This window comes from Pirellulales bacterium (assembly GCA_035939775.1).
GTDB lineage: Bacteria > Planctomycetota > Planctomycetia > Pirellulales > DATAWG01 > DASZFO01.
Genome location: DASZFO010000309.1, coordinates 1 through 57671, shown reverse-complemented (window position 1 = coordinate 57671; position 57671 = coordinate 1). Strand labels below are relative to the sequence as shown.

The window sequence follows — 57671 nt, the reverse complement described above, 5'->3', positions numbered from 1 at the left end:
CCGGTTATATCTCGACCCAGGCCGAAATATACAAACTCGCCGAGCGGCGGGCGCACTCCGATTTCGATCCCGAAAAGGATGAGTTGCCGACGACGGTCATCATCCGGGCCGACCGATCCACGCCGTTTAGCAAGGTGAATCGGGTGATCAAAGCCTGCCAGGATAATGGCTTTCGCAGTTTCGCTTTTCGCGCGATGAACAAGGCCAAGGGAACTTGAGCAATGGCAAGACGCAAATCGCCCGAAGGAGTCGAACTCAATCTGGCCGCCATGCTCGATATGGCGTTTCAGATCCTGACGTTCTTCATCTTGACGTTCAAGCCGGCGCCGGTTGAAGGGCAAATCCAGCTCCGCATGCCGCCGCCCCAGCCGCTGGCCACCGAAGCCGCCAAACAGGTGGCGGGCGAGAACCCGAACGACAAGAATCCCGTGGCCGGATTCAACACGCTCCCGATCCACTTGACCGCCACCGAGAATGGAATGCTGGGGCAGATCACTGTCGTGCAGCAGAATGTGACGGTCGATCCTAGTCTGGCCATGCTCGATGCCGAACTGAAGAGCAAACTCGGGAGTCCGACTAGCCCGTTCGATCAAGTGATCATCGGAGTCGACCCCAAGCTGAAGTACGAGGAGCTGATGCGAGTCCTGGGGGTCTGCACGCATCAATCGGTCGGCGGCGATCCGAAAAACAAACTCTCGAAGCTGAGCCTCGTCGAGGAAGGAAATCCCTAGCGTGCCACGCATCGAGCGCCAGCGCCCCAGGCGGCTCTTCCGCGGGGCGGAATTCGGCCGGCTCATGACCATGATCTGCATGCTGGTCGTGCTCGGCATGATGATCAAGACGGCGAGCAACCCGGGCACATGGCAATGGCTCGTGAGCAAACCGGGGCAAGCAAATCAGGTCGTCGGCCAAGAAGGCGGCAGCGACAAATCGCGGCCAGATCAAATGCCCGTCACGCCAACTCCATCCATTCCCGTCGATGGCCGAGCAGAAAATAGGCCCGCGAAGACGACCGAAGGCGAGCCGCAGCCGAAAAAGATTCCCATTGCCACCGGCCCGACCGACGAGGACGAAGCGGAACTCAGCGGCGCTGCGGAGGATTTCGACTTCGTTGCCGACGGTTCGGTGCAGATCCAGCCGGAGGAAATGTCGGCGTACCGCCGTCTCGTGCGCTGGGTCATCGATCAGCCGTACCAGCGGCTTTCAGCCCGCGCGGCAGAGCGCAATCCGACTTATGGTCAATTTGTCACGTCCCCGCAGGAATTCCGGCAGCCGGGCGAAATCTTCGCCTTTGACGTGCACGTTCGCGAGGTCATCAAGTTCGACGTGAAGCTGGCGTTTCGCGACGAGGACGACGACGCGCCGCGTCCGCCGGCGACGCTTTACGAGGTCTGGGGAACGACTGACGAATCCCGGGGGCGGTTCCTACACTTCGTCGTTTACGATCCGCCGGCGGGCTTGCCGATCGGGCCGAACGTTCGCGAGGACGTGCGATTCGTCGGATATTTCTTTCGCAACCAAGGCTACATTCCGGCCAAAGCGCCCCCCGATTCGCGAGTGCAGCTCGCTCCGTCGTTCATCGGCCGAGTCGCTTGGGAGGCCCCGCGGCCGGGAGTCGTGGTGGAAGAGTCCGAATTGCCGTGGCTGATATTGTTTGGCGGCGGTGCGGCGGCGATCCTGGTCAGTTGGCTGGGATTCATATTCCTCGGGAAGCGCCGACGTAGCGTGGCAGAGTTGGCAACCGATTTGCCCCCGCCGCCCGGCACTTCGGTCGAGGAATGGCTCGATGAAGTCGGAGGGCCCAATAATGCTTGACCGCGCATGGCCCTGCAACGGATAATGCGATTGAGGCGAGGCCCACTCTCAAAAGTCGTTATTCTGGCGACTGGAACATCTTTTTCCGCTCGTCGGGAACTTGGAGCAGCGAAATGGCAGGCGAGGACGCACGCGCCGTCGAGACCACCGATGAGGTCTTTCACGACGATTCCGATTCCGTGCTCGGAATGCTCTCGGAATGGATTCGCACGCAGGCGCCCTGGTGGGCCGTGAGCTTCACGGTGCACATGGTCGCGCTGGCGTCGCTGTTGTTGCTCGGCAAATTCGCCGGGCAGAAACCGAACGACGAAATCCCGACCTTCGAGGAAGCCGAGCAGACGGCGATGGTCGATGCGCCGCTCAAGCCATACGAACTGGGCGAACCGCAAGTTGATCCCAAGACGCTCAGCACCGATACGCTGATGCAGATGGAGCCGAGCACGCCGGCTCAGACGGCCGAATACAATGATGATAGCGCGACGTTCGAAAAACGCGGCGGCGGCGTCAAGACCGACACGGCGGCCCCCGATCTCGGCAGCACTGGCGGTTTTGAAGTGAAGGCACCTGGCTCTGGCGCTAAAATCAACGGCTTGACTGGGATCGGCCCCGGCAGCGGCGTCGGCAGCATATCTGGCAGTGGCGGCGAGGGGAGCGGTTTCGGCGGCCGCGGCAGCGGATCTCGGAAAGCATTGCTGGGCCGCTATGGCGGCACCAAGGACACCGAGCGCGCGGTGGCGGCCGCTCTCTATTGGCTCGCCCATCATCAAATGCCCCAAGGGAATTGGAGCCTCAAAGAATATCCCAAGTTGTGCAAGGACAAAACCTGCACCGGTCCAGGCGAACAAGAATCGCTCAGCGGCGCCACGGCGATGGGTCTCCTTCCCTTCCTGGCCGCCGGCCAAACGCACATGAGCGCTGGTCCGTTCCAAAAGACCATTTCGCTCGGCGTCTATTGGCTGGTTCAGCATCAGAAGCCGGACGGCGATCTTTCGGCCGGAGCCGAGCAGCAGATGTATTCGCACGGGTTGGCGGCAATCGCGCTCTGCGAAGATTACGGAATGAGCCACGACAAGAGCGTCGGTCGGGCGGCCCAGTTGGCGATCAATTTTATTCAAGCGGCCCAAAACTCTAGGACCGGCGGCTGGCGCTATCATCCGGGCGACGACGGCGACACCTCGGTCGTCGGTTGGCAGCTTATGGCGCTGAAGAGCGCTCAAATGTCGGGTTTGAACGTCAATCCGGCAGTCCTCGACGGCACCAAGCGCTGGCTGATGTCGGTGAGCAAGGGGGCGGCCGGAGGAACCAAGGGAGCCAAAGGCGGAGAGTTCTCCTATCAGCCCGACTCAGAGCCGATTCCGTCGATGACGTCCGTCGGCCTATTGTGCAGCCAATATCTCCACGCCGGCCGGCAGGACCCGGTGATCGTGGGGGGTGTTCAGTATCTGATGGCCAACCAACCGGATGACCAAGGCGCCCGAAACATTTATTACTGGTACTATGCCACTCAAGTCATGCACAATATGGCCGACAAGGACTGGGACGCCTGGAACCGTAAAATGCGGACGATCCTGGTCACGAGCCAGGCCCGCGAAGGCTGCGCCACCGGTAGCTGGGACCCGAACAAACCGGTTCGCGACGCCTGGGGCCCCGTCGGAGGGCGAATCATGATGACCAGCCTGGCCTGCCTGACGCTCGAGGTCTACTATCGCTACCTGCCCCTCTACAAGCTCGACAAGCCGGAAGAAATCAAGCCCGCCGGTCCAATCGAGATGGGCACGAAGGGGGACGGAGCGATGAAGGGAGCTGGGGCGAAGGGTGACGTCGAAAAGAAAAAGAAGGCGGAAGGAAAGGCGTCGGACCCCAATTAGTAGGTTTATGCTCGTCAATCGCTGCTCGTGGTGGTTTGTCGTTTTCCTGGCGATTGCGATGCCGAGCCGCGGTCTTGCCGAAGATCGCGACCTGGCCTTCCTCCATGCACTGCAAGAACGTCACTACGGCGACACGGCCGTCGACTATCTCAAAACGCTGCGAACGAGCCCCGACGCACCGGCTGCGGTCGTCGATGTTTGGGATCTCGAATTGGCGAAGAGCCTGCTTGATGAGGCACGGTCTATCGGCGACATTGCCGAGCGCGCCCGGATGATCGACGAGGCGCAAAGGCATCTCAACCAGTTCGCTAAAGACAAACCCAATCACCCGGGGGCGCTGCAGGCGCAGTTGATCAGCGCCACCATGGTTGTCGATCAGGCGAACGAGGCGCTTGTGGCCGGGCGCAGAATGAAGGACGGCGCCGAAAAGAGCGCTGCGCTTGCCGCGGCGCGCAAGACGTATGAGCAAGCGCGTCCGCTCTTGGAATCCGTTGTCAAGAACTGGAGCGACCGCTTGACCCAAATGGGACCGCCGCCGCGGGGCGCAAACCTGACAAAAAAGCAGCGCGATCTATTAGACGCCCGTCGGCGGCTCGAAACCAATCTGGTTCAAGCGCGGGCGCCGCTATCGCTCATCGACTACGACATTGCCCAGACGTACACGGCGAAGGCGGAGGATGGCAAACGGAGAAACTCGCTCAATGCGGCGGCCAAAGCGCTCGACGACATTTTCCAACAATATCGCGACAAAGACCCCAATTCCCCGGAAGGACAGCTTGCGCTCTACGTTCATTCGTGGAACGGAAAGGTGGATGAAGAATTGGACGGACTCGATGACGCCAAAGCGATCTACGACGAGGTCCTGGAAAACTTCCAAGATCTCAGCAGGGAAGCCAAATCCATTTTTCCGAATGAAACCGGTAGAGACAGCAAGATATACGTCAAGACCGAGATCGACGACATCCTCGCTCGCACCAAGCATTTTTCCCTGCTGCTCTTGGCTAGAAATCCAAGACGGGTAAAGGAGTATCTGGCTCAATCCCGCGAATTCATCGAGAACGAGGAATACAAGAAGAACTTGAAGACGGAATGGGGATACCAGGCCGCGGCGCTCGACTTGGCCGAGCACGTCGCCGCCGCCGCCGAAAGGGAAAGCACGCCGTCGGAGAAAGACAAGCTGACCCGCGAGGCGCTCAAGATCGCCGGCGAGATGGCGGGCATCCCCAGTGAGTTCCAGCGCGAATTCATCGATCTGCGCAATCGCCTCCGGCCCGGCGCGGCGGACAGTCCGCAATCGGTCTTCGAGGCGATGGACGAAGCCGGCCGCGCGATGGAAAAGAAGCAATGGGACGAAGCCACCAAGTGGCTCAATAAAGCTCAGGAAATCGAAGAGCAGCAAGGCGCGAAAAAAGACGCGAGCCAATTGTCGCGAATCCGAGAGGCGCTTGCCAGTTGCGCCATGCAGCCGATCTCGGAGAAATACAGAGCCGCAAGCGAAAAGGGAAACATCACCAAGCAGCAATGGACGGCTTGGATTGACGGCGCCGAAAAGGTGGCCCGCGATTACAAGAAAACACTTACGGCCGAGAGGGCGATGGAGTTTGCGCTCGATTGCGCGGCGCAGCTCCATCGGCTGACGGTGGAACAGGAGAAATCCGCCGCCGCCGCCAGAGACAAAGCGGCCGAGAAGGTCGCTGCCGCTGACCGCGAAGCCGCGCTCAAGCGGCTAAAAGACGCGGTTGATTACACGCTCACTACCTATCCCGGCACAGGTGAAGCGGATAAAGCCCGCATGTCCTTGGCGCGAATCAATGCGATGGACGGCAAATACGTTGAAGCGCTTCAGGTCTACGAATCGATCGAACCAACGTCCGACAAATACGCCGAGGCGCTCGACATGCGGGGCCGAATCCACGACACCCTGTATCTGCTTGAACGAAACAAGAAAGAAGCCGACCGCAACACCAAGGCGATGGAAGAGCACCGTCAAAAGGCCGTGCGCGATTTCACCGAGAGCGTCGCTGCGGCCAAGAAAAACCTGAGACCAGGCGATCCATATCCCGACGGACTGTTGAAGACTCAACTGGTGCTTGCGCAAATACATCTCGACGCCAAGGAATTCAAAGAAGCCAGTGATGTGGTCGATCCATTCGTGGCAACGATCAGTGCCGCCAAGCCGATGGAACTCGACAAGACGATGCTCGAAATGTTCAGCGTCGCCCTGCGGGCCGACCTGGGGTTGAATGATTTCAAGAAGGCGGGACAGGCCGGCGCCGTCTTGATCGACATCGGCCCAGACAAGACCGATATCAACGCGGCGCTCGTGAGCTTCGTGCAGCGGCTCGACGGCGAGCGCCGCACGATTCAAGATACGCTCAACAATCTGCCCGACTCGACCCCGCCCGCGGAGGCCGAGAAGATTCGCGCCAAATTCAGTTCTGTCAAGAACATGCTCGGCGATTTGTTGACGAAACTGGCCGGGCGGCAGCAGCTTACGCCGCAGACGATGGTCTATATCGGCAATCTGTTCGGCGACATCGAAATGACCAACGAGGCCGAGCAACAGTATCGCAATGTTTTAGAAAAGGCCAATGCCGATCCGGACTTCATGAAGGACAAGCAGAACGCTTTGCTCCTGAATGCGGTGCGCGCCAAAGAGATCGGCTTGCTCCGCAAGCGTGAAAAGTATCAGGAGGCCAAGGAGGTCGCGGATAAGCTCGTCGCCGAATTCCCCGACGCGCTCGAGCCGCTCGTCGAACGGGCGAAAATCTATCAGGACTGGGCCGCGAAGGACCCGTCAAAGTTCGACGACGCGATCGGTAGTTGGACGGAGATTCGCCGCCGGCTCGAGCGTTACGTGCCGCCCGCCGATCCGAGCGGACGCACGCTCAGCGACCGCCAACGGAGCTTGCAGCAGAGCTATTACGACGCAGTCTACAATACGGTGTTCTGCTTGCTGTCGCAGGCCAAGCGTCTACAAGCGGCCGACAGAGCGGCTGCAATCGCCAAAGCGCAGACGGGAGAGAAGGTGCTCAACTCGGTGCTGCAGTTTCATCCGAAGCTGGACGGCGGCGAGGCGACGCCCAAGCGATTCGCCGCAATCAAGGCCCAGTTGGAGGCCATCCGAGGCGCGCCGTAGCAAGCACGCCAGGTGCCGCCCGCTGGCATGAGCACGGCGAGCGAATTCTGGCGGATCCTAGCCGAATTCGCCAGAATTCGGAGATGCGCGGCCGTGAAGGCAGGGAGTTCTGGCGAATTCCGCTACACTTTGCGCTGTGCCGTCAGTCGACCGGCGGCAATGCACGCAAGCCTTCTCTCGCTGGGGGGAATTCGCTCAAGCCATCCGGCGAAGGCGGGAGCGCGCCATTGCTTGGCGCGGCCACGGGGGCATACTGCGGATAACGCATGCCACTGACAGGTTGTTGCAATGCCAGCCTCGGCTCCGGAGGCGCTAGAGTCGGTTGGGGCGCTATGCCCGCAGTCGCTTCCGTTGGCCGGCAATTATAATTGGGGATGGTCGGCATCTCTTGGATCGGGGCATTGACGATAACCGGTCGTCGCGCGGCTACGACCAGGTTTTCGGAAGGCTGCCGGAGCGTCGGATTCCGTTCGTCGCTAGCCACCTGCGTAGGACTCGTCGAAGCCGGCGAGAGACGGCGCGCCCATTCGCGGGCGGCCGACAGAGAGGGATCGATTTGTGCCGCTTGGGCAAAGTGAAATTGCGCATCGCGGTCGTTTCCGCTGCGATGCAAGAGTATTGCCAGATTGTAATGCGCGCCCGCCGGTCCGTGCGCGCGTGTCAATTGAGCGAGGGCCTCGTCATTGCGATGCATTTCGACCAGGATGGCCGCGATGTTGTTTCGATAAAGCGGCTTATCTGGCTGGAGTTGGATCGCTTTCGCGATCGACTGGGCCGATTCGTCGAGCTTGCCGCGACGCTCGTACGAGAGGCCCAGATCGTTGTAGGCGGCTGCTTCCTTTGGATGGCGACGGATCGCCTCTTGGTAGAGCTTATCGGCGTCGGAATACTCCCGTTGGCTATCGTGAAGCTGCGCATAGCCCAAGAGGGCCGGCAAATGACCCGGCTCGATTTGCAGGGCCTTTTGATACTGTTTGGCAGCGCCATTTTGGTCGCCCGATTTTTCATAGATTCGGGCCGTGGCGACGTACAAATCCGGACCAGGCTTCGGCGGCTTGCTAGCCAGCGAGGTCGGATCGCTCGCCGAAGCGAATGCTGGCGCCCCGGACGCGGCGACGGGGCTGCTCCAAGGCCAGTGCCACGCCGTCGCGCTGGACACGCCGTTGCCGGTCGTCGAACTCGCGCAGCCAGCCGCGGTCAACGCAGCGGACGCAGCAAGCGAACTAAGCCAACGTGAAACTTTGCGCACCCGCCACCTCCTTGCCGTCGCTCCTAGACTTATGCTTCCTTGCTCTTCGCCGATTCTCGATTTAGCCCATCTTATCTAAAGAATGCAAAGACTCTGTCGCCTTATTGATCGGCGCGACCACTTCTTTCACTGAAACCCGAATTGAGGAAATGGGGAAAAGTCACTGACTCTGCGGGCAATTAAACGGTGCCATGTCGATGTGGATGACGCAGCGAATTCGGGCGCGCCGCAACTCGCGTTTTCCCCGGATGCGCGCAATTGCCCGCTTAATTCGTGCCGCCCCCAGCCGAGCCGCTTGATCCCGATGTACTAGCACCGCCCCCTCCGCCGCTGCCGCCGGCGCTATGGGCGGTAAGGCGCGGCGTTGGAGCGGAACTCGTATATCCCTTGTATTCCGCGGCTACCATTTCGGCCGAGCGACCTTCAGGGACCATGTTGGATACGGCCACCTCGGGCATGGGTCCCTTGGGCTGCAGCGCCGCGACCGCTTGCTGCACCGCGTCGATGCGCAAGTTCGTCACGTCGTCGTCAAGATCGCGCTCGACATATATGATGCGATGCTCCACCGGTGACTGTCGGAGAATGACGCGGATCCGCTCGATCCCGGCGTTATTGAGGCTCTTCGAGCCGCCGTCGAAATAGTTTTCGCCGATCAGATTCTGCCGCTGCCAGCCGTTGGCGATCATTCCGCAGAACGGAGCCATGGCCGCTTGTCTGTCCGCCATGGAAAACGGCGCCGGCCATTCGTTGTTGCGATGCCAGCCAACGTGAACCTCATTCCAAAAGTCGTGCCACGCGTCCTGCCCCCTGAGGGGAGAAACGAAGCAAACTGCGGCGAGCAAAAGCCCGATGCTGCTGGCAGATTTGAGCATCCCGATACTCCTTTACTTTCCGGCCTCTAACGATTGCCGAGCCGCGTCCGTTCGACGACCCGCTAGCAGCGGGGGCGCGCAGCAGTGTCTTTATCTCTATCGGCACGTATGGCCGCATCACTTGGGGCCGGATTGTTGCGAACGGCGCAACTGGTAAAACCGACACGGATGGCGTCTAATGGCCGCCCATCGCCGGGAACATCTGGTTGATCATCGTGATGGCGGCCGGCCCGACAAGCACGACGAAAATCCCCGGGAAAATGAAAATCACAAGTGGAAAGATCAGCTTGACGGCCGTTTTGGCGGCCTTTTCCTCGGCAAGCTGGCGGCGGCGGGTCCGCATCGAATCGCTCTGCACGCGCAACGCTTGGGCAACGCTCGAGCCAAACTTGTCGGCTTGGATCAAAATGGCCGCCAGGCTGCGCAGATCGTCCACGCCGGTGCGAACCCCCAACTCTTGGAGCACCTCGGAACGCTGGCGGCCCATCTGCAACTGAAAATTCGAGAGGCCGAATTCTTCCGAGATGATGCGGGCCGTCTTCTTCATCTCCTCGCTGCATTTGCGCATCGCTTGATCGAGGCCCAGTCCAGCCTCCACGCAGACGACCATCAGATCGAGGACGTCGGGTAGCGAAAAGAAAATACTCTTCTTTCGATTGCTGGCGATGAATCCGACGACAATGTCGGGCAGATAGAACATCAGCGCCGCGCCGAAGATCGTGTAAATCAGCGATTTCTGAGTAGCGCCCGACACGGCCAACATCGTGGGTCCGACGACGGTCAAGCCGACGATCAGGCCGATGAACTTGAATCCCAGGAAGACGCTTGAGGCGGAATTGCCGCGGAAGCCCGCCGCCGAGAGCTTGGCCTTCAGCTTGTTCGCCTCGAATTCATTCTTGGGCTGAAGCGGTTTTGCGAAGGCGGGCGTGGCCCTCTCGAAAACCTTGGCCATCGCGTCTCCCTTCGTACCCTTGGCAGCTTCTTCGCGGCGGCGGGCGTTGGGATTGCGCAGCTCGTCGAGGCGCTCGGTCGCGCGGGACTTCCGCCCGCCGAACATTTCGAGCGCGACCCAAGCCGCTAGCGCGACGACGCCGAAAATGGCCAGCGGCATCAGCCTGGCGAAGCTGAAAAAATCGACCGATGTGGAAGACACGGCTTAGACCCTGATGTTGACGATTTTGCGAATCACTAGCGCGCCGAGAATCTGCATCACGACCGCGGCGATGAGCATCTTCTTGCCTAAAGGATCGGTGAACAGCGGGAGGACGTAATCCGGATTCAACCGCCACACCGCGACGAACAGCACGGGCGGCAAAGCCAAGAGCACGACTCCCGACAGCCGGCCTTCGCCGGTGAGTGCCTGGACCTGGCCCCAAATCTGAAATCGCTCCCGGACCAAATGGCCGATCTTGTCGAGGATTTCCGCCAGATCGCCGCCAGTTTGCCGCTGCAAAATGACAGCCGTGGCGAAGAATCTCAAATCGAGGTTCGGCATTCGTTCGGTCATGCCGTCGAGGGCTTCGTCGAGCGGAATGCCGAGGTTTTGTTCTTCAAACGCCTTGCGAAATTCGGTGCCGATGGGGGCATCCATTTCCTCGGCCACCAGATTGAAACCGGAGGCTAGACTGTGCCCCGCCCGCAAAGCACGCGAAATCAGCTCCAGCGCGTCGGGCAATTGCTTGGCAAACCGCTTGAAGCGCCGCTTGCGTCGGAACATAAGCCAAAGGATGGGCAGCATGCCGGCGAACAACCCGACCAGCGGCACAAGCGCGACGTGTATTGCGGTGGCAATGCCCGCCGCCATCGCGGCCACGGCCAGCACGCCGCATATTGCGAAGAATCGCGAGGGAGCGATCGTCGTGTCGGCCTGTTGAAACCACAAACTCAGGCCGCGGAATTGAGCCAAGAATACGGCGACGATTCCCTGCGTGGCATCGAGCGGCTGCACCAAGACCCCGCTGTCCTTAAGCAGGTTGTCCCTGGCGGCGGAGGAGACCTTCGCGCCCGTCAATTGGGCCAACCGGTCTTCAACTCGCGTTTCCGCCCCCCCGCGCAATAAAAACGCCACGACGCCGACCATGGCGGCCACCGCCATGAACACCGCGACAGAAATCAGCAAAGGACTCATGTTCAGGGTCTGGAGTCGGAGGTTGGGAAATTGGAGAACGAAGAATACGGCAGCGGCCGGATGTCGGCTGTTTTGTATTGCAATTCAGGTAGCGGAATTGGAACGACTTACACTAATCCACCAACATGGTGCGTTGCCGGAAAGCGCTGGCGGGCAGACGCACGCCGGCGGCTTCAAGGCGATCCATGAACGAGGGCCTAACGCCCGTTGCTTCAAACCGCCCGACCGCCCGGCCCGATTCGTTGATCCCTTCCACGGCGTAGTGGTAAATGTCTTGCATGACGATCGTGTCTTGCTCCATGCCAACCACTTCGGTGATGTGGGTAATCTTACGAGGACCGCCTTGCAAGCGATTCGCCTGAACGATCAAATCGACGGCGCTGGCGATCTGTTGCCGCATTGCCCTGAGCGGTAGTTCGAAGCCAGACATCGTAATCATCGTCTCGATACGGGCAATCGCGTCCCGCGGAGTGTTGGCGTGGAGCGTGGTCATCGAGCCCGCATGGCCCGTGTTCATGGCCTGGAGCATGTCGAGCGTTTCTCCCCCGCGGCATTCGCCAATAATCACGCGCTCGGGTCGCATGCGCAGTGCGTTCCTCACAAGATCGGTCGCGTTGATGGCCCCTTTGCCTTCGATGTTCGGGGGACGGGTTTCGAGACGCACGACGTGGTCTTGCTGCAATTGCAATTCGGCCGCGTCTTCGATGGTCACGATTCGGTCCGTATTCGGAATGAAACTCGACAAGGTATTCAGCAGCGTCGTCTTGCCGGAACCTGTGCCACCGGAGATCACGATATTCAACCGGGCCTTGATCGCGCCTTCCAAGAGCATCACCATCTCAGGCGTAAACGCCTTGTAATTCAACAGGTCTTCCAACTTGAGCGGATTGGAGCCGAACCGGCGTATCGAAACGCAAGCCCCGTCCAGCGCCAGGGGCGGAATGATCGCGTTCACACGCGAACCGTCCGTTAAGCGGGCATCGACCATCGGGCAGACTTCGTCCACGCGCCGTCCCACTTTCGAGACGATCCGATCGATGATCTGCATCAAGTGGTTGTTGTCGCGGAACTGGACGGTTGTCCTTTCCAACTTGCCGCGACGTTCGACGTAGATGTTCTTTGGGCCGTTGATCAGAATGTCGCTGATCGTCGGATCCTTGAGTAGGAATTCGAGCGGTCCGAGACCAAATGTTTCGTCCAGCACTTCTTCGATCAGCCGCTCGCGTTCGCCGCGGTTGAGCAACGTATCTTCGGTGTCGCAAAGGTGCTCGACGACCAGACGGATTTCGCGCCGCAACACATCCCCTTCCAACTCGCCGACTCGAGTCAGATCGAGCTTATCGACGAGCTTGGTGTGGATGCGGCGCTTCAGGGCCTCGAAATCGGAACTCTGGGCTTTCTCGCCAGGTCGCATCGGAAGCGGCGGGGTCTTCGTCGGTGCCATGACAGCTCACGAATTGGCGCGGTGATTATCGAGGAGGACGCTTCTGTCGTCGTTGAATTCAGGGCGCTGTCGCCAATTTCAGGCGGCCGCGCCGATCGTTTTCCAATGGAACCATAGCTCACGGTTGCGCGCGGGGCATGGCGAAAAGCCCCCCGAATGTTGCCGGCGTCCACCGTGTTTCGCTTATCCTAGCGCCAACGGCGATGGAACTTCGGCCGGGCGGAATCCACCGTCGCCGTGGGCTCCAGACTCAACATGGTTGCCGGCGGTACGATGAAGAATCGGCCCTTAGGCCTTTGATTTGCCGAGGAAGCCGAGCCAGCGGGATTTACCGGGCTTGCCGCCGTCAGCCTCATCGGCAGCCTTCCCATCCCCGGAGAGTGCTTCAGCGAGCTGAAGGATCGACTGTGTGATTGGAGCCTTCGGGGCCTGCTCGATTAGCGGCACCCCGTTGTTGCGGACTTCGACCATCGTGCGGTATTCATTGGGCAGTTGCCAGAAGATATCGCGGCCGATCGTTTCCTGGGCCTTTTTCAAGCTGATCTGGCCGGCATCGAGTCCCGCGCGATTGACAACGATCTTGATCTTGTCTTTCATCCCTTCCATTTCGCCGAGCGACATCATCAACCGCACCACATTGCGCAGACACGGCAGGTCGAGCTGCGTGATCAGCAGCACGTGGTTCGCCATCTCGAGCGCCACCATGTCGAGCGGGCTGTAGGATTTCGACAGATCGACGATTAGGTGGCTGAACGTCGCTTTGAGCAATCCGATCACGCGCTGCAAGTCCTCGGGAGTGACAAGCTTCGCGTCCTCCAATTGCACCGGCCGCGGCAATAGGAACAGCCCAGAGGAATGTTTTGTGAGCGACCGCTTCAAGAGCGAGAAGTCGAGGCGCGTAACGTTCTGCGCGACGTCGACTAGTGTGTAGTCGGGGATCGTATCGAGAAACACGTCGGCGTCGCCAAGGCTCAAGTCGAGATCGATCAGCACGACCGAGTTTTTCGGGTCCTTCGCCAGCACGCAACCGAGGTTGACTGCGAGGCTCGTGGTGCCGACGCCGCCCGTGGCGCCGGCGATGGCAATCACCGAACTGCCGCGAGATTTCGTTTCGCCGCGCCCGAAGCGCCGCTCGCGGATTCGCTCCAAGGCGCCGACCAGGTCTTCGATCCGCACGGGCTTCGGCAGAAATTCCTTTGCCCCAGCTCGCATCACTCGCAAGATCAAGTTGCCGTCACTCGAGCCGCTGATGACCAGCACGCTGCAATTCGGCGAAGTTTGGCCGAGCTGCTCGACGAGCTGCAAGGCTTTTTCGGGGTCTTTATCGAGCGCCACGATCCCGATGTCGGGATGGGTTTGGGCGACGACGTCGGAGAAGAACTCGTAGCGCGAACATTCCGCCTCGAGCCAGACCATCTCCAGTCCAAGCAGTATCGTCTTGAGCGAATCGCGCGCGGAATCGCTTGGATCGACGATCGCTAGCCTTAGGACATTGCTCATATTTGTGTCGCTCACTGCACGGCCGGGCAATCGTGACCTGGCCACCAAACTTGCCTTCACGCTGCAAATATAGGTTGCGCTCAGCCGTCGCACGGACCGGCGGCTCCGTAGGATCGGATCCGGCGGTCGAAGCAGGGTTCCGCCACGGAGCGCGCAACGCGGGCGGCCGACTACCGTCGCGACGTCAGCGCGGCGCTATCTCACCACGCCCACTCCGCGCCCCTATTTAACTACGTCATAACCGACGGGCCCGATGAGATTCGGCTCCGCGGCTTCTCGAGACGCAGCGGCATTCGGCCGCGAGCTTTGAGGTTTGGAACGATTGTATTGGCTGGGCGGGCCAACTATGACCCGTTGCGAGGGTTCCAATGGAATGGAACCGGTCGCCGGAGATGAGCGCGGACCATTGTAGCCCGACTTTCCGCTCGAGCCTCCCGGTTCGGTTGGCGCTGCGCCATTCGAGGCGGGAGCCGGAGTCGGAATCGATTCCGGTCCGACGCCGATCGGTCCGCCGACTCCCCCGCCACCCCACAGGCAATCTCCGGTCGCGCAAGGCCCGCACGAGGGGACTTCGCTGTAACCCTTCCAATACATTTCGCAATCGGTCGGGCTGCGGCTGGCCATGCCTGGGCCGCAGGGAGGTACATCGCAGGGATCCAGCGGATCGACCAATTCCGGCGTGACCATCACTACTAGTTCGATCTCGTTGTTCGTCTCTTTGACCTTGCGAAACAAAGCGCCGAAGTAGGGCAAATCGGCTAGATATGGAATGCCAGTTTTCGAGTACTCCTTGCGATCCTGAACCAATCCGGCGATCGCCAGCGTTTGGCCGGATTTCATCTCGACGCCTGTGTCAACTTCGCGCACGTTCAACCCCGGCACGGTAATTCCCTGCGTTGTCACGCTCAGCGTGTTGTCGAGGAAGCTCACACGCGGCTTGACCTCCAAGCGAATATTACCGTTACCGAGCACGATCGGCACGAAATCCACTTGTGTCCCAAACTTCTTGAAATCAACCGAAACGGTCCCCAGTCCCGACGGAATCAGAATCGGGAACTCGCCGCCCGAATTGAAATACGCTGGGCGGCCGCTCACGGTCACCAAGGTCGGCTCTGCCATCACTTTTGCGAGCTGGTATTGCTGCAAAGCATCGATGAATCCGAAGAAGGCAAAATTGTCGCTAACGACCCCTAGCCGAACTGTATCCCCGGCCGCACTTGTCGCCGGAGCGCCGAACGATCCGACGGTCTGCCCGGCGGCCGAGTTGGCGTTGAGCAGCCCCGAAGGAGTTGACGCCAAGAAAAAGCTGCTGTTATTGGTCCAGAAGTCGAAACCCATTTCGCGGAGCTTAGTCCGCGAAACCTCCATGACTTTCACGTGCAGCAGGATCTGTTGCACGCCGCCCACCTTGAGCAGTGAAATCACCTTGGGGTAATAATCCTCGGCGATTTTCTGAATTTGCGCGGCCTGATCCGGCTCCGGCACGAATCCCGACAGAATGACGCTATTCGCCGATGGGCGGACCGCGACGGTCGCATGCGGAAACTGTTGCTGGAGGACCAGGCTCAATTCCCGCGCGTCGCCGAACACGACCACGTCGATCGAGTGAACCTGGTTCTTTTCATCCCACAGGTTGACCTGAGTGACGCCGGCCTTCTTGGCATAGATCTGAATGGAGTTCGGCGACAGGGCCGTCAGATCGACCACGTCCTTGTTGTTCACTTGAGCGCGGGGAATCTTCAGGTCGAGCGTCAACAGCCGGCTGGAGTTGACCGTCATCTCCAGCCGCTGATTGGCAGCTTGAATCTTGTATACGATCGGCGGGGACTGGAGGTCTTGAGCGCCGGCCGGCGGAATGATCCCGGCGAGAATCGCGATCAGCGAGAGGTGCAGAGACAAACGACGGCGTAAAGCGTGAGTGAACATCCGTGTTCTTCCTATTTTGCAGTTAAAAGCGTTCAGCCGCGAGCCGCGGCACTGGCCGCGTCATTCTTATCGTCGCTCGATTTCGCTCCGTCCTTTTTGGTCGCCGAAGCGCCCTTGGCGCTCTTGTTCGAAGGATCCGTCGTCGCGGGCGCGGTGTTCTCCGCGGGTTCGCTTCTCGAAGGAGGTCCTGCCGACCCGTTTTCCCAGCGCGAATCGTTGTCGAACTTTCGAGTAAACTCCGATTGAGTGATCTCGGTTCCCTTGATGATCTGCACGGTGAAACTCTGCGGCTTTTCGACGGCCGGTTGAGGCTGTCCAGAGTTTTGGGTGGCGGCGTGTTGAATCTGGTTCAGCATTGCGGCCAGTCCGGACGGCTTTGCCTTACTGCCGAACAGAGGGTCCATATTCTCCTGATCACGATCGGTCTTGTCCGTCGTAAAGAGGTCGCTGAGTCGAGTGCCGGCCGGATTCACCTCTCCTTTGTCGTCGGGGCTACGAATCACTAGCCGGATATGGCCGATCTCCGCCGCCAGCGTCGCCTTCTCCACTTGGCTGGGAGTCAACAGCAGCGTAACGGTTTTAGCTGTCATTGCCTCCGGCAGTTTTTCATCAGGAGCGGTCAACTGGTCGTTGACGGCAAATACCTTGATGTCTTGGAGGATCGTCTTGGTACCGGTCTCAATTGACCCGCGGCTCTGATCGATAAAAACCAGCACATCAACGCGATCTCCCGGATGCAGCAGCCCGCCGTGCGAATTCATTGCGTCGCCTTGCACCGTATAGGCTCGGAATCCCGTCGGAATCGTGTCGGACGCCGATGAGCCGCTGACCCTCAGTTTCTTCTCCAGCACCGCCTCGCCCTGGAATATCGCGGAACGGGAATGCTTTCCGTCGATATCTTCCAGCTTGCCGAGCGCACCCGGCGGGACCTTTTCCTTTGGCCATTGTTCGAGCTTCAGATTCTGCGGCGAGAGCAGATCGCCGCTCTTGATGTCTGCCATCGCCACCCAGATCGGAGTGGTCTCTTCAGCCGGACCCGCATCTTGATTTCGCTGCAATACCTGGCTGATGCCGATCGACGCGACCAGGCCGCAGCCGAGAGCAAGAGCTAGTAGAATGACGGTTTTGGATCGCATGATTTCATTGCCTCGGTTTCAATATAGATGATTGGCGTGTCATCTCCCTCGACTTGATCAAAACCCGCAGAGCCGGCATTTCCGGCATCCCCGCCATCTTCCACAAGTCTCGCTCGACAGTGCGCTATCTCGTCGCAAAGTCGTTTGAATCCTCGCTTGACCTTTCGGCCGGGATCGACGGACGAAATCCATCTGGGAGGCTCAAACGACTCAGCCCAGCCCTCCTTCGATACTTTCGGCACAATCGGCAGACTTTCTCCAATCTCGCTGAATCACAGCATCCCCGCCCAGGCAAAATAGGCGATCGTGCCGATGGCCAGTGGAATGCCGTACGGCAGCAGCAACATCGAACTCTTCCGCTCCGCGGCAATCGCTGATAGTTCAGCCGGATTGCCGATCGTCATGATCTCCGAAAAGATCATCACGAATTGATCCTTGTGCTTGCGCCAGGCGCGGCGGCCAATAACCATCGCGACGGCAATGACGCCGCCGATTATGGCCGACCAGCAAAACGCATAAAACGTGGTTTCGGGGAAAACCCAAGCGCCAACGCCGGCCAAAAGTTTCACGTCGCCGGCCCCCATCCCGCCGATCGCATAGGCCGGCAGCAGCAATCCTAATCCGACTGCGGTGCCCATCAAACTCCACCCCAGTCCAGCCCAACCCGCCGTCGCCACGTTGAAAGCCCAGCCGCTCAAGATCATCGGAAAGGTGATCCAGTTGGGGACCTTGAGCTTGTAGCCGTCGATCACAGCCGCTACGACCAGAATGACCGTCACCAGCCACACGTGCCAGTGTTCGGTGAAATTGAAATCGCCGAGATGGTTGAGCATGAGTCGGTCCTGTCGAAATCAGATTGCAGAATAAAAAACGCCTAACGAAGTTGTGCGCGCCTAATATCTTTTACTTTTTTATTCAGCAGTCTGCATTCTGTATTTCATATTCCCAACAAAAATGCCTCCCCGGTCATCGGGCCTTTGCCGATGCCGAGGAGGCGGACTACACGTGGTGGTCGATGCGATGCGGCCGCAAATCGGCTCGCATTCGCCGACCGACGCGCAACTAGCTCGCTCCGCCAATCGAAGCGGCGACGTTGCTGAACGTGGTCGAGGCCTTGCTGCCGATCGACGTAATCGCCGTCAAGCAGACGATGATGATCAGCGCCAGCATCACGGCGTATTCGACCGCGGTGGGGCCATCTTCCGAAACGAGGAAACGTCGGACCGAAAGAGCCAAGTTCTTCATGGGAATCCTCCAATTACGGCGGCCCCCGGCGGCTACTAGCCGGACGGAAACGCGCCGATGAGACAAGATAGGTCGGGTTTCGTCGCGTACGGCGCCTGCTCTTGCAAACCGGCGATGGCCTGCGGTGCCGCGACTCGACCCTGATTTAACTACGGTCCGGCTCCTCGTCTCCTCGAACTTGCCGCAACATTCCTTCGGCAACCTGGCTGCCGCGCGGATGTGCATCCGTCGCGGCCCTTGGCTTTGCGCCCCGGCCTTCCGACCGGTTTGCCTTTATCGAGAACGCAGAGGCCGGGCAGGCCTGTTGCGCCGATCGTTGGGGACCGAACTGCGATGAGATTCTTGGTCCACATCCAATCCGCGCTTTACCACGGCCCGAAGGCCGTGTTTCCTCTGGCGATCACGTAATCGCCGTCGGCTTACCAAAAACCTATGTCAACTACGCGGCTTGTCAAATCGGCAACTTTAATTTTTTTGAAGTTTTTGCATCGCGGTCCACGGCCGATCTCCGCCCTTTAGCCCGAAGCCGTCGGCGACGGCGCGCCGGGTGATCGCCGTCGCCGATGGCTCCGCGTTGAACGATTGATCCGCTTCGACGGTTGCGCCGACGCGGAAGATGCAGAGCAAGGGCTGGCCGGAGAAATCAAGTATCGTGGTCACTTCGATCTGAGCGGGGCAAGTGCGGCCCCATCTGCGGACCGCTTCGCAAGCTGGGCTCTCAGCGAACTCGACGATCCATGTTCGATTTCCGCGATATGAGTCCGACGAGATGAAGTTTGGCAGCTCGGTGTATTGCTCGACAACGATCTTTGGCGATTCCGGGGCACGCTGCTCGCCGAAGCTCAGATAGCGCAACGGCCAATAGTTCCACCATTCGCTTGTCAAGACTCGGACATCGCTGCCAGGCTTTTTGCTATGACCGACGATAAAGTCGAAAGCCGCTTCCTTCGGCTCGATCGCCGCCGTGCGAAATGTGGGATGCGACCTGCCCCCTGACGTTTCCATGAAGTTAAAGAAGCTTGCGTGGCAGACGGCGAGCAATAGCCAACCCGTCGCAACCGCAATTGTCGTTGCGGCTACGCGGCCACCCGCCGGACGATCGAGCCACCAGTCAACGGACAACGCCGCCAGGATCGCGCCCGCTCCGATCAAACAAATCCCATACCGCTCGAAGTGCGGCGCGATCGCAGCCGGTCCGGCAACAAGGAAGAACGCCGCCAAACTCAAGCCCCACCCGACCGTGAGACCAGTTACCGCGATTTTCCGACGATTGATCCAATCGTGAGAGTTCACTAGGTGCTCAGCGTTGTCGGCGCTTCCATCTCGAAAACCCGATCCACGACGGAGCAGTCGATAGATACCCCATGCGAGCGAACAGAAAGCGATGCTTGTCGGCAGGTCATAGAGAATAACTTCCGATGGGAACATTCCGTCCTTCGCGGGAGCGACCGCGCCGGAAACGTAATCGTAGACGGTCGCGCCGGAGAACAGTCGGCCCAAATTGACGCCGAAAGCCGCGTATTCGGTGGGATTCGTGAACCGCCCTAATACGGCAGGCGAGTACGATCCGGCCGCCGCCCCAGCCGCCACGAACCCGATCGCAGCGATCGAAAACCCAAGTTTTCCGAGCAATCGTCGCGAAATGGTCGACATCGCGTCGCGCCAAGCCAGTGCCAGGCAGACTCCGACGATCGGAGCGACGAACAAGTTCGTCGGATGCACGATGATTGCCGCGGTGAGCGCCGCCAACCCGCAGGCGCTCCAACGGACTTTCCGCGGCGCATCGATGATCGCTCGCAACGGCAGATAAATCGCTGGCAGCGTGATCAACAGCGACTGGCTTGCGTCCCAAGCCAAGCGGCTATAAACGATGCTAATCGGCAGAACTGCCAAAATCGTCGTCGAAATCAGGGCAACTCGGCGGCCAAAAACACTCCGGCAGAGCCAGAAGTTTACCGCAAGCGCGGCCAGCCCACTCGCAACGGCGGTCGTCCTCAAAAGTGCAAACGACGGCTCGCACAGCGCGTGAAGCAACAACTGCGGCCCAAAAAACAACGGGTTCAGCAGATTGCCCGTCGGCGTCCGCCATGCGATCGGCCGGCCGTGCAAGATAAGTTCCGCCTGTACACCGTACCATGCCTCATCGCCGTTGACCCCCGGAATATTCGCCAAATCGCGGCAGCGAAACCAGATCGCAACGGCCAACAGGCCGACGATGTTCAGGTAAACAAACCAAGCCGCAATCTTCATGTTCTAACCTAGATTTGAAAAACCACCTTCAGCCACTCTCCACGCACGATCATGCCAACTATTTCGCTCGCGCCGATTACGCGGTGCCAATACCTGATTGTGGGCACGATCATCGCGCTGACCTTTGGGATCCTCTTGGTCTTGGGCCTCGAAATCCCCTGGGGCGATATTTGGCCGCCGTTGGGGTTTTGCGGTCTCTTGGCCCTCGGCGCCTTTTACTACTGGTGGAAAGGGGTCGAGTGCTTCATGCTTTGCCTCAAGGCCCTGGCGATCCTAGTCGGCACAACCGCTGTATTCGGCCCGTTGACCTACGCTGTGGCGACGACTCGCTGGCCCTGGATCGACGAACAGTTAGCCGCGATTGACGCGGCGTTTGGGCTTTCGGCGGGCGCGCTGGTGATTTGGACAGGCCAGCACCCGTGGTTCGATCTGCTGATGCGGCTCGCCTACAGCTCGGTCTTTTACCAGATCATTGCCGTTGTCGTGGTGCTCGGCTTCACGTCGGATCGCCGATTGGACGTGTTCTTGATCCGGTTCATGCTGGGCGGGCTGCTGACTTCGGCGATCTTCGCGTTTCTCCCGGCCCAGGGAAGCTGCGTCTATTTCCATTTGCCGACACCTGGCAATTACATCGATGTGCTGAGCGAGCTGGCCCGACTTCGCAGAGGGGTCGCCTTCGTGTCCTGGCGAGATGCCCAAGGAATCGTCACGTTTCCGAGCTTTCACACGATCTGGGCCGTCCTGCTCGTCGCAGCGTTTCGCGGGCGGCGCCTATTTTGGCCGATTGCGATCCTCAATTCGCTCGTGCTGCTTTCGTGTGTGACGACGGGCATGCACTATTTTGCGGATGTGCTGGGCGGATTGATTGTTACCGCGATAGTGATCGTAGCGACGCGGCATCTCTGCCCGGCGCCGAAAACCGTCGCCGCCAGAGTTGCCACGGAACCGTCACTCGCGACCGAGCAGGCGGTCGCAACCGCGCCAGCCGTTTAACCCGGAGGCCAAGGGCGACGGTACACCTCGAACCCACAACGTCGCCGCCGTTGGCTCCGGATTAAACGGCTCGGAGGCGCCGGTTTCGCGCTTTGGTCGTTTCTGGAGTCTCTAGCTCCGCTCGCAAAGCTATCTTTCACTGGATCGACGCGAACATACGGGCCTCTCATTACGCCCTGCACACTTTCAAACCCCCATCGCCATGGACTGGAAAGACGAGCTTCTGAATCGCCTGGCCGCGAAGATCCCCTGCGGCTATCACTCCGCGGGGCCAGCGAGCGCCGAGCCGACGGCACTGGCGGCAATGGCGCTTGCCGTCGCGCCGCGACGATCTGCAGCCATCTCGGCGATGGAATGGTTGGCCTGCTTACAGGCGGCCGACGGGAGCATCGGGCCAACGACCCAGCAGGCCACCCCCGGATGGCCGACAGGCCTGGCGGTTCTCGCCGCAATCTGCGCGCAACACTGTTTCACGGCCAAGCAGCCGTTCGATATCGACCGCGCCGTGGCGTGGATCCTGCAAACGCGCGGCGAGACGTTGCCTCGGACTCCCGAATTGGGTCACGACTCGACGTTGGTCGGTTGGCCCTGGGTTGAAGGCACGCATTCCTGGATCGAGCCGACCGCGATGCACGTGCTCGCGCTAAAGGCGGCGAGCCATGGCGACCATCCACGCGCGCGCGAAGCCGTTCGATTGCTCGTCGATCGGCTGTTGCCGGATGGCGGCTGCAACTATGGCAACACGTTCGTGATGGGGCAAGTCCTTCGCCCGCATCTTCAGCCGACCGGGTTGACGATGATGGCCCTCGCGGGAGAGTCCGACGCCGACGGCCGCGTCAACAAATCGCTCGATTATCTGAACAGCGAACTATCGCCGCGCACGCCGGCGGCATCGCTTTCCTATGGAATCTTAGGACTTGCGGCACATGGCCGTTTGCCGCGCAATTCACAATCATGGCTCGAAATCGCCTATCGGCGGACGATCGACCGCGATGGCGCACCATACCGTTTGGCGTTGCTGGCGCTCGCGGCCCTCGGGCCGGAGACCCCGTTGATCACCCTGCCCCGAAAGGCATCGTTAAACCCGGACCCAACGGCGACCGTGCCAGCCCTCGCAACATCGCCGCTGGCCCTGGGATAAGAATGCGAACTTGTAGGCAAAAATGACTACTCCTACCGAGTCGAAGCGCGATCCACGAGTTGCCAATGGCAACTCGGTTCCCCCGGCGTTCGGCCGCCGCGCGCTCCTGCTTGGCGGCGGGGCGGCGATTGCCGGCCTGATCGGAATTCCTTTCTTGCGGCGCGCGCTGGCGAAAAAGGAAGCGGCCTTCATCGCCCGCGGGCAACGCTATGATGGCCCGCTTGAACAAACGATTCGCGACGGCCTGCTCGCAACCGGTTTCGACCCGGAGCCGATCGCCGGTAAGCGGGTGCTGCTCAAGCCGAATCTTGTCGAGCCGATGCGAAAATCGCCACAGATGACCACCCACCCCGCGATGGTGCTCGCCGCCGCGGCCGTGTTTCAGCGCTGGGGAGCGAACGTCGTCGTCGGTGAAGGACCGGGGCACGTCCGCGACACGGAATTGGCCCTCGACGAATCTGGCATGCAAGACGCGCTCGATACCGCGCGTTTGCAGTTCGCCGATCTGAACTACGAAGAGGTGGCCTGGATCGCCAACGCCGGCCGCGCGAGCAAGCTGCCAGGCTTTTGGTTTCCCAAGTCCGTCATCGAGGCAGACTTGATCGTCTCGATGCCCAAGATGAAAACGCACCATTGGGTCGGCTTCACCGCCTCGATGAAGAACCTGTACGGCACGATTCCGGGGATCAAATATGGCTGGCCGAAAAACGTGCTCCATCACGCCGGGATTCCCGAAACCGTGTTCGACATCAACGCCTCGCTCGCCAAATCGATTTCGATCGTCGATGGCATCGTCTGCATGGAAGGGGATGGGCCGATCATGGGGAGCCCGAAATCGCTCGGGCTGGTAATCGTCGGAACCAATCCGACGGCCGTCGATGCGACGGTCGCGCGGCTCATGGGACTTGAGCCGGAGCGAGTCCCGTACTTGCAACTGGCCGACAATCGGCTCGGTCCGATCGACGATCGCTTGATCACACAGCGCGGCGAAGCGTGGCGCGACGTGGCCACCCCGTTCAAAATTATCGACAGGCCACATCTCCGCGCCCTTCAGACTGATGGGATCAAGATATCGTAGCGGAACTCGCCAGAATCCCGGCGTCCCATGAAGCTGTTGAACTCGGAGCCATTGGCGACGGCCCTCGGTAGCGGAATTCGCCAGAATTCCGAGACGCCGTGGGACTCACGGAAACTGAATTCTGGCGAATTCAGCTACCGCAATCCATCGCGGACCGAGCGATTCCAATTCGGTTGGACGGCGCTACTTTCATTCGCAATGCTGCTCGCCCTGGCGACTCCATTTCTTGCCGGACAAATCTACACGGCGGATGACTTGGGCGCATTCCATCTACCGATGCGGGCGTTCTATGCCGATTGTTTAGCCCACGGTCATGCGTTTGATTGGTCGCCGCAGATGTTTTGCGGGTTCTATCTGACTGGCGAAGGGCAAGTTGGCGCCTACCATCCGCTCCACCTGCTGCTCTATCGCTCGTTGCCGCTCGGGATTGCGTTCGATCTCGAATGCCTGGTCAATTATCCGTTGATGCTCTTGGGAATGTACTTGCTGCTGCGCCGCTGGAACATTCGGCGCGACGCGGCCCTATTGGGCGGCCTGACATTCACGTTCTCAGGCTTTTGCCTGCTCCATTTCGTTCACGTCAATGGCGTGGCCGTCGTGGCGCATATACCGTGGCTATTACTGGCGATCCATGCGGCGATCCGCGGCGCCGATCGGAATCGACGGCGCCTCGGCGGCATTGCCATTGCCCTGTTGACCGGCTCGCAATTGCTGTTGGGTTACCCGCAATACGTTTGGCTCTCGATGGTTGCGGAGATCGGTTACGTGGCGTTGCTGCTACGGAGCGAGGATGTCGGTGAACTCGGTCGAACCGGGCGAGGTGCATGGGACGATGGGAAGGCCGTAGCCGCCGCTGCCAGCATCGGCATTCGAGCCATTGGAACGCTAGTGCTTTGGAAAACCCTCGGTGTCATGCTCGGCAGTATTCAACTGCTCCCAACCCTCGATGCCCTGCTACATTCATCGCGGCAAGTTGCCGAAAGTTCATTCGGCGGCTGGGGCTCACTCGACCCGCTCAACCTCATCCAGCTTGTCGCCCCGTATTTATTCAAGAGCCGAGTCGTCGGCCAAAACACGCACGAATTAGGTCTCTATGCCGGTTCCGTGACGCTGTTGCTCGCCGTCTGGTGCGTGTTCCATCGCCCGGCGGCCGGCCGAATCCGTTTGCTGGCTCACGGGGCGATCCTGCTCGTCCTGCTCGGATTGCTGCTGGCGTTTGGCGACCGAGGACCGTTCGGCTGGTTTGTTGCGCGAATTCCGCTCGTCGACCGATTTCGATTCCCGTGCCGAGCGATTGTGCTGGTGCATTTCGGGCTGGCAGTTTTGGCGGCAATCGGATTGACGTCGCTGCGGCAATCTCGAACCGAGCCAAACGGTTCCAGTCGCGGTGCGTCGAGCGGCATGAAGGCAGTTGGGCTGCTCGTGGGGCTTAGCGTCGCGCTTGCCGCCGCCGGACCTGTTTGGTGGCCAGAGTATGTGGCGTCGGCGGCGCTCGTTTGGACCGGCCCGATCCTATTAGCGGTCGCCGCGGTGCTGTTAAACCGGTCGCGACGGGGAGCCGCTTGGGCGCGCGCCGGCCTAGTGGCGTTCTCGACGATCGATCTTGCGATTTACGGAATGAGTTATGCCGTCTTTCCGCAAACTGCGGAGTTCGATCGGTATGTCGCTTCGATCTCACTTCCACTCGGACCAGCGAGCGGGCGCATCGCGCTCGATCTGGTGCCGACGAACCGTAGCGGCTTGCATGCCGGCAATCAATCTTTATTACGCGGCTGGGAACGCGTCGATGGCTACGCCGGCCTGGAACCGGCGCGGCAACTCGATTATCGGCAAATTGCAGCGCTGCGGTTGGCCGGCGTCGTCTGGGTCGCGGCGGGGGCAGATGTGGCTGACCGCGCGTCTATCGAGCCCATATTGCCTGATTGGCTCCGATTCGAGAATCCGCTGCCGCGCGCTCGGCTGATCACGCGGACGCTCGTCACGGCCGATCCTGCGCGTGAGATAAGAAAAATCCCGCTCGAATCGACGGCGCTCGTCGGAGAGCCGGTTGATCTTCCAGCCGGCCCAGCCGGCACCGCCATAATCGTCGCCGACCGGCCAGGGGAGATCCGCGTTGCCGTCGATTCGCCCACCCGCCAGTTGCTTGTGCTCGCGGAAAGTTATCATTCCGGCTGGCAAGCGACGTCGGGCGACGAGCCGCGCGCGATTATGCGGGTCAACGGGGATTTTATGGGGTGCCTCGTCGAGCCGGGAAAGAGCGAAATCCATTTTCGCTTTCGGCCCGCGAGCCTGCGATACGGCGAATGGCTGAGCATCCTTGGGCTAGGCTTCATTGCGGTGGCGGTGCTGTCGTCGATCCGCAGCGGAATTCGCCAAAGTCCCGAGCCGAGCCCTTTACGGGACATCTGAATTCTGGCGAATTCAGCTACGGCGCCTCGTGCGTGTATCGTTCTAGCAATCGAATTGACCTCGACTGATTTATGAATCGGTATATGCCCCCGGCCGACCAACTCCAATTGGCTCCGACGCGCCCATCGCTATCGAAAACTTTCGTTAGCGTGGTGCTGCCGGTCTACAACGAAGTCGAAGTCCTGCCGACGTTGCTCGGCCGAGTGCGTCAGGCGCTCGCCGTGCTGGGCGTGTGCTCGGAAATCATCTTCGTCGACGACGGCTCGACCGACGGCAGCGGACCGCTCTTGGATCAGATCGCGGCCCGCTGCCCCGAGGTGCGAGTGATTCATTTCTCGCGCAATTTCGGCCATCAAGCGGCGGTGCAAGCCGGCTTGCGTCATGCCCAAGGCGACGCCGTCGTGCTGATGGATTCCGATCTGCAAGACGCGCCCGAAGCGATTGGCCGACTCCTAGATGCTTGGCGTGAGGGCTATGACGTGGTCTACGCGTTGCGGGCGAAGCGGAAAGAGCGGGTCTGGAAGCGGCTGTTGTTCGCCGCGTTTCACCGCACTCTGGCGGCCGTCGCCACGACGCCGATCCCGCCCGATGCCGGGAACTTCAGCCTAATCGACGCCCGCGTGGTTCGTGAAATTGTAGCTCTTTCCGAGCGCGATCGCTATCTGCCGGGATTGCGCTCGTGGGTCGGCTTTCGACAGACGGGCGTCGTGGTCGAGCGCTTGGCCCGCTACGACGATCACCCGCGCGTTTCGCTCCGCGGACTGTGGCGGCTAGCCAAGACGGCCATTTTCTCGTTCTCCTCGCTGCCGCTGACGATCTTCTACCTGATCGGCTACTCGGCGCTGCTCATCTTCCTCGGGCTGGCCGGCTATTCGCTCTATTGCCGCCTTTTCACAAATCTGGCCATCCCCGGCTGGACCTCGTACATCCTGAGTGCAAGCTTCTTCGGAGCGCTCAATGCCCTGGGGATCAGCATGCTCGGCGAATACGTCCTGCGAATCTACGATCAAGTCCGCGCCAGACCGCTTTATCTCATTGAGCGAACGGTGAACATCGCCGCGGCCGAAGCGAAAAAGCAACCCGTGTCGAACTCGACGGATGATGATGCCGTCTCCGAATCATCGGGTGAATTCGACCAATTGCTAGCTCAAACGGCCGAATTGCTCAGGACGACCACGGATTCTCAATGCGAGCCGACTCTGATCGATCGTGCCAATGCTGTAACAAACTAGAAAGCGCAGAAGGCATCAAGAAAATAGTGGAGACAGCGAGTCTCTCTTCGCATTTCCGCGCTCAAAGCGTCTTCTGCGTTCCGTTCGTCGGTCTCTCTCAATCCCACCACCAAACATTCGGCAAATTGGCCTGCGGCTTGGCGGCGGCGCGTTGGTCGCGGAGAGTGCCGTAGTCGGCTTGCAAGGCGGTCGGCTCGACCAATTTAGTGGGATCGCACGAAACGCCGCCGCTCACACCGACCAGGATCAACGATTGGTTCACGACCCGATGGTTGATCACCGTCTCGATGGTTTTCGGCGAATCGGAAACCTCCACGCGATATCGTTTCTGATCGCCGAAAAAGGTTAGGTGCCAATCCGCTCGATCGGCCAGCCGCTCCGAGCGCATCAATGCGCCGAGCAGCGCCAAATCGAAGATATTCTGCAAATCGGCATAAATCGGATACTTGACCGCAAGTTCGGAAAAGTGCTTCGTGAAGTTGCGGGCGAATTCCGAGTTGAGCACATCGGAGGCGCCGGTGTGGACGCGCTGGCCGGTCGCCGTGAGCAATTCGTTTTCGCTCAGCACTTTCACACCCTGCCCGCGGAACTCGAAGCCGTCGTGATCATGCGTGGCCTGCAGGGCATCGTAATTGATCGTGAACCACCAGCGGAGCACGTCCATCGGCGGGGCGGATTGCCCATTCGGCACTTGAATCATGCTGAGATAGCTCGGCACGCCGAGCACGCCGTTCTCCAAACCCACGCCCACCAGCTTCATTCGATAATCGGCTTCGACCAGCACGCGGGCGGCCCGAGTGCCCGGATTTAGCCCGTAGACCTCGATATTCTGCCGGCCCATTTGATCGCGGAGCTTTGCCAGCCAGCGATCGCGCTCCTCCGTCCCCGGCCTGAGCGGAGCCCGATTCGATTCGGCGACGAACTCCTTGGTGCGGGCCAGGGCTTCTTGTGTTGGCGTGATCGCGCAGCCGAATTTGGCGTCGCGAGCGTTCAGCATGTGACGCATGACGACCACCAGATCGTCGAGCTGCACGACTGGCCGTCCCGTCTCTTTCCCGACGATTCGGCCGTCGGCATCGAATTGCCAGTCGCCCGCCGGCCCAGCGATGACTAGATCGTGCGATTCCGGATAGACCAGCACGTATTTGATTCGCTGCAAGCCGGCGAGCATGCGCATCTCTTCGGTCGGCTGCCGGCCCAGTGCTACCAATCGCTGAACTTCGCGCTCCAGTCGCGTGAGCGAAATCTTTCGAATCTTGGAGGTTTGCCGGGCGTTGCCGCTTTGCACGGCGGTGGCCGCGGAGCGGCGCAGTGCGTCGAGGCCGCCCGACCGATCCTCGCACAACGTCCGCAAGACGCCCTGTGCGTCGACGTAAACTCCTGTCGGAAACGGCGCGATCGAGCCGGTCCCGCCGGCATCGCTCCAACTTGTCGGGGCGATCGTCGAAGTGATTAAGTCGATCAGCGAATCGAAATCGGCCTGATTGCCGCCAAAGCCACCCTTGCCGCTCGATTCCAGGCCGGATGAGGGAACCAGCTTGCTCAATGAGTCGGCACGAGATTGATCGCTCGACATGCCGAACGTCGTCGAGATCGCGGCGCCGCGAGCGCCGGCCTGATTCTGAGCGACCGCGATTTGCGCGAGAATCGCATCGCGTTCGGGACCGGCGGGCGCCGACTGGGCCGCGCTGACCGCCGCGGAGAACTCTCCGGCATCAAGTTGGGCTTTGATCGACGTTCGGTCCGCAGCTTCGGCCGCGTGTGTCACCGCCGGCACCAGCGACAACTGGCAAATCAGGACGACCACTGGAATGAGCGGCACGTGCCATGCCCAATGCCCTGCGTTGGAATGTTTCGGACTTGGTGGACCGGAAAACATGCCCACGCGAGCGGCACGGCGTGTTGGTTGAACGCAGTCAATTGGCGTTCGCGTCGGCATGGCACCCGCAACTGCGATTGGAATCTGAAAAAGACCACGTCCGATGATCGACGGGAACATAAGCCACCTCCCGGAAAGTTCGGCCCAAGATACGAGCGGCCCGGCGCAAATCAGCCTCGCATATCGGGGCGACCAATGTCAAGCAGACTGCTCGATAGACCAGTTCGGCCGGCGGCGGAGACTTTATTCCGTGGCCCTCATGTCGCAGCCGCCAAAACAAAAAAAACGGCCTGCCAGGTTGCACCCCAGCAGGCCGTTTCAATTGTCAGGCTCAAGAGACCGACGGGAGGGGTCGGCTCTCGATCACACAAGCTTACTTGGCGCAACCGCAGCTCGGGGCGGCGGCACATCCACAGCTCGCTTCGCAACCGCAACCGCAACCACAGCACTTCTTCGCGCAGCAGGTCTTCTGGCAGCAGGCGTGGAGCCAATCGTGGAGGGCGTGGTGGCAGCAGCCGCAGCCACAACCACAGCTCGGAGCAGCACATCCGCAGCTCGGTGCGGCACATCCGCAAGACGGAGCGGCAGGGGCCGCAGCAGCGCAACCGCACGAAGGAGCGGCGCAACCGCAGCTCGATTCGCAGCAGCAGGGCTTGCAGCAGCGGTGATGGCATTTGTGGCAACGCTCGTGGCAGCAGCTTTCGCAGCCGCAGGTCGGCGCCGCACAGCCGCAAGTCGGAGCGGCACAACCGCAGCTCGATTCGCAGCAGGACTTGCAACAACGATGACAACGATGGCAACGCTCGTGGCAGCAGCTTTCGCAGCCGCAAGACGGCGCCGCACAACCGCACGACGGGGCGGCGGCGCAGCTCGCCTCAGCGGCACAGCCGCAGCCACCATCGAAGAAGCTGAAGGCCTGGACACGGGACGCACCGGCCAGAACCATTGCAGCCCCGAAGGCCAACGCAACAACAAGACGACGGTTCATGGGGAGACTCCTTACAAACGGGGAACAATACTGGACGGCCAAGTGGTCTCGCGGCCCTAACGCTGCCGACCGACCGCGGCAGTCCGACAAGGGCCGACGTGGCGATCCAGGCTCGCTTAAGAACCATTGGCTGAATCTATGTGGTGGTATCGGTTCCCCTGTATCGCTCCCTTAGCCAGATTTCCCATTCGCCGTTGCCGAAATGCATCCCGCGACCGTTTATTCCTTCGGGATCGGAAAGGTCGCGCGTGAGGGTCGCGCCGATTGGGCAATATTTAGCTGCGCGGCCAGCGGGATTCGTTAGCCGGTTCGCTTGCGAACCGATGATCCGCGGCCAGACCGCGGCAACGATTGCGGCGCCGATCGGTTCGCAAGCGAACCGGCTAACGCGGCCGTATCGGCGGTGCCGCATCAACTGCGGCCGTTAACGTTGCACAGCCATCTGAAGGGCCTGTAGATATGGCACCGGCTCGCTTCCCAGCGCGTTGAGCACTGTGCCGCCGGCGGTGAACGAGTGCGTCACGCAATCCGGCTGGCCGTATTTCTCGAGCGCTTTACCACCTTCGCCGCCACCGACATAGACCTCAACCCCCGCGTCCTTCATCCGCTTGAGTTGAGCGACGAACCGCCGGGTCCCTTCTTCGAATCGCGGATCCTCGAACATGCCGAACACTCCATTATGGAAGACGACTGGCGGCTGACCGGCGGCGATCCGCGGCTTGGATGACGCGATAAACTCGCCGACTTTCCGTTCGAATAGCTCGGATGTCTTCGGGCCAATGTCGAATTGCTGGTCCCCCTGGCCGATCGTGTCCGAGGCGCGGCCATCTTGCAAAACAAAATCGACCGGCAGCACGAATTCAATCCCTTTTTGGCGGCCGGCGGCAATCATCCGCTGGGCCTGCTCGATCCGTTCGCGGCCGATATAGAAGGGCTTGTCGCTCTGCGATGGGTCTTCCGCGAGACCGAGGCCCACTTCGGCGCCATCCAATTCCCCTGCCCCTTTCTTAAGGGCCATTGCCAGCGATCCGGCGGCGAACACCCAGCGAATCGTCCCGCGGTCGATCATCGCTTGCAGATCGTCGAGCTTGTCGATCTTCAAGCCGCTGAATATGACCAATTGCGTTTTCAGGCAGCGGCGCATAGGGCCGTCGAATTCGCCGGCGACATAGGCCCCGAGCGCGACGCGGTCCATCGCCGCAGGGACAATCGTCGATGAGCTGTCGAGGCTCCCTGCCGAGAGCGCCTCATTGACGTAGACCTTGGCAACCTTCTCGGCAAATTCGTTGGCCAGTCGCGCAAGCTGCGGGACAGTTTCTGGCAGTTCGTCTGGCTTGGCATCCCATAAGACGCGCTCGATCGCATAACGGCGTGTGTTGTCGAGCACCAAAATGCTCCCTGGCTGCATGTCGCGGATGGCTGCGGCAGCCTCAGCGCGAATCGTAGTCGTCGCCTCGTCGAGCCAATCGGTCATCAGCGGCACTTTTTGTCCCAAAAGCTCGCCGATTCTCGCGGCCACTGCTTTGAGAGATCCGTCGGGCTTGCGACCAATGTGGCCGAAGATAATCTGCTTCCAGCCGCGCTCGATTCCAAATTGCAGCGTCTCGACCATCGACCGCAGCCGCTCGTCTCCGTCGCCGATCTTGGCGCCGGGCTTGGCGTCGACATCGCCGCGAATCAGCACGGAAGTGCCCCGCGGAATGTCGGAAAGAGATTGCAGCCGAGGAATTACGGCCAAATATTGCTCAAGCGTCATTTGCGGCGCGGTGGGATTTACGCCCAGCAACGTGCGGCACCAAGCGAGCACCTTCTGTTCGGAAACGGACATGACTCAACCTCCGGAATCGGCAACCACGAATTATTAGCCCGTTCAAATCGTTTAACCCGGAGTCGACGGGGACGATGGTTTGCGCAGCCACTCGCCGTCGCCGTCGGCACCGGGTTAAACGACGGACCCAAGAATAACAGAATCTCGCCACCTTTGGCAGGAGCAGGGCCTTCATCACTTCGCGGATGGCGACGATTCGTCACGCGGAGTACGCAATGGCGGTTCGCCTAGAATTCGTCCGCCATCGACGCTACCGGCCGTCACTTCGACGAACCGCTTGCGAATCTCAATCGTGCCGTCCAACTCCACTGGCGCATAGCGACACGAGGTGCCAACCATTCGACCGGGTCGATTGGCAACTGGCGATTCAACCAACACGCGCAATTGCCGCCCCACGAGTCCGCGGAAATACCGATCGCGCAGATCAGACTCCAAATTGGCCAATCGCTGGCAGCGATCGGCCTTCACATCGGGGGGATTTTGCCCGTCCATCCTTGCTGCCGGTGTGCCGGGGCGCGGGCTGAACGGGAAGATGTGAATCTTCGAGAAGCCGACCTCGCGGGCCATTTCGCATGTCGCCGCGAAATCATCTTCCATCTCGCCGGGAAATCCGACGATAATGTCGGTCGTTAGCGCCGGCCGGTCGAGCATTGCTTTCGCGAGTCGGCAGCGGTCGAGAAATCGCTGCGCTCCCCAGCGCCGCCGCATTCGCCGCAGCACTGCATCCGAGCCGCTTTGCATGGAAATATGCAGATGAGGGCAAACGCGCTCTGGACTGGCGGCCATCGTCGCCAGCAATTCGCGCGTCACCTCGGTGGCCTCAATGCTCGACAAACGCACGCGAAAATCGCCCTGCATCGCAGCGATCCGATCGAGCAAATGCGACAGCCGCAGCCATTCGCGCTTCGGCCGGCCGCGATTCCATTCCACGCCGTAATGTCCGAGATGAATTCCGGTCAGGATCAGCTCGCGATAGCCATTTTCCACCAAGCGGCCGATTTCATCGAGAATCTCCAAGGGCGGACGACTGGCCAGCACCGGGCGAACATGCGGGATGATGCAGAAGCTGCAGTTCAACATGCAGCCATCCTGCACTTTGACATAAGCGCGCTGACGATTCGCGAACGTCGAAATGCCGGTGGGAATATCGACCACCCCGAATCGGGCCAGGAGGTCGGGCAGCTCGCGCTTGTCGGTCACGACTTCGCTCACGCTCGGCAACCTGGCGACTTCGGCCGGGGCCCGCGTGGCGTAGCAGCCCATCACGACGATTCGCGAGTCCGGATTGCGCTTGGCGAGTTGGCGGACGATTTGCCGGCTCTTGGCATCCCCTTCAGTCGTCACCGTGCACGTGTTGACTACGCACAGATCGGCCGGCTCGTCCGCCGCGGCATCGCGATAACCGGCCTGGAGCAGCCCCTGCCGCACGTACTCTGTCTCGTACTGGTTGACCTTGCAGCCGAGAGTTACAGTTCGAAGGGTAGCCATGCTTAGCCTTCGATCGGCTCGATGGTAGCCGACATCGAGCCTTTGCAGCCGTCGATGAGGTCATCTTTGCCAAAGGCGTGGATCTGATCGCGTTTCAGCTCCGCATGTTCGCGCGTCGTCGTGAGGACGATGGCGCGGCCGCGGGTATCCACTTCCTTCGCCAACTCGTAGCCCTTTTCGGCAGGATGACCAAATAGCTTTTGCAGCATGTGGACTACATAAGCGTAGCTATGGTCGTTATCGTCGAGGAGAACGACGTTGTAGGGCGGTTGCCGCTTCGGCTTGGACCGTTTCTTTTCCTGCTTGCGGCGCACGGTATCGACGACCGGCTGCACCACCTCCGGCTCCGCCACTTCGACTGCTTGGTCGTCCGTCACGGCTACTCCTCAGAGTTTTTCACGGTTGACGATGGTCGCACGCTGCGGCCAACGCTATTATAAGGGACGAATCCGGCGACTGGAAACCGCGCCCTACCGAGTGGCGGCGCAGCGGAATTCGCAAGAATTCCGGCGCGACGCCTCCGAGCGTCTAAATTCTCGTGAGTTTAGCTCCACGCTAGCGACAATTATGCCAAACCTTGAAGAGTATCTCGCCAGTCAGGGCGGCCGTTTCGAGAACGAATTGTGCGAGTTGCTGCGGATTCCGAGCATTAGCGCGATCGGCGAGCATCGCCGCGACATCGAGCGGGCAGCCGATTGGGTGCTCAGTCAATTCCAATTGCTCGGATTTCGGGCAGAGAAGATTCCGACGCCGGGCCATCCGCTTGTCTTCGCGGAATCGCTAGCGGCGCCGGGTACGCCGACTGTATTGGTTTACGGCCATTACGACGTGCAGCCGGTCGATCCGCTGGACGAATGGAATTCACCTCCTTTCGAGCCGACCCGCCGGGGCGACAATCTCGTCGCCCGCGGTGCGACCGACGATAAAGGGCAGATGTTCACGCATATCAAGAGCGCCGAGGCTTGGCTGAAAACCGAGGGGCGGCTCCCCGTCAACCTCAAGTACATCATTGAAGGGGAGGAAGAGGTCAGCAGCACGAATCTGTTTCCATTTATAGAGCAGCACCGTGAGAAACTGGCTTGCGACGTGGCCGTCATCAGCGATTCGAGCCAATTCGCTCCCGGCCGGCCGGCGATCACGTATGGATTGCGAGGGATTGCCTATTACGAACTGCGGCTGAACGGTCCGAAGCAAGACTTGCACTCGGGCACGTTCGGCGGGGCGGTGACCAATCCGGCCGGCGCGCTGTGTCGGATGATCGCCGCGCTCGTCGACAATGAGGGGCGAATTCAAGTACCGGGTTTTTATGACGACGCTGTCCCGCTCACCGACCAAGAGCGGCAGCAGTTCATTTCGTTGGCGTTCGACGAGCCGGCCTTCATGCGGCAGATCGGCGTCGAGGGACTTTCGGGCGAGGCTGGATACTCGACGCTCGAGCGGCGCTGGGCTCGCCCTACCTGCGACGTGAACGGACTGACGAGCGGCTACCAAGGGCAGGGGGCGAAGACCGTGCTTCCAGCACGAGCTTCGGCGAAGTTCAGCTTTCGTCTCGTGCCGAATCAAGATCCGAAGAAGATTTCCACCTCACTCGAGCGAATGCTGCGAGGCCTTCTTCCGCCGGGCATCAAGATGGAATTGATCGATTTTCATGGGGCGCCGGGTGTTGTTGTGCCGCTCGACAGCCCATATATAGCGGCGGCGATTCGGGCCATCGAGCGCTCGTTCGGGCGGAAGCCTGTCTTCATGCGGGAAGGGGGATCGATTCCGATCGTGACCACCTTCCACGAACAACTTGGAGTCGATACGCTGCTCTTGGGTTGGGGCCTGGATGACGACAACGCCCACAGCCCAAACGAAAAATTCAACCTCGCCGATTTCCATCGCGGCATCCAAGCCAGCGCTTACCTGTGGGCGGAACTTGGCGCAGTGAAGAGGCAATAACGGTTGACGTGCGGTTGGCGCCTCGCTCGCCTGGCCGGTCGCGGCTAAACGTCTCTGATGCGGCAATGACATTTCATACTTTGTCCTTCGCACTTCGTAATTGATTGATCGATGCTTGATCGCAGATTCATCGTCGAAAATGCCGAATTGGTGAAGCAGAACTGCGCCAAACGCGGCTCCAAGGCGGATGTCGACAAGTTTGTCGGGCTGGAGGCCGACCGCAAGGCCAAGCAGACGGAGTTGGACGAATTGAACCGCCAGGCGAACGACGTCAGCAAATCAATTGGTAAGGCAAAAGACCCGGCTGAGCGCGAGGCTCGCAAGACCGAAGGCCGCCGGCTCCGCGAGATGGCCACCACCATCGAAACACAGTTGAAATGGGTCGTTGAAGAGGCGGACGCAATCCTGCGAGCGATCCCAAATCTGTCGCATCCACAGGCCCCGATCGGCGGCGAGGCGGCCAGCAAGGAACTGCGCCGCGGAAAAACGCCGCTGCCGCAATTCAGCTTCAAGCCGCTCGACCACGTGCAACTAGGTGAAAAGCTCGGGTTGTTTGATTTTGAGGCCGGGGCCAAGGTCGCGGGGCATGGTTTCTATTTCCTCAAGAACGAAGCCGTGCTGCTTGAATTGGCCCTGCAACGCTACGCGCTTGACCTTTTGCTCAAAGAGGGTTTTACGCCGACGATCACGCCCGATCTGGCCCGCAACGAGATTCTCCAGGGGATCGGCTTCACCCCGCGTGGACCGGAAACGCAGATTTACAGCGTGGCGGACACGGATTTGAGCCTGGTGGCGACGGCCGAGATCACGCTGGGCGGCATGCTGGCCGAGGAGATTCTGGAAGAAGAGAAGTTGCCGTTGAAGCTCTGCGGGATCAGCCATTGCTATCGCACCGAAGCCGGCGCGCACGGCCGCGCGACTCGCGGCCTCTACCGCGTGCATCAGTTCACTAAGGTCGAGATGTTCGCCTTCACACTTCCCGACGCGAGCGATCGCATGCTCGATACCTTCTGCGAATTGGAATGCCGGCTGTTCGACGGCCTCGGAATTCCGTATCGAGTTGTCGATACGGCCACGGGAGATTTAGGGGGCCCGGCGTATCGCAAATTCGACCTGGAGGCCTGGATGCCCGGCCGCGGCGAAGCCGGGGAATTCGGCGAAGTGACCAGCACCTCGAATTGCACCGATTATCAGGCGCGCCGGCTCGGAATCCGCTATCGGCGCAAAGGGGAAAAAGGAACTCAGTTCGTCCACACGCTCAACGGCACCGCGGTCGCGATTAGCCGAGGCTTGATCGCCATCTTGGAAAATCATCAGCAACCCGACGGCTCAATCTTGGTGCCGGAGGCGCTGCGAGCCTGGGTCGGAAAGGACTGGATCGGTGCCAGGTAATTTCGGCGTTTGCATCTCGCAGAGCGTGGATGCCGCGCTCCGCGAATTGTGTTGCCGGGATCGGGACTCAGTTTCTCACCGCAAGCAACGGACGCCAAATGCGCCAAGTGAAGCGGTTAGCTACCACCGAGCGAAGCGGCGACGTTGCTGAACGTCGTGCTGGCTTGGCTCCCGACGGATGTGATCGCTACCAGGCACACCGATATGATTAGCGCCAGCATGACGGCATATTCGACTGCGGTTGGGCCGTCTTCCGATACGACAAGCCGACGAATTTGCTGCAAGAGAGTCTTCATGTCGATCACCTTTGCTCCGCATCCGGTTGCGAGCAGGTTTCGACACGCGGTTGATCGCCTTAGATCCCCTCACAAAACCGCCTGGGAGGTGGGGACGGTCTCCCGTTGTGCTCCGCGGAACCGCGAAGATGGGGACCGTCGATGGCGGTTTTGTGAGGGGTTCGAAATCAATCGCGGGCCGAAACCCACGCGCAGCATAAGACGCCACGAAAGACAACTTGATGAAACAGGGACGTTATTGCTTCACGCGGGACGAGATGAGCAGGGCCGCGTGTGCCATCGAAGTTGTGTTGCCCAAACAAGAGGCAGCAGCTTGACCAAGGAAACCTTACTCTATCTGGGCTCGGCGTCAAATCGCGACGCGAGAAATATCATTCTGAGACGATCGGGGCCGCGACGCGATTTCTTTTTAGTTCATGCGTGGCGAGCGACCACCTTCGCGGCCTCTGCGCAAAGTCGCTCGGACCGATCGGCGGTCGGCGCTTCGGCGAAAACTCGCACGATCGACTCCGTATTGCTCGGGCGGACCATAAGCCACGCATCGGGCCAATCGAGCCGCAGGCCGTCCAGCCGATCGGCGCGAGCTTCGGTAAAATGGCTTTCGATCGCATCGAGCGCGGCCGACAATCCTTCTGGCGGAAGGACGATTTTGTCCTTGCGAATTTCGTAATGAGGAAGCTCGTCTGCCAGTTGACTAATCGGGAGCTGCCGGGCCGCCATCGAATCGAGTAAGAGCGCCATTCCAACGAAGCTGTCTCGCACCAGACCGACACGCGGATCGATAACGCCGCCGTTCCCCTCGCCGCCGAGAATGGCCGAGTGCCGGAGCATCAGATCGACCACGTTGGCCTCGCCAACCGCGCTGCGATAGAACGGCACCCCGTACTTTGCCGCTAAATCCGCCGACATCCGACTCGTCGAGCAATTCGTCACGATCGGGCCTTTCTGGCTCCGCAGCACGTGATCGACGCACATCGCCAACGTGTATTCCTCGCCGAGATAGCGCCCCGTTTCATCGATAACGGCCAACCGATCGGCGTCAGGGTCCTGGCAAAAACCGATGTCGGCCCCGGTTTGCTTGACAAGTGGCAGAATGCCTTTGAGGTTCTCGGCCGTGGGCTCGGGCACATGCTCGAATCGGCCGTCGGGAGTATCGCCGACGATCGTCGCTCGACATCCGAGTCGCTCGAACATGATTCGTGCCACGGCGCTGCCGGCCCCATGATTGGAATCGAGGAGAACTTTGAATTGCCGTTGCTTGATGCGGTCGATATCGACGATCTTGCTCAACAGCGACCAATGCGGTTCGATCGAGCCGCTGCATGGGCCAAATTGTCCTACATCTTGATGCTGTACCCATGCCGGCGGCGAGTGGCGATAGCGCTCGATCACGCGCACTCCTGCGTCACTCGGAATGACGCGCCCTTCGGCCGAGAATAGCTTGAATCCGTTGTACTCGGGCGGATTGTGACTGGCAGAGATCTGAATGCCCCCGGCGGCTTCAACGCTGCGAACGAGCACTCCTGCCGTCGGGGTAGCCGCAACGCCGCCGTTAACGACGTTCCGGCCAATCGCGGTCAGCCCTCCGGTCAAGCAGGCGGCCAGCATCGGCCCGGTCGTCCGGCCGTCGCGCGTGATGACGATCGGTCCGGCGGGCAAACCGGCGGCAAACGCACACGCGTAACGGATCGCAATTTCCGGCGTGAGACTCTCGCCCACAATGCCGCGCAGGCCCGAGACGCTGATGATCGGTTGGCTTGGCAAGGCAGAAGTTGGAGTTCGGACCTCGGAGTTCGAACGACGAAAATCCGGCGATGGACGTTGAAGAGCGATGGTCAATCGTTAGCCGGTTCGCTAGCGAACCGAAGTCTACTAGGTTCGGACTCTTGAGGTCAGCAAGATCATGGCTGCACGATGTAGTATAAGTCGATTGACGATTCTTAGGGAGGGCTGGCAAGGGGCGCCGACCCCCTTTCCGCCGTCAGGAACTTACGGCACAATTGGCCGTGGGTGATTCTCGTTTGCGCGGTCTCAGAAAGCGCCAAAGCCATGTCTTCGTCGACAATGTCGTTCGATCTCGACGTCGCCCTCCGCGATCTAGACGCGGCTGCGGCGGCGGGAAAGGTCACTACGGACGCCGCTCGGTCGATGCGCGAGTGGCTTACCGAGTCGCGTTACGCCGAATACGCCCCCGAAGTCGCTCGGCAAATTGCGGCCGGACTATGGAAGCAACTCGACGACGTGTTCTGGACGGTCATCCCCTTCGGCACGGGTGGTCGGCGCGGGAAGATGTACCCGATCGGCTCCAACGCAATCAACGATCGAACGATCGGCGAGAGCGCTCAGGGACTGGCCGACTACATTCATTCACAATTCCCGAACGACGCGAATCTGTCCTGCGCGATCGCATACGACACTCGGCATCAATCGCGCCATTTCGCCGAGTTGTGCAGCGAGATCATGGCTGCCGCGGGTTTGAAGGTCTGGTTTCTCGACGGATATCGCAGCACGCCGGAACTCTCCTTCACCGTTCGATATAAGCACTGCGCCTGCGGCATCATGGTCACCGCCAGCCACAATCCCCCCAGCGACAATGCGGTGAAGGTCTATTGGTCCAATGGCGGTCAGGTCCTTCCGCCCCACGATGCGGGGATCATCGATCGCGTGATGAACTGCGGCGAGATTCACCGCCTGCCATTTGCCGAGGCGCTGGCCGCGGGAAAGATCGAGTATTGCCAGCGGGAGGTGGACGGCGCATTCATTCGCGCCGTTCATAAGCAATCGCTCCCCGGTCCGCGAACGCTGAAGATTCTGTATTCACCGCTGCACGGTGTCGGCTGCTCGGCGGTGGTGCCGGCGCTCGAGGCCGATGGATTCACCGATATCGAGGTGTTCGGCCCCCATTCGACGCCGGACGGCGACTTTCCGAACGTGCCGGGGCACGTCGCCAACCCCGAGAATCCAGCCGTTTTCGATTCCATCATCGCGCGCGGAAAGGAGATCGGCGCGGATTTGATTTTGGCGAGCGATCCCGATTCGGATCGGCTCGGCTGCGCTGCCCCGCGGACGACAGCGCCCGGAAGTCCCTGGGCGACCTTCACCGGCAATCAAATCGCCGCGCTGCTGGCGGATTATCTGCTGGAGGCTCGCCAGCGCGGGGGCAAGCTGTCGCCGGAGCATTATGTCGTCAAAACGTTGGTCACGACCGAGATGATCCGCCGGATCGCGGACTCTTACGGAGTGCGGACGCTCGGCAATTTGCAGGTCGGATGTAAATGGATCGCCCAGACGATGGACGAGGTGGGGACGGAGCGATTCGTTCTTGGCTGCGAGGAATCGCACGGCTATATCGTCGGTGATCATGTTCGCGACAAGGATGCCGCCGTCGCTGCGATGCTCTTAGCTGAGCTGGCGGCGAGCGTAAAGCAGCGCGGGCAAACGCTGCATACAAAGCTCGATGCACTCTATTGGCAGTTCGGCTATCATGCTGAGCAACAAGTTTCGTTCGCCATGCCAGGCTCACAAGGAATGAAAGATATGCAAGCCGTGATGGCTCGAATCCGACGCGATCCGCCCGCCTGGCTTGCCGGAACACGCGTGGTTCAATCGCGCGATTATCAATCACTCACGTCGCGCGCGCCGGGCGGACCGGCGCAGCCGCTTGTCGGGCCCAAAGGGGACATGGTAATTCTCGATCTCGAAACTGAGGGGAATTGCGTCGCTATTCGCCCCTCGGGCACTGAGCCGAAGATCAAGCTGTATCTGTTCGCCTTCGAGCCGCCGGAAATAATCGCCGATCTCGAGGAGACAAAATCGCAAGTTGGCGACCGTCTGAAGCAGTTGCAAGCAGCGTTTGCCGCGCTGGCGAAACCCAAATTGTAGGGCGCGCAAAGTGTGCCCATTCAAGACAAAACAAGCCATAATCAATCGGAGATTCGGCGCGCACGGCGTACCCTACTTTATATGAAAAGTAATCCCGTCAAGGCAAAGCTTCGTGAGGGTCGGCCGTCGTTTGGCACCTGGCTATCGTTGGGGGATTTATTCGCGACCCGCGTGTTGGCCCGAATGGGATTCGATTGGCTGACGCTCGATATCGAGCATCAAGCCATCGATTGGTCGCAGGCGGCGACGATCTTCGCCGCGATCAGCGATTCCGGTTGCGTGCCGCTCGCTCGCGTTCCTGAAGGAAGCCACGTGCTCATCAAACGCGTGTTGGATGCGGGAGCCTGGGGGATCGTCGTGCCGATGGTCGACACGGTGGAGCAGGCCCGCCGAGCGATTGCCGCCGCCAAGTATCCGCCGGTCGGCAATCGGAGCGTTGGCGGAGGGATGCACTCGCTCAATTTCGGCGCAAGCTTGGGGGAATATCACCGGCGAGCGAACGACGAGATTCTCGTCGTGCTGCAAACGGAGAGCCCCACCGGCGTTGACAATGCCGAGGCGATCTATGGGCTGCCGGGCGTCGATGCGATCTTCGTCGGCCCGGTCGATTTGCGGGCCAACATGCGCACGCCGGACGGCGGCGAAGCCGACGATGCCGCTTTTGAAAGGATGCTCGAGCGTGTCGTGGCCGCCGGAAAGAAGACGGGTACTCCTACGGGCATGCACGTGATGAGCCCGGAGGCGGCCTTGCAGCGCGCCGCTCAGGGGATGCAGTTCATCGCCGTGGCAAGCGAACTGCGGATGATGACCGAAAAGGCCCAACAAACAATTCAGGCTTTGGGTCTGGCGGTCGCCAAGGACTTAGCGCGCTACTAGCCGCCAGGTTTTTCCAAATTGGCGATTTTCTCGATTCGCCGGGCGTGGCGCCCCGCTTCGAACGGCGTGTTGAGCCAGATTTCGACCATCCGATCGATCAGTTTTTCGCCGAGCATGTCGGCCGATAGGCAGAGCACATTGAGATCGTTATGACGGCGACTCAGTTCGGCCGTCAGATCGTCGTGACAGGGCGCCGCGCGCACCCCGGAAAACTTGTTGGCGGCGATGCACATGCCAATCCCCGTGCCGCAGATCAGAATCCCCCGGTCAACCTGGCCCGCGCTGATTTTCTCACCGACGATTGCCGCGACGTCGGGATAGTCGACGCTATCGGCGCTGTAACTTCCAACGTCCTCGACCTCGTGCCCTAGCTTGACGACGAGTTCGACCAACTTGGCCTTGACGCCAAATCCACGATGATCGCTGCCGACGGCGACTCGCATTTTGCACCACGTTTCTGCGTCACAAATCCAGCTTGGCCACGCGAGCTTCTAATTCCGTCCGCAATTGCACGGCGCAACGCCGATATACGTCGGGAGGGCCGCCGATTGGATCAGCTATATCGGTCTGATCGACGGCGAGCAATTCGGTCCGCGAGGCCGCGTCCGGCCATTGCGAAACGATCGTCTGGCGATGTGACCGGGTCATCGTTAGAACCTTATCGGCATAGCGGACCATTTGGCCCGTCAATGGCTGACTTTCATGCGCGGCCAAATCCAGACCCATCGCGGAAAGGGCTTCAATCGCTTCGGTTGCCGCGCCACCACCGGACATCGCCGACAGCCCAGCCGATTGCACGATCACGCCCCGATCTTCCAATTGATCGACGCGGCAGCCGAGCCTATCGGCGATCAGCTTGCGAGCGATCGTTTCGGCCATCGGGCTGCGGCATGTGTTCCCCGTGCAAACGAACAGAATCACTAGGCTCGCCAAGCGCCGCAGCGTCTGCTCCGAAACAACTCCGACCCGCAACAGCTCCATCTCTTTGCCATTGACCTTGACGACGGTCGAAGGCACGCCGAACCGGCTCTGCCCATCGTCTAGCACCAACTGCACGTCGTCTCCGAGCGCCCGCACCACGTCAGCCGCTGTCTGCGAATCCGCCGCGGCGGATCGGTTTGCGCTGGAGACCACGATCGGCCCAGAAAGCATCCGCATCACGTCGAGAAAGACGGGATGGCCAGGAACGCGCAGCCCGACTGTTCCGGACGGCACAACGGCCTCGCGCACCGGCGGAGGAAGCTGCGTGAGCGCGCTTTCTGGATGATCGTCGTGGCAGACCAGCGTGATCGGTCCCGGCCAGCAACGCCGCGCTAGACGCTGGGCCAGCTCGCCCATACGGGGCACATAATCGAGGGCGTCGTCGGCGCTCTTCACGGCGAGAGTCAGTGGTTGCTGGCCGGCCTTGCGCCGCTTCGCCGCAAGCAGCCTGGCGGTCGCGGCGGGGTCGAGAGCGCTGGCCGCAACGGCGTAGACGGTTTCCGTCGGAAACGCCACCAGTTTTCCCTCGGCCAGGGCCTGAACTGCCCGATGCACGACATCGCGCACGTCGTCGGCATTGCGGATATCAAGGACAGTGGGAGGCATTCTTCGAACCTAACGCCGGACAAGTTAAACACTTTCGGCCGGATGACGCATCGTTATGGCCGACACCGCCGTCGAGAGATATGCAGATTTTTTTCTCGGCGGCACAAACAGTCCGATCAAGCGCATAAAGACAGCGCCACCCTCGGGGCGCGACGTTTCACTATACCGGCCGCAAAAGCTCCCGGCAAGCAGCGGGTCGATCAACAGGGCCCTTCATTTTTTTCTTGACCGGTTATCACTGCCTGCGAAATCGGCAAAGACCATCCGGCGGCTCGTTCGGCGTGACGTAAGATTGAACTGCCCAACCGCCCTGGATCAGTTTCGCCGCATCTTCGGATCTTCAGCAATGACGTCAACCGACGTTCTTGATTTGCCCAGTTGGGTCGCGCCGCCAGGCGGGATCTCAACTCGAATCGTTGACGAAAGCTCGCGACTCGCTGCACTGCAATCGGAATGGGAAGCGCTCGGGGGACTTTTGCCTAGTCCGATGGAGACTTACGGCTGGGCGATGGCGGCTGCGGCGTCCGTGAAGGGCCGGCAGCGGCCGGCGCTGGTGGTGGCGGAGCGAGACGGAGCGGTCTCTGCGGTCGCCCAGCTCGCTCGCTGCCGAAGTTGGCTCGCCGACCGGATGGAGATCGTGGGAATGGGCCTGCTCAACGAACCGGCGGATTTCGCTTGTGCCGACCGCGACTCGCTGGCCGCGGTCGTGCGGCGAGCGATTCGGTTGGGCCGCCCCATATTGCTGGGCCGAATGCCGGCCGAATCGCCGACGATCGAATTGTTCAGGCTTGCGGCCCGCGGACATGGCTTGGTCGTCGTCCGTCCGCAAGCGAGTTGCCCTTTCATTCCAATCGATAGCACTTGGGGCGTGCCGGAAAGTCACCTCAGCTCGCGGCGCCGCTCGGATTATCGCCGCGCTTTTCGCCGCGCGGAACAAATCGGGAACGTGCGGGCCGAGATTCTTGTTCCTGGACCCGATGACATCGACAAGCTGCTCGACCTCGCATTTGCGGTCGAGGCCCGCTCGTGGAAAGGAGCTGCCGGAACGGCGCTAGCCTGCGACGCCATTCGCGGGACGTTCATTCGCGAGTTCGCCCGCTGGTCGAGCCAAACCGGAATTCTGCGAATCGGCCTGTTGCGGATCGGTGAGGCATGCGCTGCAATGCAGATTGCCGCTGAACATAACGGCGCCCTTTGGCTCCTGAAAATCGGTTTCGATCCGGCGTTTGCCAATTGCTCGCCAGGAAATCTGTTGCTGGCCGAGAGCTTGCGATTTGCCACCGCAAAGGGACTGACTTCGCTCGAATTCCTGGGCACGGTCGAACCGTGGACGCGGGTCTGGACAGATCAGGAGCGCCAATGTGTTTCGCTCCGGTACTACCCATTTAACCATCGCGGGGCGCTCGGGCTATTGGCTGAGTCGTTCGAAGTTTGCGCCCGGCGGATGTGGGGAAAGCGAGCGAAACGGCCCACCCAACCCTCCGAGCACGACGCATGAACGGTTCTGGCTACTCGGCGATCGGTCAGCGGCATCGAGTCCGTGAATTTGCGCGGTGGATTGGTGGCCGGGCGAAGGGGCCGCTGCATGCTTTGGCGCGAATCGCGGCCCGCTCGTATATTGCCGGCGACAAGCTCGACGACGCGATGGCCGTCGTTCGCGGTTTGGCCGAGCGAGGACTGTCGGCGACGGTCGGGTTCTGGGATTCGCCGGGAGACCATCCGAACACCGTGTTTGCGGCGTACCAAGATGGGATCGCAGGGCTCGCCGCGGCGCAATTCGGCGATTATATCTCAATCAAACTGCCGTCGCTCGATTATTCGCGCGAGATGCTCGCCAACCTGGCAGACCGGGCGACCGAAGTCGGCGTGGGATTGCATTTCGACGCGCTGGGACCGGAAACGGTGGATCGAACCTGGGCCGCGCTCGCCGACGTTTTGCCGAACGGCGATCACTTTGGTTGCACGCTTCCGGGTCGATGGCGGCGCAGCCCCGCCGACGCCGAATGGGCCATCGACCGGGGGTTGGCGGTCCGCGTCGTCAAGGGACAGTGGCCCGATCCGGCTGCGCCCGATCTCGATCCGCGAGCCGGCTATCTCGAAGTGGTCCGCCGCCTGGCCGGGCGGGCCCGGCGCGTTGCGGTCGCCAGCCACGATCTAACCACGGCGCGGCGGGCAATCGAGATTCTCTTGATGGCCGAGACTCCGACGACACTGGAATTGCTCTACGGGCTCCCCTCGCGCCGACAGATTGAGCTGGCACGGGAATTGGGCGTCGCCGTGCGCACGTATGTGCCCTACGGCGCGGCGTATCTCCCTTACTGTCTCGCTCAAATGAAGCGCAACCCGAGAATTGCCTGGTGGCTGTTGCGCGATGCGGTGCGCCGCTGACCCGGCCGGTTCCTCTCGTTCCGCGAGAGGAGTGCCCATCACGCGGGGCGTTATGACGACACTTGACGCGCCGCGAACGATTTCCAACCGGCGACCGCCAGCGCTGCCCAGCCGACCATGAACGAAATCCCGCCGGCCGGCGCGGCGCTGAGATAGTCCCGGTTGTCGGACAGCGCGTAGCCATACAATCCACCACAAAACAATAGAATTCCCAAGAGAAATGCCGCGCCGGCGACATGGATTGACCAAGTCGAATTCCCGACTCGCCCCACAAGTCCCGCCAGCACCAGAGCGATTGCATGAATCATGTGATTGCGCGCCGCGATCTCGAAATCCTCAAGCCGTTGAGCATCGATCTGTCCCTTGTCCACCTTCGGCTTGATTCCATGCGCTCCATAGGCGCTCACGGCAACGGCCAATCCCGCCATCAGCGCGCCAACTACGAACCAACCGCGAGTTCCCACGATATGCTCCTTGCTCGCGACTGCCGATCCCAACGCTATTCTCGCCGAACCGCTGGCCAAAGCAAAGCCGCCGTCGGCTGGGGAAGACAGCCGCGGCGGCAACGCATCGATAGGTTATACAGGGGCTCGTCTGAGAACAAGCCGGCGACTACGGAGGCGTCCCGCCGAGGAGCTTCTGCTCTTCCTCTTCTTGGATGATGATCCGCGGCGTGACCATCATCATCAGGCTCTGCGTCCGCCGGTCAATCCCGACATTCTTGAAGAGCCGACTGAGATAGGGAATTTTGCTGAGCACGGGAACCCCGCGTTCGCTCCGCCCCTCGGTCAACCGCTTGATGCCGCCTAAAAGAACGGTGCCGCCGTCCGGCACGCTGACGGTCGTCGTCACCGAGACGAAATTGAACGTCGGCAATTGGACCGTCGTACCTTCGGTGGTCACGGTCGATCCCGCCGAGTTGCTCGTGGTGTTGTCCGTGCCGCCGGTCGAGTTGGCGCTGTTGGTGGTGGTCGTCTTCGACCCGGTGAATGTAAATTCTTGAACGTCTCCGATCTGGCTGAAGAATGGCACGACCGTCAAGCGGACGAACCGCCGATCGGGCGAGACCACTGCCTGAACGGTAAGCGACGTTCCCTCGGACAGCACCGTGATCACCGGCTGCTGAGCCGCCGCGAAATCGCCGACGACGGGGATCACGCTCGTCACGAACGGCCGTTGCGAGGTGTCGGAAACAAACGCCTGCTGGCCATTGAACAGCGTGACTTTGGGCGCCTGCAAAACGTTCGTTCGATCATCGCCCTGCAAAGCCTGGACAAGGAAGAAGGCCTCGATGTCGCTTAGGATCGCAAACCCGAACGTTCCCGGCGTAGTGTTCGAGAACGACGCGAGATCCGGCGGAGCGACCGGGAATGTGCTTCCGTTGTTGAATTGAATCGGGAGAGCCGGATTCTGCCCGAACCCGATCGCCTGCGGCGCCGTGGGATTGCCCGCCGTGTCGCCGTAACCGACGACCTGGCTGGGGATGTGCTTGCTGCCGATCGAGCTGACGCCGCTGGTCGAACTCGGAATATTGAAGTTGAAGTTCACGCCGATTTGCTCGAAGAAGTTGTCGCTGAGCGTGATGAATCGCACTTCGATCGTCACCTGCAAATCTTGCAGGCGGCGCAATTGCTGCAACAGGTCGGCAATCTGCTCGTGGACCTCCTGGGTTTGGCTGACGACGAGCGTGAGGTTCGTCTCGAAGGGAGCAATCGAACCCGTGCCGCCGGAGTCGGTCCAGCTCGTTGGGGAGATAGTCGAGGTAATCAGCTCGATCAGCGAATCGAAATCGGCCTGGTTGCCTCCCTTGAGTCCGCCGGGGCCGAATTGGTTCGGCTGCGGTTGACCGGTCTGGATTTGCCCGGTGCCGGGGATGCCGAGCGTGCGCATTTGCGCGGCCACGGCCGGATTGAGCATCGCGTTCGTCTTCGCGCCGGTGTCGCTGGCCACCGCCATTACCGGGGGCGCCCCGGCGAAAGCGCCGTTATTTCCTTCGCCCCAACCTAGGCGATTGTACGCTTCCCACAGCGCTCCGTTGATCCCTTCGCGGCCGTTCGGGCCGAAATTCGGAATCGGGATCACCAGGTCGGCCACTGGATAACTCTTGGTAATCACCTGGCCGTGACGCTTGTCCTCGCTGGTGATATCGAGCACCTCGTTCTTGATGACGTAGCTCAAGTGGAGCGGCTCAAGGATCAACGCCAAGGCGCTTTTAAGCTGGATGTCGCGCGTCAAATCGATCGATATTGGCTGATCCGTGGTCACGCCCTCCGCCTGCAACCCCTGCTGATCGATGTGCATATTGACCTGAGTGACCTTTTGCAGATAGGCGAGGACCTCGCCCAACGCCGCCTGATGGAACTTGAGCGATACGGGGGTGGTCAGCTTCTGCTCGATTTCCAAATCGCCGGCGCTGCGGCGCTGTTTGTCATCGGCCAACTGCATGCGCGTCTTGGTGAGGCGTTCCCAGTCGGGCTTGTTTATGAAGCGGATATCATCGTTAAAGGGCACTCCCGCTCGATCGACGTCTTCAAAGGCCTTGACGACCGCTTCTTCTTTCTCATCCTTGATTGAAAGATCGGTCGCCTGCCGGCGCAAGGCCTTGCTCACGGTGACCATTTGGATCACGACCGGGTTGTCGGGATCCATTTCGGCGGCCCGCTTGGCGACGATCTCCGCCTCGGGATAACGGCGCTCTTCGACGAGCTTGTTGTAGTCATCGACCATGCCGGCGAGCTTCTCGCTGATCTCGAGCTTCATCTTGCGGTGCTGATCGACTTCCTCGTGTACCGCGCGGTTCTTTTCATCCAGCTCGATCTGAGCAAGATTCGCTTGGATGTATTGCTGCATGTCGCGAATGCTTTCGTCCACCCGACGGAGAAGCTGCTGCCGGGCCTGCGAGTCCAGATCGGCCGTCGCCTCGACCATCGCTCGGGCCTTTTGCAAGACCTCCAGGGCCTTTTTCGGCTCCTTGGCCTGCATCTTGCGCGCGGTCTCTTGCAGCCGCGAAACATCGGCGGAGACTTGGCGAACGAGCAACTGCTGCCGAGCGGCGGCCGCATCGAGCAGACCGTCTCCCGAGCCGCGCGGCGGCTGCGCGGGGCTCATCATTTGCAGATGATCCTGGAGCCGTTGGCGAGTGCCTGGATCAAGTTGCTCCGGGTTGGCGTAAGCCTGGCGGAAGAGCCGCAGGGCTTCATCGCGATTGCCATCGGCCAGCGCCTTCTCGCCCTGTCGAAACGCTTGTACGGCCGGCGGAGCGCTGTCGCCCGAGGAATCGACTGCCGCCGGATCCCGCACGTCTCCACTTGTCGGCGGCAACGGCAGCGGCCGCACGATTGGCTCTTCGGTGCCGGCGGTGACAACGTGGGTCGGATCGTTGTTTGGGTCGTAAATCGACTGGTTGGCGTAATGCCGGCCGGCCGCGTCGACAGCGAATTCACCTCCGGCGGTTGTGACGCTCGAATCCCCATGCAGTCGAGCGCGCTGAATATCGAGCAATAGCAGCGAGGGGCGATCTTCCTGTCCTGAAAACGCTGTGTCCGGGGCGAGGCCATCCGCCTGGCGGGCAAGTTGCTCGGCTCGGGCGACGTCACCCTGCGCCAAGGCCGCGCGGGCCTGTCGAGTCATATCCTGGGCTTGCCGTTTGTTTGCAGTCGATGGGCCGGCCCTGCCGACGAGCGAATTGCTCGCCGCGGCGCCGACGGTTGCTACGTCAAGGCGGCTTTCGTCTGGGCCTCTCGATGGCCCTCCTTGACGACGATCGCTGGCGATCCGCTCGAGCAAGGAATCGGGGCGGGTTTCGATCGGGTTGTATTGGACCGGCAATTTCTTGGCCTCCATCGCGAGTCGCTCGGCTTCGTCGAACTCGCGCCAGCGCAGCAGCCCTTCGGATTCTTCCATCAACAGGCCGGCGTATTGATGACGGTAAGCGTCGGAATCGACGCGATTGCTCGGCGAGGCGAGATCGGAGCACTTGCGCACCAGCGTTTCAACTCGAGCCGGGCTGTCGTCCGTCGCCCCGTAGTTGACTTGCAGCCGTTTGGCTTGCTCAGTCAGCGAGATGGCGCGCTGCACGTCGCCAACCGCCAGCGCCTTGCGGGCACCGAGCAAGAGTGTGTCGCTTTGAGCCTTCGGAGTCGTGGGCGCAGCCGCATGGGGAGCGAGCCTCAGCGGCGGGGCACCGGTCGAGGGATAGTTGCCCGCAGTTTGCGAGTTCCAAGGCGCTGGGGTGGTAGCGAGAGAATCGACCGGAGGCAAACGCATCGGGACGCGATCGTTCGTGCCGGCCGCCGAAGTGGTCTCGGCCGAGGAATCGGCGTCGTGACGAGTCAGAAAGGGATCCTTGGGCGTATTTTCGGACGACTTGTCAGTTGGCGCGGCGGCGCTAGCGGGCGAATGATCGCCGGGCGCAGTCCGGATCCCGAGCCGCTTGTTCAAATCCTGTCGGCATTTGGTAGGGGTGTCGCCGATGTGGAAAATGCTATATTTCGGGTTGAGCGCTTCGGCCCGAGAGACGCACGAGTCGGCCAATTGCAGATGCCCCTCGGCCATCGCTTTGCGGGCCTGGCGGAGCAGATCATCGGCCTGCGCGAGATCGGATTGGCCGTCATCGCCGACGGCCGCGGCGAAAATCCAGACTTGCACCGAGCCCGCTTGAGGCATGGCCCTGGCAATTGCGGGCGCGAGGCCCAGGATGAGGGTCAACGTGCCGACGAGCCGTGATGACGAGGTATTCAACCCGGTTCTCCTTTTGAGAAGCGCAGCGTTCCCGCGGATTGGATTCTTGCCCCGACGGAATCGGTCCGTTGGCTTTGCAAAGCGCCGCGGCGCGAATCCGATGGCGCGGCCAGATGAGAATGGCGGCCACGACATCCGTTCGTCACCGCTTCGCTCGACGGCGGTCCGTCCGCGAAGCCAAACACGACAATCGTCCCTGAGTTCCGTCGGGAACTGGCAGAAGAGGGTGGGATAGATACCGGCAAGGCTTCGACTGGTCAAGACCACTTGCCGGGAATTGAGCGAATTTCTCAAAAACGCTCCGCCCCATCGCTCGCCAATCCGTCAAGCTGCTACAAGACGCAGGGTGTGAGCAAGTCAGGACGGCAAAAATGGCACGGCAACTTCCGGGCCACGACTCTCAGCCACTATCGGCCGCCCCGCGGCGTGGCTGTGGTGGCAGGGGTTCGGCCGGGCCCGGGATTCAGGAGGTTCGACGGAGCGGAACGACCCCGACTTCCGGCAGCGGGCGCCGTCGCTTCGGCGGCGGCGTCCAAATCCGCCGGCACTTTGTGCGTCTTTTCCCAATCCGCGATGGTATGTTTGTCGGACGCCGGAGTGACGACGACCAATTGGTCGGGCTTGCCATCCTTGCCGGCGACGAGAAACAGCAACTCTGCCGGCTCGCCGCTCTCCGCGGCCTTTTCGTCCCCGCCGCGCGTGTCGATCAGTGCCGCGTCGGCCTTGAAATCGGCAACGAAATCGTGCCGATTCTGCGCTGTCGGATCGACGACGTCGTCCACCTTTTTCTTCATGAAATTGGCCACCGCGCCCAAATCCAGATCGACCTTAGCGAGCAACTCGACCGCGTCCTTCGTGTCCCAGACCAAGATGCCGGTCTTTCCCTTGACGTCGCCGCGCCTTGGACGATCGACCCCCTCGCCGACGACCTTTGCATCGAGCGGCACCGTCGCCGGGAGAGAGGGTTCGCTCCAGTCCGTCGCACGGTACGGCTCGGGCTTGGGTTCGGGCTTCATGAGCACTTCAGGAGGCATTCCGAAGTTCGGATTCTGCAGCACAAGCTGAACGCGATATTGATATGAGTGCCCCGGTTCGACGTCGAAATCGACGAAGCGGAACAGTTTATAGGGAACCGCCACCGCGGCGTTCGCGGGATTCGCGGCCATATCGCGGCCGTTCGCGGGGGCAATCCAGCGCGGATTGCCGCCTCTGCCGGAGCGATCGGGAACGCCACCACGGGAATAAGGATCGCGGCCTACCGCGCCGCGACGCGCGTAAGGATCGATGCGGTTTTGCATGGGCTGCGATGGGGCTTGGCCGCCCGCTGCCAGCGCGGCGCCGGAATCCTTGCCGAACAGGTCGTCCGCGGGCTTGGCAGCAGGAGTCGCGTCGGGAACCGCCGCAGCGGGCGCCGCGTCGTCTTGTGGTTGTGCCGCGACCAGCGGGATTTTCGGATTGGTGGCCTCACGGCCCCAGTCGCGGAGCAAAATTGGCGGCAAGGGCCAGGTGAGCCAGAGATCGCTCTTGTAATCCTCCGGAACCACCTCGCCGCCGCTTCCCTGCCATGCCAGGTATCCTTCCAGAATTTTGTTGTAGTCCGCCGCGCCTTTGCAGGCTTTCTTCGCCAGATTTCCATCCGCACCATTCTTGATGTCCGCCTTGATTTGCTCCAACTGGCCAAACCCGATGACCGTCGGATCACCTTTGTTGGTCAAATCGGTTCGCTCGAGTACCCACCAGACGTAGCGCGGCGTGTCGTGATCCGCCGCGGAATCGCGGCCCGCCGGACCACCGCGGCCACCTTTGTTCGGATCTTCCGTCGCGTGCTGAGCGTGGGCGAAGCGCATCGCGTATTCCTTCTCCTGCTGCTCGATCGGGATCGCGCCCGTGACGATCACGAAATAGCGAGCCTCCGCGTTGCCGTTGCCCGGAAAGCCGGGCAACTCAAATCCTGGCGGAATCGGCTTGTTTACCGGTTCGTCGGCCGCTGCCGCCGCGCCTGGGACGGAGCCGGGAGCCGCCGCCCCGCCGCGCACCGCAGGCGGTGGGGTCGCGCCACCTCTCGTTGCCGGCTGTCGCCCTGCTGGGGTTGTCCGGCCGCCAAGAAGACCACCGGCACCGGGCGCAGGCTCTCGTGCCAATGGGCGCGGCGGTTCCACTGCCGGACCCCGTGTCGCCGGGACCGCGGGGGCCATGGCCGCGCCAGCGCCGATTCCACCGCCGCCGGGACCACTGCCCACCAATGCGATCGCGCCGCGCCCGCCGGTCGCTTGCAGCCCGATCACCGGCAAAAGATTCGGATCGGTCCGCTTTTTCTCGTCGTCAAAGACTCCCACGGGCCGGACGAACGGCGGAGAGTCGTATCCTTCCGGCTGAATTGCCGTAACTTTACCAGGAACCTCGATCGGCTTCAGGCCGCTGACTTCGCCCGGAGGCTGCGAGCCATCAACGTTTATTTGGGCCTGATCACTCTTGGACTTCAGTGCCGACGCTTGAAGATCCGCAGGCAGGGTCTCCTGTTTGAAGATGAAATAGACGAAATAGAGCATGACAAGAACTCCAAAGGCGAACACGAATTTCTCCCCGTGCTCCTTGAAGAAGTCCTTGATGATCGCAGTGTCGAATTTCAGCTTGGCCCTCATCTTCCACCTCCTTCAATTTCCCGGTTCCGGTCGGAAAAAAATGTCGATTGGCCTACGCCACACGAACGTCGTCCCCAAGCAGCCTCACTTGCTCGGTGGCGTCGAGTCAGCGGCTCCATTCGTCTGCGGGGCGGCCGCCGCGGGTGCCGGCGCGGCTGGGGCGGGAGCAGGCAGGGTCGCGCCAGTCGTGGCCGCTACACCGGTCGGCGCGGTCACCGGCGGAGTTTGCGTCGTCGAGTTGCCGGTCGCCGGAGGCACGCTCCCCGCGGGCGATTCAACCGTCGCGGGCAACCCCAGCTTGGCCCGATCGGGCGCATTGATTAGGTAGGCGACCCCTCGGATATCCAGAGTCGCATTGTGCGTCGCTCCGCCGGCCGCCGACGCCAATGAGTTCGTTTGCCGACTGCCACGGCCCCTTTGGGCACCAGGTTCCGTGACGTCGGCGGCGACGTTGATTCGCACCTCGCGAACCTCGAGCGGCAGGGTGGAATTCGCCAACTCCTCAACCACCCGCTGTAATTGCGACTCATCCACCACGAGTCGCAATTTGAACGCCATCAATCGGTATTCGGGCGGAAGAGCCGGGCTTTGCAAGTCAGCCGCAGTCAGCGGTCGTCCCTTGGCGTTGACGTAGCGACCGTTGTTGAGCGGATCGACGGGGCCGGCAGCGGCGTCTGTCGGGGCAGCTTCCTGGATCGGCGGCGGGGCGATGTCTCGCCCTCCGCGCCCGCCACTACGCCCCGGTCTCCCTCCGCTGCGCGGCGACGAAAAGTCGCGGCCGGAATCCGCGCCCCCTTGCTTCGAGTAAGGGCGATGCGGCTCCCAATTGGGCGACGCCGCCCCGGCGTCTGGTCCGCCCAGGCTGGAAGTAGCGTCTGGCGCGGTTGGCGCGCGAGTTACCTGAATGCGGCCTTCTCCTTCGCCAAGCGGGTAGCGATTGGTGGCGTCATAAGCGACCTTCACCGCGTCGATCTTCCGAACGACGGCGTCAAATGAGCCCTTGGCGCCTGAGTTTGTCCGTTGAATCGACTTGAAGAGCGCTTCCAAAACCCACATTTCCTCTTGGGCGCATCGCACCTGTGCCTCGGTCGGCGGGTCGGACCAAGAATAGTTGTCCTTCATGTGGGTTTGATCGACCGAGTCCCAAATCACCTTGTAGTCGTGCTGATCGGCCTCGGTCGCGCCCTCCGCTAACGGAGCCGCGCCGCGCTGGCGAACCCCAGAACGGCCACTTTCCGCAGCGCTTTCCTCAAGTGCTTCCCACTTGGCATCAACAATCTTCGCCATCCCCGGCAAGATCGTGGAAATGATATAGGTTTGATACAGCGGGCCATAATCTCCCATTTTCGAGGTCGAAATCTTGCCCGGCTCCCCCTCAAAATCCTTGATGAAGTCCGGTCCCAAACCCTGCGGCCAAACAAAGACTCCTTGCTTCTGCTGCTGAAAATGCTGATCCCAGGCAGCATAGGCTTTCTCGCGAGATTCTTTAGTCTTTGCGCTGACTAGGTCGATCCAATTCCGGTTAGGATTCGCGGAGCCGCCCGTGAGCGGAGTCAAGCCGTCCGAGAGGCTCTTGATTCTCGACTTTTGCTCGTCGTAGACCTTCAATAGCTTACTTTTGGCGCCAAGGAAGATCCCCACTCCGACAAGGATCGCCAGGCCGCAGAGAATCCAGAAGTGCTGCTTCTTGACGAAGTCGAGAAATGATCTGAGTTGATCCATGGGAGGGAAATGGGCTAGGGAGTCGGGACTGCGCCGGGGATTTGGCGGCTGAACGATCTCACAATGGGTTTCGTTGCCCGGGACCGGCAGAGGCGGTCGCCGGTTTATCCGTCGTGGGTGGTTTTGCCGTCTCAAGACGCGCGCTCAACGGCGTTTCCTTCCAGCAAAGATCAACCGTGAAATCAAACCGGAAAGCTTTGACAATCGGCTGACCTTCATCCCCACTACCGCGGCGCGGATTCCCGCCTTCGCCGCCATACCCAGGCAACGGAATCTCGTCTGGTTCGGGGTTTCCGCCGGTCAAAAGGACCGGATAGCCGATCCCCAGATCCTTAATAAGCACCTTGCCGGGTGGCTTGCCGTTGAACGAGGGTAGGGATATTTCTTTGGTCTCCAGATTCTTGATTAGCGTCTCAACGACGTATTTAGCGCCGATAGGTGACGACTGATTGTGATAATGGTGACCGACGATCTCAATAATCCATCCCTCGCCGCTCGGTCCGATGCTGCTTGAGGTAGCATCCGTGGAATTAGGGCTCTGTCCGGTATTGTCCGGGGCCGGCGCAGTCGCACTTTTCTCTACCGCTGCCGAGACCTCTGATTGCTGTGCCGTCCACTTCGGCTGCACTCCCGCGAACCAATCGTGCAAATTCGACTCGTGTTGGCATTCCAGCGAATCGATGTATATTCGCTTGCTCGAATGGACCTTGACGGCAAGTTCCGCTAAGAGATCTTCGATCTTCTTATTCTGCGGGTTGTCGGCCACCAGCTTGAAATCCGGCGGATCCTGGGGAACGCAGTCGCCGATTGCCTTGAGCACTTCCGGCCAGAGCAAGCGCCGCTCATTGATGCTGTTGAGCCGGTTCGCAATTTCCTTGACTGAATTGAACTGCGTCGTCGCGTCGTCGTAGCCCGACTTGAGTTCGTTGGCTCGTTTTGTCTCGGACTCGGCCCTGTCCATTGCCTCTTTCATCGCCTGATCCGCGCGGACCGAATTGTACGAGCGCCAGACGCCGAAGAAACCCGCCGTGCAACCCAACAAGAGCGCCGCGACGGTCGCCACGGCCCAGGGCTTCTTGGCTCGGATCAAGCGGTCCTTGATGATCTCCGGCGGAATGAGATTCGTGGCGAGCTGAGCTTGCTTGAGCCCTTGCAGGGCCAGACCGTAACAAACCCCGAACGACAAGAGATTGTCCTTAAACGCCGGAGTGGCGACGACTCCCGCTCCCGCGAGACCGCGATACTCCTTCAACTCGACCACTTCATATCCCAGGCTTTGGCCCAGGTACTTCTGCAGCCCGCGCAACTTCATCGCGTTGCCCAGCGGAATCACGCGGCCGATCTTGGCGGTGCGATCGACGCTCTGGAAGAAGCTGATCGAGCGCTGCACCTCGGTCACCAAGTCGTTGAACACGGGGCGCATCGCAAGGAACACCGCCTTGGGGTCCTCGGCCTTGAGCGCGTTGCGCTTCAGATGCTCCGCTTTGGCGAACGTCAGCTTGAGTTCTTTAGTCAGGGCCTTCGTGAAATGATTCCCGCCAAGGGGGATGTTGCGTTGCCAGACGCGGTAGCCGTTGGTCACCACCAGGTCGGTCGTATCGGTGCCCAGCGAAACGACGATCGTCGAGGGAGGCGGATCCTTGGCGTCGAAATCTTCGACCGCCGGAAGGTCCTGCATTTGGTCGAACACGACAAAGTTGTAAAGCGCCAGCGGCGTGAGCTGGATAATGTCCACCTCGACATTCGCGTCGGTGAACGGCCGCAGCGCGCGGAACACTTGCTCGCGCTTCATCGCGAACAAGCCGACTTCTGTCTCCAGCGAAAAACCATCCTCCTCGGTGCCGCCGGCCATCTGCTGCCAATCGAAGACCACATCTTCGAGCGCGAACGGGATTTGTTGCCGCGCCTCGTAGCGCACGATGTCCGGAATTTTCTTCGTATCGACCGGCGGCAGCTTGATGAACCGCGCCAGGCCCGATTGGCCGGGCACGGAGATCGCTACCCGGTCTTCCGTCACTTGGTTGCGCGAAAGAAACTGGGCGATGGCGTCGCGCACCAACTCGACCGGGTCCGCCTCGGGCTGGCTCAAGATCTTGGGATACTCGATGAAATCGAAGGCATCGGCGGTGATCTTGCCCGGCTCGTCCCCCGGCACACAGCGCAGGGCTTTCAGCGCGCACTGCCCAATGTCGATACCCCAAATAGCATTGCTCTTCGCCATGCGAATGGTCCTCGTCCCGGTTCCAGCAGTCGGCGCATTGCATCCTGGCAACCACGAACGGGTCGACCAAGAATCAGCCAGGACCGCCGACCTTGCTCCCTATAATCTAGCGAGCCGGGAAACCGGCTGTCAAACAGATTCCACCCGAACGGATAATGAAAATAAGTAGGCGATCGGTTATCATCGAAATGTGGACCGAAAGGATGCCAATTGCCGCCGAATTTGATTTGGGACTTGGACGGGTGAGCGTCTCGATTGTTGGTGGAAAATCTGCTCTGTTGGAAGGAGTGTTGCAGAAGGGGGGTGCCCCCGAAACGTTATTCTCAATTGAGGGCAGTGCGATGGCTAAGCAGATCGAAGCATTGGAGTTGGACCT

Annotated in this window: 41 protein-coding genes and 1 riboswitch (1 of these 42 running past the window's edge); of the genes, 16 read left to right on the top strand and 25 right to left on the bottom strand. The window is 60.8% G+C overall.

Annotated elements, in window-relative coordinates:
• The 5 genes from VGY55_19410 to VGY55_19390 form a co-directional block, all read left to right on the top strand.
• Positions 1–218 carry the 3' portion of a biopolymer transporter ExbD gene (locus VGY55_19410; protein HEV2972150.1) on the top strand. It extends 259 nt beyond the left edge of the window, so 218 of the gene's 477 nt are visible here — the last part of the coding sequence; its start codon lies beyond the left edge, outside the window; the stop codon is at positions 216–218.
• Positions 219–221: 3 nt separating this feature from the next.
• Positions 222–731: a biopolymer transporter ExbD gene (locus VGY55_19405; GenBank protein ID HEV2972149.1), complete on the top strand. Its 510-nt coding sequence runs from the start codon at positions 222–224 to the stop codon at positions 729–731.
• A gap of 1 nt (position 732) precedes the next feature.
• Positions 733–1815 (top strand): hypothetical protein, encoded by a 1083-nt coding sequence (locus VGY55_19400; GenBank protein HEV2972148.1) that lies wholly within the window; start codon positions 733–735, stop codon positions 1813–1815.
• 113 nt (positions 1816–1928) lie between these two features.
• A complete protein-coding gene (locus tag VGY55_19395; protein HEV2972147.1) occupies positions 1929–3683 on the top strand; it encodes a prenyltransferase/squalene oxidase repeat-containing protein in 1755 nt (584 codons plus the stop codon).
• Positions 3684–3690: 7 nt separating this feature from the next.
• Positions 3691–6822 (top strand): hypothetical protein, encoded by a 3132-nt coding sequence (locus VGY55_19390; GenBank protein ID HEV2972146.1) that lies wholly within the window; start codon positions 3691–3693, stop codon positions 6820–6822.
• A 142-nt stretch (positions 6823–6964) separates the two neighbouring features.
• On the opposite strand, the gene VGY55_19385 is transcribed toward VGY55_19390, so the two are convergent.
• The 11 genes from VGY55_19385 to VGY55_19335 form a co-directional block, all read right to left on the bottom strand.
• Positions 6965–8071: a tetratricopeptide repeat protein gene (locus VGY55_19385; protein HEV2972145.1), complete on the bottom strand. Its 1107-nt coding sequence runs from the start codon at positions 8069–8071 to the stop codon at positions 6965–6967.
• A gap of 266 nt (positions 8072–8337) precedes the next feature.
• Positions 8338–8943, bottom strand: a complete 606-nt coding sequence (locus VGY55_19380; GenBank protein ID HEV2972144.1) for a hypothetical protein — start codon at positions 8941–8943, stop codon at positions 8338–8340.
• 175 nt (positions 8944–9118) lie between these two features.
• Positions 9119–10096, bottom strand: a complete 978-nt coding sequence (locus VGY55_19375; GenBank protein HEV2972143.1) for a type II secretion system F family protein — start codon at positions 10094–10096, stop codon at positions 9119–9121.
• Positions 10097–10099: 3 nt separating this feature from the next.
• Complete coding sequence (locus VGY55_19370) at positions 10100–11071, bottom strand: type II secretion system F family protein (protein HEV2972142.1); 972 nt, start codon at positions 11069–11071, stop codon at positions 10100–10102.
• A 112-nt stretch (positions 11072–11183) separates the two neighbouring features.
• Complete coding sequence (locus VGY55_19365; protein HEV2972141.1) at positions 11184–12485, bottom strand: CpaF family protein; 1302 nt, start codon at positions 12483–12485, stop codon at positions 11184–11186.
• A gap of 318 nt (positions 12486–12803) precedes the next feature.
• Entirely contained in the window at positions 12804–14015 is a 1212-nt protein-coding gene (locus tag VGY55_19360) for a response regulator (GenBank protein HEV2972140.1), read from the bottom strand.
• Between the two features lie 222 nt (positions 14016–14237).
• Entirely contained in the window at positions 14238–15941 is a 1704-nt protein-coding gene (locus VGY55_19355) for a type II and III secretion system protein family protein (protein ID HEV2972139.1), read from the bottom strand.
• Between the two features lie 32 nt (positions 15942–15973).
• A complete protein-coding gene (gene cpaB / locus VGY55_19350) occupies positions 15974–17077 on the bottom strand; it encodes a Flp pilus assembly protein CpaB (GenBank protein ID HEV2972138.1) in 1104 nt (367 codons plus the stop codon).
• Positions 17078–17349: 272 nt separating this feature from the next.
• Positions 17350–17910 (bottom strand): A24 family peptidase, encoded by a 561-nt coding sequence (locus VGY55_19345; protein HEV2972137.1) that lies wholly within the window; start codon positions 17908–17910, stop codon positions 17350–17352.
• 229 nt (positions 17911–18139) lie between these two features.
• A complete protein-coding gene (locus VGY55_19340; protein ID HEV2972136.1) occupies positions 18140–18322 on the bottom strand; it encodes a Flp family type IVb pilin in 183 nt (60 codons plus the stop codon).
• Positions 18323–18515: 193 nt separating this feature from the next.
• A riboswitch (cyclic di-GMP riboswitch) is annotated at positions 18516–18604 on the bottom strand.
• 183 nt (positions 18605–18787) lie between these two features.
• On the bottom strand, positions 18788–20572 hold the full coding sequence (locus tag VGY55_19335; GenBank protein HEV2972135.1) for a hypothetical protein: 1785 nt from the start codon (positions 20570–20572) through the stop codon (positions 18788–18790).
• A 51-nt stretch (positions 20573–20623) separates the two neighbouring features.
• On the opposite strand from VGY55_19335, the gene VGY55_19330 reads away from it, so the two are divergent.
• The 5 genes from VGY55_19330 (at position 20624) to VGY55_19310 (ending at position 27425) form a co-directional block, all read left to right on the top strand.
• Entirely contained in the window at positions 20624–21565 is a 942-nt protein-coding gene (locus tag VGY55_19330) for a phosphatase PAP2 family protein (GenBank protein ID HEV2972134.1), read from the top strand.
• A 202-nt stretch (positions 21566–21767) separates the two neighbouring features.
• Complete coding sequence (locus VGY55_19325) at positions 21768–22706, top strand: hypothetical protein (protein ID HEV2972133.1); 939 nt, start codon at positions 21768–21770, stop codon at positions 22704–22706.
• Between the two features lie 22 nt (positions 22707–22728).
• On the top strand, positions 22729–23784 hold the full coding sequence (locus VGY55_19320; protein ID HEV2972132.1) for a DUF362 domain-containing protein: 1056 nt from the start codon (positions 22729–22731) through the stop codon (positions 23782–23784).
• Positions 23785–23811: 27 nt separating this feature from the next.
• Positions 23812–26193, top strand: coding sequence for a YfhO family protein (locus VGY55_19315; protein ID HEV2972131.1), 2382 nt, complete (start codon positions 23812–23814; stop codon positions 26191–26193).
• A gap of 83 nt (positions 26194–26276) precedes the next feature.
• Positions 26277–27425 (top strand): glycosyltransferase family 2 protein, encoded by a 1149-nt coding sequence (locus tag VGY55_19310; GenBank protein HEV2972130.1) that lies wholly within the window; start codon positions 26277–26279, stop codon positions 27423–27425.
• A gap of 97 nt (positions 27426–27522) precedes the next feature.
• Here the strand turns inward: VGY55_19310 and VGY55_19305 are convergent, their stop codons facing one another.
• From VGY55_19305 to VGY55_19285, 5 genes are all read right to left on the bottom strand, one after another.
• Positions 27523–29247 (bottom strand): DUF1598 domain-containing protein, encoded by a 1725-nt coding sequence (locus VGY55_19305; protein HEV2972129.1) that lies wholly within the window; start codon positions 29245–29247, stop codon positions 27523–27525.
• Between the two features lie 314 nt (positions 29248–29561).
• Positions 29562–30095 carry a hypothetical protein gene (locus tag VGY55_19300; GenBank protein ID HEV2972128.1) on the bottom strand — a complete coding sequence of 178 codons (534 nt, stop codon included), beginning with the start codon at positions 30093–30095 and terminating at the stop codon, positions 29562–29564.
• A gap of 621 nt (positions 30096–30716) precedes the next feature.
• On the bottom strand, positions 30717–32120 hold the full coding sequence (pgk, locus tag VGY55_19295; GenBank protein ID HEV2972127.1) for a phosphoglycerate kinase: 1404 nt from the start codon (positions 32118–32120) through the stop codon (positions 30717–30719).
• A gap of 174 nt (positions 32121–32294) precedes the next feature.
• Positions 32295–33608 carry a tRNA (N(6)-L-threonylcarbamoyladenosine(37)-C(2))-methylthiotransferase MtaB gene (mtaB, locus tag VGY55_19290; protein ID HEV2972126.1) on the bottom strand — a complete coding sequence of 438 codons (1314 nt, stop codon included), beginning with the start codon at positions 33606–33608 and terminating at the stop codon, positions 32295–32297.
• Positions 33609–33610: 2 nt separating this feature from the next.
• Positions 33611–33946, bottom strand: coding sequence for an ATP-dependent Clp protease adaptor ClpS (locus tag VGY55_19285; GenBank protein HEV2972125.1), 336 nt, complete (start codon positions 33944–33946; stop codon positions 33611–33613).
• Between the two features lie 229 nt (positions 33947–34175).
• Here VGY55_19285 and VGY55_19280 point away from each other — a divergent pair, with 229 nt between their 5' ends.
• Both VGY55_19280 and serS read left to right on the top strand, forming a co-directional pair.
• A complete protein-coding gene (locus VGY55_19280; protein ID HEV2972124.1) occupies positions 34176–35549 on the top strand; it encodes a dipeptidase in 1374 nt (457 codons plus the stop codon).
• Between the two features lie 111 nt (positions 35550–35660).
• The gene (serS, locus tag VGY55_19275) at positions 35661–36941 is read left to right on the top strand and encodes a serine--tRNA ligase (GenBank protein ID HEV2972123.1); all 1281 of its coding nucleotides are present in this window, start codon (positions 35661–35663) and stop codon (positions 36939–36941) included.
• Between the two features lie 116 nt (positions 36942–37057).
• On the opposite strand, the gene VGY55_19270 is transcribed toward serS, so the two are convergent.
• Positions 37058–37237: a Flp family type IVb pilin gene (locus VGY55_19270; protein ID HEV2972122.1), complete on the bottom strand. Its 180-nt coding sequence runs from the start codon at positions 37235–37237 to the stop codon at positions 37058–37060.
• 414 nt (positions 37238–37651) lie between these two features.
• Complete coding sequence (gene glmM / locus VGY55_19265; GenBank protein HEV2972121.1) at positions 37652–39001, bottom strand: phosphoglucosamine mutase; 1350 nt, start codon at positions 38999–39001, stop codon at positions 37652–37654.
• A 285-nt stretch (positions 39002–39286) separates the two neighbouring features.
• Here glmM and VGY55_19260 point away from each other — a divergent pair, with 285 nt between their 5' ends.
• Together VGY55_19260 and VGY55_19255 are read left to right on the top strand one after the other, a co-directional pair.
• The gene (locus tag VGY55_19260; protein ID HEV2972120.1) at positions 39287–41119 is read left to right on the top strand and encodes a phospho-sugar mutase; all 1833 of its coding nucleotides are present in this window, start codon (positions 39287–39289) and stop codon (positions 41117–41119) included.
• 81 nt (positions 41120–41200) lie between these two features.
• Positions 41201–41995 (top strand): aldolase/citrate lyase family protein, encoded by a 795-nt coding sequence (locus VGY55_19255; GenBank protein HEV2972119.1) that lies wholly within the window; start codon positions 41201–41203, stop codon positions 41993–41995.
• Here VGY55_19255 and rpiB read toward each other — a convergent pair.
• Both rpiB and VGY55_19245 read right to left on the bottom strand, forming a co-directional pair.
• Positions 41992–42438 carry a ribose 5-phosphate isomerase B gene (gene rpiB / locus VGY55_19250; protein HEV2972118.1) on the bottom strand — a complete coding sequence of 149 codons (447 nt, stop codon included), beginning with the start codon at positions 42436–42438 and terminating at the stop codon, positions 41992–41994. The genes VGY55_19255 and rpiB overlap by 4 nt on opposite strands.
• A 19-nt stretch (positions 42439–42457) precedes the next feature.
• Positions 42458–43582 (bottom strand): L-threonylcarbamoyladenylate synthase, encoded by a 1125-nt coding sequence (locus VGY55_19245; protein HEV2972117.1) that lies wholly within the window; start codon positions 43580–43582, stop codon positions 42458–42460.
• A 346-nt stretch (positions 43583–43928) separates the two neighbouring features.
• On the opposite strand from VGY55_19245, the gene VGY55_19240 reads away from it, so the two are divergent.
• Complete coding sequence (locus tag VGY55_19240; protein ID HEV2972116.1) at positions 43929–45080, top strand: GNAT family N-acetyltransferase; 1152 nt, start codon at positions 43929–43931, stop codon at positions 45078–45080.
• On the top strand, positions 45077–45970 hold the full coding sequence (locus tag VGY55_19235) for a hypothetical protein (protein HEV2972115.1): 894 nt from the start codon (positions 45077–45079) through the stop codon (positions 45968–45970). The genes VGY55_19240 and VGY55_19235 overlap by 4 nt, the downstream gene beginning before the upstream one ends.
• 50 nt (positions 45971–46020) lie before the next feature.
• Here VGY55_19235 and VGY55_19230 read toward each other — a convergent pair whose 3' ends face one another.
• From VGY55_19230 to pilM, 5 genes are all read right to left on the bottom strand, one after another.
• A complete protein-coding gene (locus tag VGY55_19230; protein ID HEV2972114.1) occupies positions 46021–46434 on the bottom strand; it encodes a DUF423 domain-containing protein in 414 nt (137 codons plus the stop codon).
• A gap of 148 nt (positions 46435–46582) precedes the next feature.
• On the bottom strand, positions 46583–50710 hold the full coding sequence (locus VGY55_19225; GenBank protein ID HEV2972113.1) for a hypothetical protein: 4128 nt from the start codon (positions 50708–50710) through the stop codon (positions 46583–46585).
• 407 nt (positions 50711–51117) lie between these two features.
• On the bottom strand, positions 51118–53352 hold the full coding sequence (locus VGY55_19220; protein ID HEV2972112.1) for a hypothetical protein: 2235 nt from the start codon (positions 53350–53352) through the stop codon (positions 51118–51120).
• An 84-nt stretch (positions 53353–53436) separates the two neighbouring features.
• A complete protein-coding gene (locus tag VGY55_19215; GenBank protein HEV2972111.1) occupies positions 53437–55074 on the bottom strand; it encodes a hypothetical protein in 1638 nt (545 codons plus the stop codon).
• Positions 55075–55132: 58 nt separating this feature from the next.
• Entirely contained in the window at positions 55133–57295 is a 2163-nt protein-coding gene (gene pilM, locus VGY55_19210; protein HEV2972110.1) for a type IV pilus assembly protein PilM, read from the bottom strand.
• Positions 57296–57671: the final 376 nt, after the last annotated feature.

Excerpts from the sequence above, each read along its gene's own strand:
- VGY55_19405 (HEV2972149.1), top strand. The coding sequence starts at position 222 with ATGGCAAGACGCAAATCGCCCGAAGGAGTCGAACTCAATCTGGCCGCC.
- VGY55_19395 (HEV2972147.1), top strand. The coding sequence starts at position 1,929 with ATGGCAGGCGAGGACGCACGCGCCGTCGAGACCACCGATGAGGTCTTT.
- VGY55_19390 (HEV2972146.1), top strand. The coding sequence starts at position 3,691 with ATGCTCGTCAATCGCTGCTCGTGGTGGTTTGTCGTTTTCCTGGCGATT.
- VGY55_19380 (HEV2972144.1), bottom strand. The coding sequence starts at position 8,943 with ATGCTCAAATCTGCCAGCAGCATCGGGCTTTTGCTCGCCGCAGTTTGC.
- VGY55_19370 (HEV2972142.1), bottom strand. The coding sequence starts at position 11,071 with ATGAGTCCTTTGCTGATTTCTGTCGCGGTGTTCATGGCGGTGGCCGCC.
- VGY55_19365 (HEV2972141.1), bottom strand. The coding sequence starts at position 12,485 with ATGCGACCTGGCGAGAAAGCCCAGAGTTCCGATTTCGAGGCCCTGAAG.
- VGY55_19360 (HEV2972140.1), bottom strand. The coding sequence starts at position 14,015 with ATGAGCAATGTCCTAAGGCTAGCGATCGTCGATCCAAGCGATTCCGCG.
- VGY55_19355 (HEV2972139.1), bottom strand. The coding sequence starts at position 15,941 with ATGTTCACTCACGCTTTACGCCGTCGTTTGTCTCTGCACCTCTCGCTG.
- cpaB (HEV2972138.1), bottom strand. The coding sequence starts at position 17,077 with ATGCGATCCAAAACCGTCATTCTACTAGCTCTTGCTCTCGGCTGCGGC.
- VGY55_19345 (HEV2972137.1), bottom strand. The coding sequence starts at position 17,910 with ATGCTCAACCATCTCGGCGATTTCAATTTCACCGAACACTGGCACGTG.
- VGY55_19340 (HEV2972136.1), bottom strand. The coding sequence starts at position 18,322 with ATGAAGAACTTGGCTCTTTCGGTCCGACGTTTCCTCGTTTCGGAAGAT.
- VGY55_19335 (HEV2972135.1), bottom strand. The coding sequence starts at position 20,572 with ATGAAGATTGCGGCTTGGTTTGTTTACCTGAACATCGTCGGCCTGTTG.
- VGY55_19330 (HEV2972134.1), top strand. The coding sequence starts at position 20,624 with ATGCCAACTATTTCGCTCGCGCCGATTACGCGGTGCCAATACCTGATT.
- VGY55_19325 (HEV2972133.1), top strand. The coding sequence starts at position 21,768 with ATGGACTGGAAAGACGAGCTTCTGAATCGCCTGGCCGCGAAGATCCCC.
- VGY55_19320 (HEV2972132.1), top strand. The coding sequence starts at position 22,729 with ATGACTACTCCTACCGAGTCGAAGCGCGATCCACGAGTTGCCAATGGC.
- VGY55_19315 (HEV2972131.1), top strand. The coding sequence starts at position 23,812 with ATGAAGCTGTTGAACTCGGAGCCATTGGCGACGGCCCTCGGTAGCGGA.
- VGY55_19310 (HEV2972130.1), top strand. The coding sequence starts at position 26,277 with ATGCCCCCGGCCGACCAACTCCAATTGGCTCCGACGCGCCCATCGCTA.
- pgk (HEV2972127.1), bottom strand. The coding sequence starts at position 32,120 with ATGTCCGTTTCCGAACAGAAGGTGCTCGCTTGGTGCCGCACGTTGCTG.
- mtaB (HEV2972126.1), bottom strand. The coding sequence starts at position 33,608 with ATGGCTACCCTTCGAACTGTAACTCTCGGCTGCAAGGTCAACCAGTAC.
- VGY55_19280 (HEV2972124.1), top strand. The coding sequence starts at position 34,176 with ATGCCAAACCTTGAAGAGTATCTCGCCAGTCAGGGCGGCCGTTTCGAG.
- serS (HEV2972123.1), top strand. The coding sequence starts at position 35,661 with ATGCTTGATCGCAGATTCATCGTCGAAAATGCCGAATTGGTGAAGCAG.
- VGY55_19270 (HEV2972122.1), bottom strand. The coding sequence starts at position 37,237 with ATGAAGACTCTCTTGCAGCAAATTCGTCGGCTTGTCGTATCGGAAGAC.
- VGY55_19260 (HEV2972120.1), top strand. The coding sequence starts at position 39,287 with ATGTCTTCGTCGACAATGTCGTTCGATCTCGACGTCGCCCTCCGCGAT.
- VGY55_19255 (HEV2972119.1), top strand. The coding sequence starts at position 41,201 with ATGAAAAGTAATCCCGTCAAGGCAAAGCTTCGTGAGGGTCGGCCGTCG.
- rpiB (HEV2972118.1), bottom strand. The coding sequence starts at position 42,438 with ATGCGAGTCGCCGTCGGCAGCGATCATCGTGGATTTGGCGTCAAGGCC.
- VGY55_19245 (HEV2972117.1), bottom strand. The coding sequence starts at position 43,582 with ATGCCTCCCACTGTCCTTGATATCCGCAATGCCGACGACGTGCGCGAT.
- VGY55_19240 (HEV2972116.1), top strand. The coding sequence starts at position 43,929 with ATGACGTCAACCGACGTTCTTGATTTGCCCAGTTGGGTCGCGCCGCCA.
- VGY55_19235 (HEV2972115.1), top strand. The coding sequence starts at position 45,077 with ATGAACGGTTCTGGCTACTCGGCGATCGGTCAGCGGCATCGAGTCCGT.
- VGY55_19220 (HEV2972112.1), bottom strand. The coding sequence starts at position 53,352 with ATGAGGGCCAAGCTGAAATTCGACACTGCGATCATCAAGGACTTCTTC.
- VGY55_19215 (HEV2972111.1), bottom strand. The coding sequence starts at position 55,074 with ATGGATCAACTCAGATCATTTCTCGACTTCGTCAAGAAGCAGCACTTC.
- pilM (HEV2972110.1), bottom strand. The coding sequence starts at position 57,295 with ATGGCGAAGAGCAATGCTATTTGGGGTATCGACATTGGGCAGTGCGCG.